This window comes from Mesorhizobium sp. M0052, from assembly GCF_040323255.1.
Classification (GTDB): Bacteria; Pseudomonadota; Alphaproteobacteria; order Rhizobiales; family Rhizobiaceae; genus Mesorhizobium.
The window spans coordinates 54,958-109,527 of the sequence record NZ_JAMYUS010000009.1; the positions used below are offsets into that span (position 1 = coordinate 54,958).

The 54,570-nt window shown below is 62.8% G+C and carries 61 protein-coding genes (2 of these 61 cut by a window edge); 23 read left to right on the plus strand and 38 right to left on the minus strand.

All coding sequences use genetic code 11. The annotated features are described in order from the left end of the window. The 6 genes from NKJ77_RS14085 to NKJ77_RS14110 all read right to left on the minus strand — a co-directional run. Positions 1-199, minus strand: the start of a protein-coding gene (locus NKJ77_RS14085) for a proteasome-type protease (protein ID WP_023684646.1). The gene continues 533 nt to the left of window position 1, outside the view; only the first 199 of its 732 coding nucleotides appear in the window; it begins with the start codon at positions 197-199; its stop codon lies beyond the left edge, outside the window. 32 nt (positions 200-231) lie between these two features. After that, complete coding sequence (locus NKJ77_RS14090) at positions 232-1,026, minus strand: transglutaminase family protein (protein ID WP_023670966.1); 795 nt, start codon at positions 1,024-1,026, stop codon at positions 232-234. 85 nt (positions 1,027-1,111) lie between these two features. Next, complete coding sequence (locus tag NKJ77_RS14095) at positions 1,112-2,053, minus strand: alpha-E domain-containing protein (RefSeq protein ID WP_023693403.1); 942 nt, start codon at positions 2,051-2,053, stop codon at positions 1,112-1,114. 157 nt (positions 2,054-2,210) lie between these two features. Next, on the minus strand, positions 2,211-3,623 hold the full coding sequence (locus NKJ77_RS14100) for a circularly permuted type 2 ATP-grasp protein (protein WP_023670964.1): 1,413 nt from the start codon (positions 3,621-3,623) through the stop codon (positions 2,211-2,213). Positions 3,624-3,896: 273 nt separating this feature from the next. Then, positions 3,897-4,133: an Lrp/AsnC family transcriptional regulator gene (locus NKJ77_RS14105; RefSeq protein WP_023670963.1), complete on the minus strand. Its 237-nt coding sequence runs from the start codon at positions 4,131-4,133 to the stop codon at positions 3,897-3,899. Positions 4,134-4,201: 68 nt separating this feature from the next. Further along, entirely contained in the window at positions 4,202-4,813 is a 612-nt protein-coding gene (locus NKJ77_RS14110) for a DsbA family protein (RefSeq protein ID WP_352535356.1), read from the minus strand. Positions 4,814-5,006: 193 nt separating this feature from the next. Here NKJ77_RS14110 and NKJ77_RS14115 point away from each other — a divergent pair, with 193 nt between their 5' ends. Then, positions 5,007-5,429, plus strand: a complete 423-nt coding sequence (locus NKJ77_RS14115; protein ID WP_023684643.1) for a DUF4864 domain-containing protein — start codon at positions 5,007-5,009, stop codon at positions 5,427-5,429. Between the two features lie 6 nt (positions 5,430-5,435). Here NKJ77_RS14115 and tgt read toward each other — a convergent pair whose 3' ends face one another. The 7 genes from tgt to coaD all read right to left on the minus strand — a co-directional run bounded on the left by tgt (position 5,436) and on the right by coaD (position 10,087). Next, positions 5,436-6,566 (minus strand): tRNA guanosine(34) transglycosylase Tgt, encoded by a 1,131-nt coding sequence (tgt, locus tag NKJ77_RS14120; protein ID WP_352535357.1) that lies wholly within the window; start codon positions 6,564-6,566, stop codon positions 5,436-5,438. Then, the gene (locus tag NKJ77_RS14125) at positions 6,559-6,828 is read right to left on the minus strand and encodes a hypothetical protein (protein ID WP_023684641.1); all 270 of its coding nucleotides are present in this window, start codon (positions 6,826-6,828) and stop codon (positions 6,559-6,561) included. Before NKJ77_RS14125 ends, tgt begins: the two co-directional genes overlap by 8 nt. Continuing rightward, positions 6,821-7,906: a tRNA preQ1(34) S-adenosylmethionine ribosyltransferase-isomerase QueA gene (queA, locus tag NKJ77_RS14130; RefSeq protein WP_352535358.1), complete on the minus strand. Its 1,086-nt coding sequence runs from the start codon at positions 7,904-7,906 to the stop codon at positions 6,821-6,823. Before queA ends, NKJ77_RS14125 begins: the two co-directional genes overlap by 8 nt. Next, on the minus strand, positions 7,906-8,355 hold the full coding sequence (locus NKJ77_RS14135) for a DMT family transporter (protein WP_352535359.1): 450 nt from the start codon (positions 8,353-8,355) through the stop codon (positions 7,906-7,908). Before NKJ77_RS14135 ends, queA begins: the two co-directional genes overlap by 1 nt. 12 nt (positions 8,356-8,367) lie before the next feature. Beyond that, on the minus strand, positions 8,368-8,880 hold the full coding sequence (locus NKJ77_RS14140; protein ID WP_352535360.1) for a peptidylprolyl isomerase: 513 nt from the start codon (positions 8,878-8,880) through the stop codon (positions 8,368-8,370). A gap of 43 nt (positions 8,881-8,923) precedes the next feature. After that, a complete protein-coding gene (locus tag NKJ77_RS14145; RefSeq protein WP_245259922.1) occupies positions 8,924-9,418 on the minus strand; it encodes a peptidylprolyl isomerase in 495 nt (164 codons plus the stop codon). A 168-nt stretch (positions 9,419-9,586) separates the two neighbouring features. Further along, positions 9,587-10,087, minus strand: a complete 501-nt coding sequence (gene coaD, locus NKJ77_RS14150) for a pantetheine-phosphate adenylyltransferase (RefSeq protein ID WP_023670954.1) — start codon at positions 10,085-10,087, stop codon at positions 9,587-9,589. A 194-nt stretch (positions 10,088-10,281) separates the two neighbouring features. On the opposite strand from coaD, the gene NKJ77_RS14155 reads away from it, so the two are divergent. Beyond that, positions 10,282-10,428, plus strand: coding sequence for a hypothetical protein (locus NKJ77_RS14155; RefSeq protein WP_023742492.1), 147 nt, complete (start codon positions 10,282-10,284; stop codon positions 10,426-10,428). Positions 10,429-10,484: 56 nt separating this feature from the next. On the opposite strand, the gene gyrA is transcribed toward NKJ77_RS14155, so the two are convergent. Beyond that, entirely contained in the window at positions 10,485-13,274 is a 2,790-nt protein-coding gene (gene gyrA, locus NKJ77_RS14160) for a DNA gyrase subunit A (RefSeq protein ID WP_352535361.1), read from the minus strand. A 222-nt stretch (positions 13,275-13,496) separates the two neighbouring features. Beyond that, the gene (locus tag NKJ77_RS14165; protein WP_352535362.1) at positions 13,497-14,348 is read right to left on the minus strand and encodes a helix-turn-helix transcriptional regulator; all 852 of its coding nucleotides are present in this window, start codon (positions 14,346-14,348) and stop codon (positions 13,497-13,499) included. Positions 14,349-14,435: 87 nt separating this feature from the next. On the opposite strand from NKJ77_RS14165, the gene NKJ77_RS14170 reads away from it, so the two are divergent. The 3 genes from NKJ77_RS14170 (at position 14,436) to NKJ77_RS14180 (ending at position 16,119) form a co-directional block, all read left to right on the plus strand. Continuing rightward, a complete protein-coding gene (locus tag NKJ77_RS14170) occupies positions 14,436-14,972 on the plus strand; it encodes a hypothetical protein (RefSeq protein ID WP_352535363.1) in 537 nt (178 codons plus the stop codon). A 33-nt stretch (positions 14,973-15,005) separates the two neighbouring features. After that, positions 15,006-15,383: a VOC family protein gene (locus NKJ77_RS14175; protein WP_023688630.1), complete on the plus strand. Its 378-nt coding sequence runs from the start codon at positions 15,006-15,008 to the stop codon at positions 15,381-15,383. Positions 15,384-15,489: 106 nt separating this feature from the next. After that, on the plus strand, positions 15,490-16,119 hold the full coding sequence (locus tag NKJ77_RS14180) for a MarC family protein (RefSeq protein WP_023670949.1): 630 nt from the start codon (positions 15,490-15,492) through the stop codon (positions 16,117-16,119). A 9-nt stretch (positions 16,120-16,128) separates the two neighbouring features. Here the strand turns inward: NKJ77_RS14180 and NKJ77_RS14185 are convergent, their stop codons facing one another. The 4 genes from NKJ77_RS14185 to NKJ77_RS14200 all read right to left on the minus strand — a co-directional run bounded on the left by NKJ77_RS14185 (position 16,129) and on the right by NKJ77_RS14200 (position 18,159). Further along, the gene (locus NKJ77_RS14185) at positions 16,129-16,554 is read right to left on the minus strand and encodes an OsmC family protein (protein WP_023832065.1); all 426 of its coding nucleotides are present in this window, start codon (positions 16,552-16,554) and stop codon (positions 16,129-16,131) included. Between the two features lie 23 nt (positions 16,555-16,577). Beyond that, positions 16,578-16,976, minus strand: coding sequence for a DUF2306 domain-containing protein (locus NKJ77_RS14190; RefSeq protein WP_023726685.1), 399 nt, complete (start codon positions 16,974-16,976; stop codon positions 16,578-16,580). Between the two features lie 37 nt (positions 16,977-17,013). After that, positions 17,014-17,547 carry a single-stranded DNA-binding protein gene (ssb, locus tag NKJ77_RS14195; RefSeq protein ID WP_352535364.1) on the minus strand — a complete coding sequence of 178 codons (534 nt, stop codon included), beginning with the start codon at positions 17,545-17,547 and terminating at the stop codon, positions 17,014-17,016. Positions 17,548-17,757: 210 nt separating this feature from the next. After that, a complete protein-coding gene (locus tag NKJ77_RS14200) occupies positions 17,758-18,159 on the minus strand; it encodes a hypothetical protein (protein WP_023730163.1) in 402 nt (133 codons plus the stop codon). 132 nt (positions 18,160-18,291) lie between these two features. Between NKJ77_RS14200 and NKJ77_RS14205 the strand changes: the two genes are divergently transcribed. The 8 genes from NKJ77_RS14205 (at position 18,292) to NKJ77_RS14240 (ending at position 26,573) form a co-directional block, all read left to right on the plus strand. Then, a complete protein-coding gene (locus NKJ77_RS14205) occupies positions 18,292-18,606 on the plus strand; it encodes an ArsR/SmtB family transcription factor (protein WP_023706188.1) in 315 nt (104 codons plus the stop codon). After that, complete coding sequence (locus NKJ77_RS14210; protein ID WP_023819863.1) at positions 18,603-19,070, plus strand: SRPBCC family protein; 468 nt, start codon at positions 18,603-18,605, stop codon at positions 19,068-19,070. Before NKJ77_RS14205 ends, NKJ77_RS14210 begins: the two co-directional genes overlap by 4 nt. Positions 19,071-19,099: 29 nt before the next feature. Beyond that, the gene (locus NKJ77_RS14215) at positions 19,100-19,708 is read left to right on the plus strand and encodes an ATP-dependent Clp protease proteolytic subunit (RefSeq protein ID WP_023684630.1); all 609 of its coding nucleotides are present in this window, start codon (positions 19,100-19,102) and stop codon (positions 19,706-19,708) included. Between the two features lie 146 nt (positions 19,709-19,854). Beyond that, complete coding sequence (locus tag NKJ77_RS14220; protein ID WP_155923853.1) at positions 19,855-20,076, plus strand: hypothetical protein; 222 nt, start codon at positions 19,855-19,857, stop codon at positions 20,074-20,076. A 783-nt stretch (positions 20,077-20,859) separates the two neighbouring features. Further along, positions 20,860-23,781, plus strand: a complete 2,922-nt coding sequence (uvrA, locus tag NKJ77_RS14225; RefSeq protein ID WP_352535365.1) for an excinuclease ABC subunit UvrA — start codon at positions 20,860-20,862, stop codon at positions 23,779-23,781. Between the two features lie 34 nt (positions 23,782-23,815). Further along, on the plus strand, positions 23,816-24,280 hold the full coding sequence (locus tag NKJ77_RS14230; RefSeq protein ID WP_023832061.1) for a GNAT family N-acetyltransferase: 465 nt from the start codon (positions 23,816-23,818) through the stop codon (positions 24,278-24,280). 28 nt (positions 24,281-24,308) lie between these two features. Then, the gene (locus NKJ77_RS14235; RefSeq protein WP_023832060.1) at positions 24,309-25,112 is read left to right on the plus strand and encodes a DUF72 domain-containing protein; all 804 of its coding nucleotides are present in this window, start codon (positions 24,309-24,311) and stop codon (positions 25,110-25,112) included. A 315-nt stretch (positions 25,113-25,427) separates the two neighbouring features. Next, positions 25,428-26,573 (plus strand): GGDEF domain-containing protein, encoded by a 1,146-nt coding sequence (locus NKJ77_RS14240; protein WP_023742497.1) that lies wholly within the window; start codon positions 25,428-25,430, stop codon positions 26,571-26,573. A 92-nt stretch (positions 26,574-26,665) separates the two neighbouring features. Here NKJ77_RS14240 and NKJ77_RS14245 read toward each other — a convergent pair whose 3' ends face one another. The 6 genes from NKJ77_RS14245 to urtA all read right to left on the minus strand — a co-directional run bounded on the left by NKJ77_RS14245 (position 26,666) and on the right by urtA (position 33,157). Then, complete coding sequence (locus NKJ77_RS14245) at positions 26,666-26,842, minus strand: hypothetical protein (RefSeq protein WP_023670936.1); 177 nt, start codon at positions 26,840-26,842, stop codon at positions 26,666-26,668. 530 nt (positions 26,843-27,372) lie between these two features. Further along, positions 27,373-28,068: an urea ABC transporter ATP-binding subunit UrtE gene (gene urtE / locus NKJ77_RS14250; protein ID WP_023832059.1), complete on the minus strand. Its 696-nt coding sequence runs from the start codon at positions 28,066-28,068 to the stop codon at positions 27,373-27,375. A 69-nt stretch (positions 28,069-28,137) separates the two neighbouring features. Further along, positions 28,138-28,884 (minus strand): urea ABC transporter ATP-binding protein UrtD, encoded by a 747-nt coding sequence (gene urtD, locus NKJ77_RS14255; RefSeq protein ID WP_023696501.1) that lies wholly within the window; start codon positions 28,882-28,884, stop codon positions 28,138-28,140. Between the two features lie 4 nt (positions 28,885-28,888). Beyond that, positions 28,889-30,121 (minus strand): urea ABC transporter permease subunit UrtC, encoded by a 1,233-nt coding sequence (gene urtC / locus NKJ77_RS14260; RefSeq protein ID WP_023832058.1) that lies wholly within the window; start codon positions 30,119-30,121, stop codon positions 28,889-28,891. After that, positions 30,118-31,734, minus strand: a complete 1,617-nt coding sequence (urtB, locus tag NKJ77_RS14265; protein ID WP_352535366.1) for an urea ABC transporter permease subunit UrtB — start codon at positions 31,732-31,734, stop codon at positions 30,118-30,120. The genes urtC and urtB overlap by 4 nt, the downstream gene beginning before the upstream one ends. A 112-nt stretch (positions 31,735-31,846) precedes the next feature. Next, positions 31,847-33,157, minus strand: coding sequence for an urea ABC transporter substrate-binding protein (urtA, locus tag NKJ77_RS14270; RefSeq protein WP_023684621.1), 1,311 nt, complete (start codon positions 33,155-33,157; stop codon positions 31,847-31,849). Between the two features lie 313 nt (positions 33,158-33,470). Here urtA and NKJ77_RS14275 point away from each other — a divergent pair, with 313 nt between their 5' ends. Together NKJ77_RS14275 and NKJ77_RS14280 are read left to right on the plus strand one after the other, a co-directional pair. Next, positions 33,471-33,866: a hypothetical protein gene (locus NKJ77_RS14275; protein ID WP_023684620.1), complete on the plus strand. Its 396-nt coding sequence runs from the start codon at positions 33,471-33,473 to the stop codon at positions 33,864-33,866. A gap of 117 nt (positions 33,867-33,983) precedes the next feature. Next, a complete protein-coding gene (locus NKJ77_RS14280; protein ID WP_352535367.1) occupies positions 33,984-35,897 on the plus strand; it encodes a PhoX family protein in 1,914 nt (637 codons plus the stop codon). A gap of 64 nt (positions 35,898-35,961) precedes the next feature. Here NKJ77_RS14280 and NKJ77_RS14285 read toward each other — a convergent pair whose 3' ends face one another. The 3 genes from NKJ77_RS14285 to NKJ77_RS14295 form a co-directional block, all read right to left on the minus strand. Further along, the gene (locus NKJ77_RS14285) at positions 35,962-37,533 is read right to left on the minus strand and encodes a GMC family oxidoreductase (RefSeq protein ID WP_023684618.1); all 1,572 of its coding nucleotides are present in this window, start codon (positions 37,531-37,533) and stop codon (positions 35,962-35,964) included. 51 nt (positions 37,534-37,584) lie between these two features. Beyond that, positions 37,585-38,109, minus strand: coding sequence for a gluconate 2-dehydrogenase subunit 3 family protein (locus tag NKJ77_RS14290; RefSeq protein WP_352535368.1), 525 nt, complete (start codon positions 38,107-38,109; stop codon positions 37,585-37,587). An 80-nt stretch (positions 38,110-38,189) separates the two neighbouring features. Next, the gene (locus NKJ77_RS14295) at positions 38,190-38,585 is read right to left on the minus strand and encodes a VOC family protein (RefSeq protein ID WP_023684616.1); all 396 of its coding nucleotides are present in this window, start codon (positions 38,583-38,585) and stop codon (positions 38,190-38,192) included. Positions 38,586-38,805: 220 nt separating this feature from the next. Here NKJ77_RS14295 and NKJ77_RS14300 point away from each other — a divergent pair, with 220 nt between their 5' ends. Then, positions 38,806-39,108, plus strand: a complete 303-nt coding sequence (locus tag NKJ77_RS14300) for a ribbon-helix-helix domain-containing protein (RefSeq protein WP_023670924.1) — start codon at positions 38,806-38,808, stop codon at positions 39,106-39,108. Positions 39,109-39,113: 5 nt separating this feature from the next. Here NKJ77_RS14300 and NKJ77_RS14305 read toward each other — a convergent pair whose 3' ends face one another. After that, complete coding sequence (locus tag NKJ77_RS14305) at positions 39,114-39,824, minus strand: purine-nucleoside phosphorylase (RefSeq protein WP_023736554.1); 711 nt, start codon at positions 39,822-39,824, stop codon at positions 39,114-39,116. Positions 39,825-39,908: 84 nt separating this feature from the next. After that, positions 39,909-42,479, minus strand: a complete 2,571-nt coding sequence (cckA, locus tag NKJ77_RS14310) for a cell cycle histidine kinase CckA (protein WP_352535369.1) — start codon at positions 42,477-42,479, stop codon at positions 39,909-39,911. Positions 42,480-42,684: 205 nt separating this feature from the next. Between cckA and NKJ77_RS14315 the strand changes: the two genes are divergently transcribed. After that, positions 42,685-43,401, plus strand: coding sequence for a hypothetical protein (locus tag NKJ77_RS14315; protein WP_352498218.1), 717 nt, complete (start codon positions 42,685-42,687; stop codon positions 43,399-43,401). Between the two features lie 175 nt (positions 43,402-43,576). Here the strand turns inward: NKJ77_RS14315 and dksA are convergent, their stop codons facing one another. Next, positions 43,577-43,993 (minus strand): RNA polymerase-binding protein DksA, encoded by a 417-nt coding sequence (gene dksA / locus NKJ77_RS14320; protein ID WP_023673491.1) that lies wholly within the window; start codon positions 43,991-43,993, stop codon positions 43,577-43,579. 5 nt (positions 43,994-43,998) lie between these two features. Next, positions 43,999-44,178, minus strand: coding sequence for a hypothetical protein (locus tag NKJ77_RS14325; RefSeq protein WP_023706174.1), 180 nt, complete (start codon positions 44,176-44,178; stop codon positions 43,999-44,001). 69 nt (positions 44,179-44,247) lie between these two features. On the opposite strand from NKJ77_RS14325, the gene NKJ77_RS14330 reads away from it, so the two are divergent. The 4 genes from NKJ77_RS14330 (at position 44,248) to NKJ77_RS14345 (ending at position 48,008) form a co-directional block, all read left to right on the plus strand. Further along, a complete protein-coding gene (locus tag NKJ77_RS14330; protein ID WP_023688651.1) occupies positions 44,248-44,751 on the plus strand; it encodes a SixA phosphatase family protein in 504 nt (167 codons plus the stop codon). Between the two features lie 86 nt (positions 44,752-44,837). Beyond that, the gene (locus NKJ77_RS14335; protein WP_352535370.1) at positions 44,838-46,316 is read left to right on the plus strand and encodes a YcjX family GTP-binding protein; all 1,479 of its coding nucleotides are present in this window, start codon (positions 44,838-44,840) and stop codon (positions 46,314-46,316) included. Further along, positions 46,313-47,377: a YcjF family protein gene (locus NKJ77_RS14340; protein WP_023693368.1), complete on the plus strand. Its 1,065-nt coding sequence runs from the start codon at positions 46,313-46,315 to the stop codon at positions 47,375-47,377. The genes NKJ77_RS14335 and NKJ77_RS14340 overlap by 4 nt, the downstream gene beginning before the upstream one ends. 82 nt (positions 47,378-47,459) lie before the next feature. Continuing rightward, positions 47,460-48,008 carry a hypothetical protein gene (locus NKJ77_RS14345; protein WP_023673495.1) on the plus strand — a complete coding sequence of 183 codons (549 nt, stop codon included), beginning with the start codon at positions 47,460-47,462 and terminating at the stop codon, positions 48,006-48,008. Between the two features lie 342 nt (positions 48,009-48,350). On the opposite strand, the gene NKJ77_RS14350 is transcribed toward NKJ77_RS14345, so the two are convergent. The 3 genes from NKJ77_RS14350 to NKJ77_RS14360 all read right to left on the minus strand — a co-directional run bounded on the left by NKJ77_RS14350 (position 48,351) and on the right by NKJ77_RS14360 (position 51,058). After that, on the minus strand, positions 48,351-48,617 hold the full coding sequence (locus NKJ77_RS14350; protein WP_023685989.1) for a hypothetical protein: 267 nt from the start codon (positions 48,615-48,617) through the stop codon (positions 48,351-48,353). Between the two features lie 183 nt (positions 48,618-48,800). Next, positions 48,801-50,009, minus strand: coding sequence for an MFS transporter (locus NKJ77_RS14355; protein WP_023688655.1), 1,209 nt, complete (start codon positions 50,007-50,009; stop codon positions 48,801-48,803). A 59-nt stretch (positions 50,010-50,068) separates the two neighbouring features. Further along, positions 50,069-51,058 (minus strand): AraC family transcriptional regulator, encoded by a 990-nt coding sequence (locus tag NKJ77_RS14360; protein WP_023673498.1) that lies wholly within the window; start codon positions 51,056-51,058, stop codon positions 50,069-50,071. A 160-nt stretch (positions 51,059-51,218) separates the two neighbouring features. Between NKJ77_RS14360 and NKJ77_RS14365 the strand changes: the two genes are divergently transcribed. Then, complete coding sequence (locus tag NKJ77_RS14365) at positions 51,219-53,066, plus strand: monovalent cation:proton antiporter-2 (CPA2) family protein (RefSeq protein WP_023833163.1); 1,848 nt, start codon at positions 51,219-51,221, stop codon at positions 53,064-53,066. Next, positions 53,066-53,614 (plus strand): DUF924 family protein, encoded by a 549-nt coding sequence (locus NKJ77_RS14370; protein WP_023673500.1) that lies wholly within the window; start codon positions 53,066-53,068, stop codon positions 53,612-53,614. The genes NKJ77_RS14365 and NKJ77_RS14370 overlap by 1 nt, the downstream gene beginning before the upstream one ends. Here NKJ77_RS14370 and folK read toward each other — a convergent pair. The 3 genes in view from folK to folP are tightly spaced (at most 17 nt apart) and all read right to left on the minus strand, a layout consistent with a single transcriptional unit that may run on beyond the window. Then, positions 53,611-54,129: a 2-amino-4-hydroxy-6-hydroxymethyldihydropteridine diphosphokinase gene (gene folK, locus NKJ77_RS14375; RefSeq protein WP_031196151.1), complete on the minus strand. Its 519-nt coding sequence runs from the start codon at positions 54,127-54,129 to the stop codon at positions 53,611-53,613. The two genes, NKJ77_RS14370 and folK, sit on opposite strands and share 4 nt — an antisense overlap. Continuing rightward, positions 54,113-54,472, minus strand: coding sequence for a dihydroneopterin aldolase (folB, locus tag NKJ77_RS14380; protein ID WP_023673502.1), 360 nt, complete (start codon positions 54,470-54,472; stop codon positions 54,113-54,115). Before folB ends, folK begins: the two co-directional genes overlap by 17 nt. Positions 54,473-54,489: 17 nt before the next feature. Continuing rightward, positions 54,490-54,570: the 3' portion of a dihydropteroate synthase gene (gene folP / locus NKJ77_RS14385; protein WP_023742509.1), read on the minus strand. Its footprint extends 765 nt past the window's final position; the window shows 81 of its 846 coding nt (coding positions 766-846); its start codon lies beyond the right edge, outside the window — the gene reads right to left on this strand; its stop codon occupies positions 54,490-54,492.

A 54,570-nucleotide genomic window follows, 5' to 3' on the forward strand; every position in this document is an offset into this window, starting at 1 on the left:
TGCGCTCGTCGAGCAGGCTGACCACGGCCTGCGTCGTGGCCAGATTGCCGGCCGACATCAGCACGATGACGCGCTCGCCTGGCTCTTCCCAGACATGCATCTTCTTGAAAGTGGAGATCGAATCCATCCCGGCATTGGTGCGCGTGTCCGACATGAACACGAGCCCACGATCGATCTTGAGGCCGACGCAATAAGTCATGGAATCTCTTCAGGCAGCGATCTTGCCGGAGACTACTGCTCTACCGTGACGGTGACTGCAAGCTGTTCCTCCGCCTGTCCCAGTCGAATTCCCGACACCGGCGAGGCGTCGCGATAATCACGGCCGGTGGCTACCCTGACATAGCGTTCATCGGGGGAAATGCCGTTGGCGGCGTCGAAGGCGACCCAGCCGAGACCCTGAACATGAGCTTCGGCCCAGGCATGGCTTGCCGCCTGCTCGATGGCCGCATCCATCATCAGATAGCCACTGACATAGCGGGCCGGAAAACCCATAACGCGGGCTGCGGTGACAAAGATGTGGCTGTGATCCTGGCAAACGCCGGTCTTCAGCGCCAATGCCTCTTCCGCCGGGGTCGTCACGCTGGTGGTGCCCGGCGTGTAGGCGACGCGCTCGACGATCAGCGCCATCAGCCGATGCAGCCTTTCGATGTCGGTACCTTTGCCGACCGCCGCGGCAAGCTCGCTTATGCCCTCGCCGGGGATGGTCAAAGCTGTCTCCTGGCTGAACAGCCACAGCGGCGCAAAGCCGTGATGCGGACCCGAGACGCCCGCTGTGTCGCGCGTGACAACCTCGCCGGAGGCCTCGACGGTGATGAAGTCGCGCTCGCCCTCGACGCTCAACAGCCTGTTATCGTTGCCGAAATGGTCGTTAAAGCGGACTTCCTCGCGCGCGCCCTCGATCTTCAGCGCCCAGGACAGCACGGTCTGCGTCGGGCCACTGACCGGTAACAGGCGTAGCCGCTGCAACAGATAGTGCACCGGCGCGTCGTAGCGGTATTCGGTACGGTGGGTGATCTTGAGCCGCATGCCTATTTTCCGTTTGTAAGCATGATCTTATCCGAAAACCGGGTCCCACTTGTCGCTAGCGCGGTCCTCCGGTTCGCGATCATGCTCAATTGAACCGGTAATCTTGTGCGATCTCTTCGCCAAGCTTGGTGTTGTCTTGAATGAACCTGGCCAGGAATTCGTGCAGGCCGGCGTCGAATATGTCCTTGATCGACCCTGCCTGCAGCATCGCCTGTGTCCTGTCGACGGTGGCGTGGCAGGCATGACGGTCGCCATAGTCGTCGCCGAGGAACTTCAGATGCTCGGCAAGAAAACGATAACAGAAGGTCAGCGAACGCGGCATGCGCACATTGAGGATCAGATAGTCGGCAATGTTGGTGGGTTTGTAGTCGGCCTCATAGACCCAGCGATAGGAACGGTGCGCCGACACCGAGCGCAGGATCGATTCCCATTGGTAGTTGTCGAGGCTCGAGCCGACCCAGGAGATCGACGGCAGCAGCACGTAGTATTTCACGTCGAGGATGCGTGCCGTGTTGTCGGCCCGCTCGACATAGGTGCCGAGTTGTGAGAAGTCGAAGATCTCGTTGCGCAGCATCGTGCCGTAGAACGAGCCGCGGATCAGCGCCGTCTCGCGTTTGATGGCGTCGAGCACACTCGGCAGGTCGCGCTCGTCGATCGGCTTTGCCAGCATGCGCTTCAGGGCCATCCAGGCTTCGTTGATGCTCTCCCAGGTCTCGCGCGTCAGCGCGGTGCGCACCATGCGGGCATTGTTGCGAGCGGTCTCGATCGCCGACATCGTGCTCGACGGGTTCGAGGTGTCGCGCAGCAGGAAGTCGGCGACATTGGCGGCGGTATAGTCCTTGTATTTCTGCGTGAAGGTGACGTCGGAGCCGGCGCTGAGCAGCACCGAATTCCACTCTTCCGACGCGCTCTGGGTGCGGGTCAGCGCCATGCGAAGGCCGGCATCGACCAGACGCGCCATGTTTTCCGCCCGCTCGATATAACGGTTCATCCAGTAGAGCCCGTTGGCGGTGCGGCCGAGAAGCATGGCAAGACCCTTCGGACTAGTGAGTAGGGAATAGTGAGTAGGGATTAGTAAGCATTTGATTCTCTGTGGAATATGGCATTTCTTGTCCCTCTACTGCCTACTGCCTACTGCCTACTGCCTACTGCCTACTGCCTACTGCCTACTGTCTACTGTCTACCTAATCGTCCAACACCCACGTATCCTTCGTCCCGCCGCCTTGCGAGGAATTCACGACCAACGACCCCTCCTTCAGCGCCACCCGCGTCAAGCCGCCGGGAACGATCTGGATTCGGTCGGAGACCAGAACATAGGGCCTGAGATCGACATGGCGCGGCGACAGGCCTTTTTCGGTCAGGATCGGGCAAGTCGACAGCGCCAGCGTCGGCTGGGCGATGTAGTTGGAAGGCTTCGCCTGCAGCTTCTTGGCGAAATCCTGGCATTCCTTCTTGGTCGCAGCCGGCCCCACCAGCATGCCGTAGCCGCCGGAGCCGTGCACTTCCTTGATGACCAGCTCATGGATGTGTTCGAGCACGTATTTCAGGCTGTCGGGCTCCGAGCAGCGCCAGGTCGGGATGTTGCCGAGGATGGCTTTGCGGCCGGTGTAGAACTCGACGATGTCGGGCATGTAGGAATAAATCGCCTTGTCGTCGGCGATGCCGGTTCCCGGCGCGTTGGCGATGGTGATGTTGCCGGCGCGGTAGACGTCCATGATGCCAGGCACGCCAAGGGCCGAGTCCGGCCGGAAGGTCAGCGGATCGAGGAAGGAATCGTCGACGCGCCGGTAAAGCACGTCGATCTGCTTGTAGCCTTCGGTCGTGCGCATAGCGACGTGGCCGTCTACAACGCGCAGATCCTGGCCTTCGACCAGTTGCACGCCCATCTGGTCGGCGAGGAAGGCATGTTCGAAATAGGCGGAGTTGAAGCTGCCCGGCGTCAGCACGGCAATGGTCGGTGCGCCCTTGGTGCTTTGCGGCCGCACTGCCGCCAGCGACTGGCGCAGCAATTGCGGATAATTCTCCACCGGCCGCACCTTGATCTGCTGGAACAGTTCGGGAAAGAGCTGCATCATCGTCTCGCGGTTCTCCAGCATGTAGGAGACCCCCGACGGCGTGCGCGCATTGTCCTCCAGCACGTAGAACTCGTTCTCCGAGATGCGGACGATATCGACGCCGATAATGTGGGTGTAGACGCCGGCCGGTGGCCGCACTCCGATCATTTCCGGCAGGAACGCCTCGTTCCTGGCGATCAGCTCCCTCGGCACGCGGCCGGCGCGCAGGATTTCCTGGCGGTGGTAAATGTCGTCGAGGAAAGCGTTCAGCGCCTGCACGCGCTGCTCGATGCCTTGCGTCAGCCTTCGCCATTCATTGCCGGAGATGATGCGCGGCACGATGTCGAAGGGGATCAGCCGCTCGGAGGCTTCCTGCTCGCCATAGACGGCGAAGGTAATGCCGGTCTTGCGGAAGACGCGCTCGGCGTCCTGCATCTTTTCGGTAAGCCTGGCCGGGTCCTGCTCCTTCAGCCAGCGGTCGTAAGCCGTATACGGTTGTCTAAGCCCGGAAACTTCCGGAAGCATTTCATCGAACGCTGCCAATCGCATACTCCCCTGTGACGCCATTTCACTGGCGTCGCGGGAGAAAATCAAGCGCAATCGGTGATTTGGAGGATATCGGCGATCAGTATGTTTCGACTGCCCAAAATTCGGGCAGTCGGAACGGGACCTTAATCAGGCTCTGCCTTGTCGCCGGGCAAGTGCCTGATGCGGCCATAGCAGTTCACCGTTTCATGGAAACGGCGACCTGCCATGGCTTTTTGCTTTGCCGCAATTCCGGACGGAAAACCGCTTCACACTTTTCCTGGAATTGCTTTAGAATGCGCGGAAAGTGACGACCGTGAAGGTGTCCTTGATTCCGGGAATAATCTGCACTTTCTCGTTGACGAAGTGGCCGACATCTTCCTCGTCGTCGACGTAGAATTTGGCAAGCAAGTCGTAATTGCCGGCGGTCGAGTAGATCTCCGAGGCGATTTCGGCATCGGCGAGCGCGCTGGCGACCTCATAGGACTTGCCCAGATCGCACTTTATCTGCATGAAAAACGTCTTCATTGCCGGTCCCGATCAAGCTTCAGCACTCAAGCGGCCCTTGTGGCAGACTGCCGCCCGGCTTTCAAGCATCAGGCGGAGCGGGCCTTGGCGACGGCTTGTCTCAGTTCGGACACGGGCATGCCGCGCCGGTACAGGTTGCCGCCGATGACCAGGGCTGGCGTGCCGCGCAGCTTGAAAGCCGTCGCCTGGGCTTCGGTGCGGACAAGGGCAGCGTCGATGTCGGGTTCACGGATGGCGAGGTCGGCACGCACCATCGCCACATCGACACCGACGGAAGAAAGGATGTCGTTGGTGCGGCGTTCCGAAAGGCCGCGCTGGTTGGTCATCAGCGCATCGACCGCCGCGGCATAGTGTTCGCCGCTCAGCAGCGTCACCCGCGCCGCGTCGCGCGACACGTCGCCGAAGATCGGCCAGTCCTTCATCACAAGCCGGACGCCGTTGTCCGCTTCCATCAACTTCTTCAGTTCGACGAAGACGAGCTTGCAGATCGGGCATTGATAGTCGACGAATTCGGCGATGGTGACGTCGCCATCGGGGTTGCCGAGCGCTGGAATGGCGGGATCGAAGGCGACTTCCGTGACGGTCGGCCCAGTGCTTGCCCAGGCGGGCAAGGGAGCCAAAACTGCAAGACTTGCCGCGCCTTTCAGCAAAAGGCGCCGGTCGATCGGCTGCTTGAACATGGTCGTCCCCTGGTTGCGCGAACGGGTCCCCACCCGTCCCTACGATGCGCGCCTCGCGTTAAAGGAGGCTTAAGCATGATCTTGTGGCACTTGCGTGGCAAATATTGCGGTTGCTGAAACCGTGAGGCTCCGCCAAGCGTATGGTATGATGCGTCCCGGGACAGGTTTTGTTGGGGGACAATGGAGACAGGCCATGCGCCGCACCGCGTTCGCAGTCGTTTCATTGCTGTTCGCGTTGTTCGTGTCGGCAGCCCTTGCCGGCGACGCCGAAGTCAAGGCCGGCCAGGCCGTCATCGATGGTCAGTTGAAGGCGCTCATCGCCAATGATGGCGCCAAGGCGTACAGTTTCGCCGCTCCAAATGTGAAGCGCATCTTTCCGACCGTCGACACCTTCATGAACATGGTGACCAACGGCTATCCGCCGGTGCGCCAGCCGCAGAGCTATTCCTTCGGCAAGGTCGAGCAGATGGGGCCAACTTCGCTAATCCAGCAAGTGCTGATCGTCGGACCCGACGGCAAGGACTATGAGGCGGTCTACACGCTGGAACAGCAGCCCGACGGCAGCTTTCAAATCACCGGCTGCAGCTTGCGCGCAGCGAATTCGCTCAGCACCTAGATGTGCTTATAGCACCGGAATATCGCCCCTCGCCCATCCCTCTGAAATGTCTGATGTGCGCGCCTCGAAGGCCTTTGCCTCGATCGCGGCGCGAATCTCCTGCATCAGCTTCTGATAGTAGGACAGGTTGTTCCAGGTCAGAAGCATCGCCCCCAGCGCCTCTTGCGAGCGCACGAGATGGTGCAGATAGGCGCGAGAGTAGTCGCGCGCGGCCGGGCAGTCGCTCTCCTCATCCAGCGGCCGCGGATCGTCCGCGTGGCGGGCATTCCTGAGATTGACCTTGCCGCGCCTGGTATAGGCCAGGCCATGGCGGCCGGCGCGGGTCGGCATGACGCAGTCGAACATGTCGATGCCGCGCGCCACCGATTTCACGATGTCGTCCGGCGTGCCGACGCCCATGAGATATCGAGGCTTGTCGTCAGGCAATTCCGGACAGGTGATCTCCAGCATATCCAGCATCACCGCTTGCGGTTCGCCGACGGCCAGGCCGCCGACCGCATAGCCCTTCAGCTCCATCGCGCTCAGCGCCTGCGCCGAACGCACCCTGAGAGCTGCGTTGTCGCCACCCTGGACGATGCCGAACATCGCCTTGCCGGGCTGATCGCCGAACGCTGTCTTGCAGCGCTCGGCCCAGCGCAGCGACAGCTCCATCGCGCGCTCGATCTGCTTGAGGTCGGCCGGCAGCGCTGTGCATTCGTCGAGCTGCATCTGGATGTCGGAATCGAGCAGGCCCTGGATCTCGATCGAGCGCTCCGGCGACATCTCGTAGGCAGCGCCGTCAATGTGCGAGCGAAAGGTGACGCCCTTCTCGGTCAATTTTCTGAGCTTCGACAGCGACATGACCTGAAAACCGCCACTGTCGGTCAGGATCGGCTGCGGCCAGCGGGCGAATTCATGCAACCCACCAAGCCGCGCCACGCGCTCGGCGCCGGGGCGCAGCATCAGATGATAGGTATTGCCCAGGATGATGTCGGCGCCGACGCCGCGCACCTGGTCCATATACATGGCCTTGACCGTGCCGCCGGTGCCGACCGGCATGAAGGCCGGCGTGCGGATTTCGCCGCGCGGCATGGTGATGGAACCGCGCCGCGCCTTGCCGTCGGTGGCGAGGATCTTGAAGGTGAATGTCTCAGCCATTGAATTCCTTGTCATGGACAGGCGCGCCTGGCGCCTGCCTGTCGAGCGACTGGCGGTATTGGATGCAGCCGCGCATGAATTTCGGCCATGGCGGCACGGCAATCGATGGATCGGTCTTTTCCGGCAGCAGGTCCCACAGGTTGGGATGATGCCAGCATAAATCATGGCCGGTAGAATCTCGATGCTGGCGAATGCCGGCACGCAATTTCTTCACTTCGGCGATCAGGCTTTCGCGATCAAAGGCCTGCAGGTCATCATCCATCGCTCATCTCCGCTCGATAAAGCAGGCTTGCATCTCCGTAGGAATAGAACCTGTAATCGTTCCCGATGGCATGAGCATAGGCCGCACGCATCGTATCTAGGCCGCTGAAGGCCGAAACCAGCATGAACAGCGTCGAACGCGGCAGATGGAAATTGGTCATCAGCAGGTCGGCGGTCTTGAACCGATAGCCCGGCGTGATGAAGATGTCGGTCGGGCCGGACCAGGCGGTCAGCGAGCCATCAGGCCGTGCCGCGCTCTCCAGCAGGCGCAGCGAGGTCGTGCCGACAGCGATGATGCGCCCGCCCCGCGCCTTGGCGCCATTCAGAGCGTCGGCTGTTGCTTCGCTGACCGAGCCGGTCTCGGCATGCATCTTGTGGTCAGCGGTGTCGTCCGCCTTGACCGGCAGGAAGGTGCCGGCGCCGACATGCAAGGTGACGAAGCGGCGTTCGATGCCTTTTGCATCCAGCGCGGCAAACAGCTCCGGCGTAAAATGCAGGCCTGCGGTGGGGGCAGCGACTGCGCCCTCCTCCTTGGCATAGATTGTCTGGTAATCCGTCAGGTCGCGTGCGTCGTCGTCGCGCTTGGAGGCGATATAGGGGGGCAGCGGGATGTGGCCGACGGCGCGCAGCGCTTCGTCGAGAAATGGGCCGGAGAGGTCGAAGCCGAGCAACGCCTCGCCGGCGTCTCCCTTCTCGATCACCGTGGCGTCGAGCTGGCCGAGAAAACAGGAATTGCCGTCATGGCCGAAATGGAGACGGTCGCCGGCGGCGATGCGCTTGCCCGGCCGCATGAAGGCCAGCCAGCGGTCCGGCGCCATGCGCATATGCAGCGTGGCGTCGACCTGCGCCTGCGCTTCGCCGCGCCGCCTGATGCCTCTTAACTGGGCAGGAATGACCTTGGTGTCGTTGAAGACCAGAACATCGCCAGCCCTGAGCAAGGACGGCAGGTCGCCAACCGCGCGGTCCGAAAGACCCTCGCCCGGCCTGACCACCAGCATTTTTGCGCTGTCGCGCGGCTCGGCCGGGCGAAGCGCGATGCGCTCCTCCGGCAGGTCGAAGTCGAAGAGGTCGACGCGCATCAGTAGAGCCGGACGAGCAGCGCTCCGGCCAACAGCAGCACCGCGCCGGCGATGCGGCCGAGCGAAATCTCGCGCACCGCCACGCCGAGAAAGCCGACGCGATCGATCAGCATGCCGGCCAGCAACTGGCCGGCAACCAGGAACGCCATCAACGCGGCTGCACCAATGCGCGGCGTAAGAATGGTTGACAGGGTAACATAGAAACCGCCGAGCATGCCGCCGGCGATGAACAGCCAAGGCGCCGGCGCCGTCCAGTCGAGCGAGATGTCCTGCAGCCGCACAACGGCAATGGAGATGATACCAAGCACGATCGCGCCCGACAGGAACGAAAACGCAGCAGCCGCGACCGGGAGCCCTAGGCCGCGCGCCAGCTGCGAGTTGATCGGCGCCTGGACGGCGATGAAGGCGCCTGACAGGATGCCGAGCAGCGACCAGACCACGCCCATCATCTTCGTTTGTCCTTACTTGACGTCGGCCGCGACCTTCAGCGACACGATCTTGTCGGGATCGACCACCGGCTCACCGCGCTTGATCTTGTCGACATTGTCCATGCCTTCGATGACCTGGCCCCAGACCGTGTACTGGCGGTTGAGGAAAGCGGCATCGTCGAAGCAGATGAAGAACTGCGAATTGGCCGAGTTCGGGTTCTGCGAACGGGCCATCGAGCAGGTGCCGCGACCATGGTTGGCGTTGGAGAACTCAGCCTTCAGGTCCGGCTTTTCCGAGCCGCCCATGCCCGCGCGGGAGGGGGCAAAAGTGGGCTTGGTCGAATTGCCGAACTTGACGTCACCGGTCTGCGCCATGAAGCCTTCGATGACGCGGTGGAAAACCACGCCGTCATAGGCGCCTTCGCGGGCCAGTTCCTTGATCCGGGCGACGTGGTCCGGGGCCAGGTCGGGGAACAGTTCAATGACGACCTTGCCCTTGGTCGTTTCCAGGATGAGCGCGTTTTCGCGGTCCTTGATCTCAGCCATGTCGGATATCCTTTATCTCAGAAAACAGAATGATTTGATAGGTTTACTTGTCGGCGGCGATGCGTACCTTGATCATGCGGTCGGGCTCACTGACCGTGCCATTGTCCGCCTCGTTGCCCTTCTTGATCTTGTCCACCAGCTCTATGCCGCTGACGACATTGCCGACGATGGTGTACTGGCCATCGAGGTTCGGCGCCGGCGCGAACATGATGAAGAACTGCGAATTGGCGGAGTTCGGGTCCTGCGAACGGGCCATACCGAGCGTGCCGCGCTTAAAATGTTCGCTCTGCGAGAATTCCGCCGGCAGGTCGGGCAGGTCTGAACCGCCGGTGCCGACGGCCTCGGGGCTGAACCCCTTCTTCATGTTGCCGAACTTGACGTCGCCCGTCTGCGCCATAAAGCCGTTGATGACGCGGTGGAATGCGACATCGTTATAAGCGCCTTCGCGCACCAGCTTCTTGATCTGGGCGACATGCTTGGGTGCCAGGTCGGGGCGTAGCGCGACGGTGACGTCGCCGTTCTTCAAGGTGATGACCATGGTGTTTTCCGGTTCGGCGGCGAAGGCCGAAACGGATGCGGTCACGAGACCGGCAAGCACGACGAGGAACGAGGCGAGCTTTTTCAGCTGCATAAGGGATCTCCGAAGGTCTTTGTTAGGGTGCATGTCGTTGCCCCAAAACCGGCATCCACTTTTGGGCGACATGCACTATTTCGCGAATTTGGCGGTGAGCGCGCCGGCAACGGCGGCCGGTACGAAGGGACGGATGTCTCCGCCCATCGAGGCTATCTGGCGCACAAGTGTGGCGGTAATGGTGCGTACCGATGGACTGGCGGGCAGAAAAACCGTCTGCAGTTCCGGCGCCATGGTCTCGTTCATGCCGGCCATCTGCATCTCGTAATCGAGATCGGTGCCGTCGCGCAGGCCGCGGATCATGATCGAGGCGCCATGCTTGCGGGCCGCGTCGATGACCAGCCCGTCAAAGGCGACGACCTTGATCCGGTCGCCGTCGCGGCCAAATTCGGCCTTGGTCGCGGCCTCGATCAGCTTCACCCGTTCGTCGAAAGAAAACAGCGGCGTCTTGCCGGGGTGGGTGCCGATCGCCGCATAAACCGTGTCGGCGACAGCCAGCGATGCCTTCAGGACATCGAGATGGCCGTTGGTCAGCGGGTCGAAGGAGCCGGCATAAAGGGCGATGCGATCGGTCATGGGAGGTGCTTCTAGCGGGGCATTGGGCGGAAGGCAAATGCGATTGGGAACATCTGCGTGAACCTTTTCGCAGACATGAACGACAGATGAATGCCTTGATCACGAAGACTTCACGCCGCGTTCGCTAGTTTGCACTTCGGAAGATGAAACCAAAACCCGATCTAACCGTTGGATAGGCGCAGGAGAACACGCACATGCTGATCTACATGCTCGCCACCGCAATGACCGTCGCCATGCTGATCGCCACCGCATTCGGATTGCATAGCGAGGCAGAGCGCGTCCGTGTCCGCACAAAGCGGTTCGAAGGTTTCGGCGCTCGCTGGCCCCACCGTCGCGCCTGATTTATTGCTAGTTTCTTGTTTGCGCCGGCCCATCGGGCCGGCGTTGTTGCTCAAACCTATTCGGTGCTGTCCGGTACGGCATCTCCGGCGCCGGCCTCAATGACACCCTCTTCGACATCCTCGTCGGCCTGCGGCTCCGAAATCCGTTCGACCGAAACCACCTTCTCGCCTTCGGCGGTGTTGAAGATGGTCACGCCCTTGGTGGCGCGGCTGGCGAAACGGATACCGTTGACCGGCACCCGGATGACCGTGCCGCCATCCGAAACCAGCATGATCTGGTCGTCATTGCCGACCGGGAAAGTCGCCACCAGCTGGCCGATCTCGGCCACCTTCGACACGTCGGTGGCGCGGATGCCTTTGCCGCCGCGTCCGGTCAGGCGGAAATCGTAGGATGACGAGCGCTTGCCGTAGCCATATTCGGTCACCGTCAGCACAAATTGCTCATGCGCCTTGAGCTCTTCGTAACGGCTGTCGGAAAGCTCGGTCTCCTCGCCAATCTCCTCATTGGTGAGTGCAATCTCTTCTTCCTCGCCGGTCACCTCGGCGGCAAGCCGCCGCTCCAGTGCTGCCCGCTTGAGGTAGGCGGAGCGTTCCGCCGGCGAAGCATCGACATGCTCGATCACCGACATGGAGATGACGCGGTCGGTCTCGGCCATGCTTATGCCGCGCACGCCGACCGAATTGCGGCTCTGGAAGACGCGCACATCGCCAACGCGGAAGCGGATGCACTGGCCGGAGCTGGCGGTCAAAAGCACATCGTCATTGTCTGTGCAGGTCTCGACGCCGAGGATCTCGTCGCCCTCCTCCTCCAGCTTCATGGCGATCTTGCCGTTGCGGTTGACCTGGACGAATTCGGACAGCTTGTTGCGGCGCACGGTGCCGCGCGTGGTGGCGAACATGACGTCGAGTTCGCCCCAGCTGGTCTCGTCCTCGGGCAGCGGCATGATGGTGGTGATGCGCTCGCCCTGCTCCAGCGGCAGCATGTTGATCAGCGCCTTGCCGCGCGACTGCGGATTGCCGATTGGCAGCCGCCAGACCTTTTCCTTGTAGACGATGCCGCGCGAGGAGAAGAACAGCACCGGCGTATGCGTGTTGGCGACGAACAGCCGGGTGACGAAATCCTCTTCCTTGGTCGACATGCCGGAGCGGCCCTTGCCGCCGCGGCGTTGCGCCCGGTAGAGCGACAGCGGCACGCGCTTGATGTAGCCGGAATGGCTGACGGTGACGACCATGTCCTCGCGCTGGATCAGATCCTCGTCTTCCATGTCGGCGCCGCCGTCGGTGAGCTCGGTGCGGCGCGGCGTGCCGAACTCGTCGCGCACGGCGGCAAGCTCGTCCTTGACGATCTGCTGGATGCGGGCGCGGGACGACAGAATGTCGAGGTAATCCTTGATCTCGTCGCCGATGGTGTTCAGCTCGTCGGCGATTTCGTCACGGCCGAGCGCAGTCAGGCGCTGCAGGCGCAGTTCGAGGATGGCGCGCGCCTGTTCCTCGGACAGGTTGTAGGTGCCATCCTCATTGATGCGATGGCGCGGATCGTCGATCAGCAGAATCAATGACTCGACGTCGCCGGAGGGCCAGCGCCGCTCCATCAACTGCTCGCGCGCCGTCTGCGGATCGGGCGCGGTGCGGATCAGCTTGATCACTTCGTCGATGTTGGCGACGGCTATGGCGAGACCGACCAATACATGGGCACGGTCACGCGCCTTGCGCAGCAGGAACTTCGTGCGCCGGCTAATCACCTCTTCGCGGAAGCCGACAAATGCCTTTAGCATGTCGGTCAGGTTCATCACTTCCGGCTTGCCGCCGTTCAGCGCCACCATATTGGCGCCGAAGGAGGTTTGCAGCGGCGTGAAGCGATAAAGCTGGTTGAGAATGACGTCGGCGACGGCGTCGCGCTTCAGCTCGATGACGACGCGGTAGCCCTGGCGGTCGCTTTCGTCGCGAATGTCGGAAATGCCTTCGATGCGCTTGTCGCGCACCAGTTCGGCCATCTTCTCGATCATCGAGGCCTTGTTCACCTGGTACGGGACTTCCGTGATGATGATCGATTCACGGTCGTTTCCGCGCTGTTCGACATTGACCTTGCCGCGCATGACGATGGAGCCACGGCCCGTCGCATAGGCGCTGTAGATGCCGGAACGGCCGAGCACGATGCCGCCGGTCGGGAAATCGGGACCCGGAATGATCTCCATCAGCGCCGGCAAGTCGATTGCCGGATTGTCGATGATGGCGATCGCGCCGTTGCAGATCTCGGCCAGATTATGCGGCGGAATGTTGGTGGCCATGCCGACGGCAATGCCCCCGGAACCGTTGACCAGAAGGTTGGGGAAGCGCGCCGGCAGCACCTTCGGCTCGGTGTCGGAGGCGTCATAAGTCTCCTGGAAATCGACGGTTTCCTTGTCGATGTCCTCCAGCAGCTCATGTGCGACCTTGGTCAGCCGCGATTCGGTGTAGCGCATCGCCGCCGGCGGATCGCCGTCGATGGAGCCGAAATTACCCTGCCCGTCGATCAGCGGCACGCGCAGAGACCAGTCCTGCGCCATGCGCACCAAGGCGTCGTAGATCGAGGCGTCGCCATGCGGATGGTATTTACCCATCACGTCCGCGACCGGGCGGGCCGATTTCACATATTTGCGGTTCCAGTGATAGCCGCTCTCATGCGCCGCATAAAGAATGCGGCGGTGCACCGGCTTCAGGCCGTCGCGCACATCGGGCAGCGCACGGCTGACGATGACGCTCATGGCGTAAGAAAGATAGGAGCTCTGCATCTCCTCGATGATGGAGATGGGCTCGATGCCGGTGGGGCCGCCGTCGGCGCCGCGCGGGGGTTTTTGGTCGGTCAAATCGGATCACATCTAATCAGGAATCACTGACCGCTTATATAGGAAGCACGGCCGAAACTCCAATATTCGTGGTGCTTTTCCAACGACAATTTCAGTGGTAATTTCAAATGGATAAAGCTGATTGCGACGATTTGGCCATAACGCATTTCGCCGCCGCCAGGGCAAAAGCCTGCGATGGACCGTTTTCCAAGCCAAGAGCGTATCATGAGGCAGGCGGACGCATCAGCGGGTAGCCACCCGCCGGGCGCGATAGTCGCCAGGCGTTTCGCCCATGACGCGCCGGAAACGGCGGTTGAACGTTGACAAATCGTTGAAACCGGCCTCGAAGGCGATTGCCGAGATGGCATCGCCTGACATGCGCAGCCGCACCGCCGCGCGGTGCAGCCGCGTTCTCAGCAGAAACTGATAGGGCGTCATGCCGGCGACCTGCCGGAAGGTGCGCAGGAAATGATACGGGCTGGTCGCCGTCGCGCAGGCAAGCTCGGAAAGCGAGACCGGCCTGTCGGCATTGAGCTCGATCTGCCGCACCGCCTCGGCAACCCGTTTCCGGTCGCGGCGGCTCGGCGGTCGAACGCCAGGCACCGCATCGCTGGCCACAGGCAGTGCTGCGCCGGCAACAGCCAGTGCTGCGCCGGCAATTCGCAGGCCAAGCTCCTCAAAGGCGTCGATGTCGACCATCTCGCGCGCCGCTTCCGCCTCGGCCAGCAGCGATGCGAGCGCCGGCAAGGGCGGCATATGCGGCACGCCGAAGGCGAGCTTGCTCGCGCCGGACACGTCGCTGGCGATGCGGTCGAGATAGGCCGGAGCGAAGTGGAAGGACAGGCAACGGTCGCCGGCGCCATGCTCATGCCCGCATTCATAGCAGGCGCCGACATTGCCGAGCAGGATCGCGCCCGGCGCCAGCATGGCGGCGCCTTGCCTGGTGCGGTAGCGGAAGGTGCCGCTGGTGACAGCGGCAACGCAGAAGGTGTCGTGCGCCTCCTCGAACGGGCGGTCGCCGGCGCCGGCCGTGCACAGCACGTCACAGACATACCAACCCTGCCCCGATGCCAGGTTTTGTTCGCTCGTCGTCATGGCTTGAAAGATAGCAATTTTTCCCAAGCCCGACACCCGGTCGGGGCCTATCGCTTGCAGCCTCCTGACATAACGAAGGCAGCAAGTATGATCGGTACATCCTCCTTTGCCGAAGCGCTCCACAGCGACGGCCCCAATCCCGGCCTGGCTGAAAAGCTGGATCTCTACGGCCGCTTCGTCGGCGCCTGGACATTCGATGCCACGCGCCATCTCGAGGACGGCACGGTTCTCACCGGACGCGGCGAGGTGCATTTCGGCTGGGTCCTGGAAGGCAGGGCGATCCAGGATGTATGGATCCTGCCCGCGCGGGATGCCGGCCCCTCGCCTTCTCTCGGCAAATGGACTTTCTATGGCACAACGCTGCGGGCCTATGATCCCGGCTCGGATGCCTGGCACATCTTCTGGAGCGACCCGCGCAACCAATACTACAGCCGCCAGCTTGGTCGCGCCGAAGGCGACACGATTGTCCAGGTCGGCGCTGACGGCACTGGTTCCTCGGTTCGCTGGAGCTTTTCGCGCATCACCAAGGACGGCTTCCGCTGGCTCGGCGAGCGTTCGCACGACGATCGCAAAACATGGCGTCTCGAAGTCGAGTTCCTGGCGCGCCGCGTCGCCCAGGACTGATGACGCAACATATTGCAAAAAAGGTGAAAAAACATGCTTGACCATGTCTCGATCGGCGTCCGCGACACCAACGTTTCGAAGCCCTTCTACGATGCCGCGCTAAAGCCGCTCGGTTATTCCTGCCTCGGCCAGTCGCCAGGCTCACTGGGTTATGGTGCGCAAGCCGTCGCGCTGTGGGTGAACGACGCGGAGCGGCCAGTGCCATCGGACGAGAAGTCCGGTCTGCATTTCTGCTTTGCCGCGCCGACGAGGCAGAGTGTCGTCGCCTTCCATGCCGCCGCCTTGCGTGCAGGCGGCAGCGACAATGGCGCGCCGGGCCTGCGCGCCGACTATGGCGAGGACTATTACGCTGCCTTCATCGTCGATCCCGACGGCTATCGCCTGGAGGCCTATTGCAACGCTGCCGCCTAACATAGCCGGCGTCTCCGGTATCGGCATCTCAGACGGTTCCCACCGGCCAGGCTTTGCTCTACCACTATCGTGGCGCAGGGGTCCGGCCCGGCGGGAGGGGTCAGCGATGCCGAGTTTCGACAGCCTGTTCAACGCCTTCGTCACCATTCTGGTGACCATCGACCCGCCAGGTCTCGCGCCGCTCTTCCTCGCGGTGACACGCGGCATGAACCGCGAGGAACGTCAGCAGGTCTCGGTGCGCGCCTCGATCATCGGCTTTCTGGTGATGGCGCTGTTTGCGGTGGCCGGGGCCTCCATCCTGTCGGTGTTCGGCATCACGCTGCCGGCTTTCCGCGTCGCCGGCGGGTTTTTGCTGTTCTTCATCGCGTTCGAAATGGTGTTCGAGCGCCGCCAGGACCGCAAGGAGAAGATCGGCGACGTCGCCATCACCAAGGACATGATCCACAATATCGCGGCCTTCCCGCTGGCGATCCCGCTGATCGCCGGCCCCGGTGCGATTTCGGCGACCGTGCTACTGTCGGGCTCGTTTCAGGGTTTTGCAGCACAAGCGGCGCTGGTCGGCATCATCTTCGTCTGCCTTGCCATCACCTATCTGGTGTTCGTGCTGTCGGAGCGCATCGACCGCATCCTCGGCCAGACCGGCCGCTCGATCCTCACCCGCCTGCTCGGCGTCATCCTGGCCGCGCTTGCGGTTCAGTTCGTCGCGGATGGCATCAAGGCGCTGATGGCGGGGTAACGGCAGCCCCTACTCCACCGCCGTATCGACGACCTTGAAATCGTGGGTGATGACAGCCGTCTTGGCCAGCATGGCCGAGGCCGAGCAGTATTTCTCGATCGACAGGTTGATGGCGCGCTGGACCTTGTCGCGCGACAGCGCGTGGCCCGTGACGATGAAATGCATGTGGATGCGGGTGAAGACTTTCGGGTCGGTTTCGGCCCGGTCGGCGTCGAGTTCGACAACACAGTCCTCGATCGCCTCGCGGCCTTTTTCGAGGATGTGGACGACATCATAGGCCGAGCAGCCGCCGGTGCCGATCAGCACCAGTTCCATCGGGCTCGGACCTGGCGTCTTGCCTTCCGGCCCGGGGGCGGTCCCCAGCACCAGTTTGTGGCCGCTGCCGGACTCGCCGACGAAGGTGCGCTCCTCGACCCATTTAATCCGTGCTTTCACGGCAATCTTCCTTTCAGAAAGCGTCACTGGCCGAAGACGACCGTGTGCATGATCCGCCCCGGCAGCAGCGTGAACACGCCGGCGCCGATCAGGGCGAAAACATACAGCGATATCATGACCCTGCGATGTTTGGCGACCCGATGCATATGCGCGTGCCAGACCGCAAGCGGCACGGCGATCAACACTAAAATCGACAAGAGATGGATCGGGCTGAACGGACCGACGAGGCGTATCTGCTGGATCCAGAAACTGGAGATGGCGACGACCATCATCAGCGCCGCCCAGGCATAGCCGACGACACGATGACGCGTCGTGCCTTTCGGCAGCGCCAGTTGCGTAGCGCCAACGGCCAGCGCGGCAAGGGCCGCGAAGGCGTGCCATGGAATGGGAGGGCGCGCCGATAGAAGCGGTCCGAGCGACATCGCACCCTCTCCTCAGATATCGCTGACTATCGTCAGCTCAGAACGGGATTTCGTCGTCCAGTTCGCGCGACGAGCCGCCGCCACCGCCGCCCTTGGAACCGCCGCCACCGCTATTGCCGCCGCGGTTGAAGCTCTCATTGGGGCCAGACTGGCCGAAATCCGAGCCACGGCTCGCGCCGGCGCCGCCGGCATAGTTGCCGACCTGACCGCCGCCCTCGCCGCGAGAATCGAGCATCTGCAGCTCGCCGCGGAATTTCTGCAGCACGACTTCGGTCGTGTACTTGTCGGCGCCGGTCTGGTCTTGCCATTTGCGTGTCTGCAGCTGGCCTTCGACGTAAACCTTCATGCCCTTCTTCAGGTACTGCTCGGCGACCTTGGCGATCTGGTCATTGAAAATGACCACGTTGTGCCATTCGGTCTTTTCCTTGCGCTCGCCGGAGTTCTTGTCGCGCCAGCTTTCCGACGTGGCGATGCGGATGTTGACGACCGGATCACCGGAATTCAGGCGGCGGATTTCAGGGTCCGCGCCGAGGTTACCGACCAGAATGACCTTGTTGACGCTACCCGCCATGACACTTCTCCGTACTCATCCGAAACAAATTTCAAGTCGTTCACCTTACAGGCCGCGCACAATCCTGGCTTGCCGCGGCTGGCTTTTCCCACAAGGTTTTTGTTCCCTTTTCGTTCCTATACTGTTAACCACGGATTGTCAAGGAATGGCAGCAATCGCCGACGCGGGCGCGTGGATTTAGCTGACACGCAGGGGCGAGAAGCGGTGTCGTCAGCGCCGTTTTTTAGCTGGCCGCAACGGACCGAAAAAGCCGCTCCACTCCATGCCCATGCCATGGGCGCGCTGTGCGATCACGGTTGGCGCCGACATCAGCCCGACTGCAGGTTCAGATTTCAGAGCCGGGTCATTCAGCAATTTCCCGATCGCGCGCCCGTGCCACCACACCTGAGCGACGAGCGCCGCTACCACCGCGATCAGGCCCCAGGTCCCCAATCCTTCGCCGAAGATGTAAATCCCGTATGGCGGCGATAGCGCCGTACCCAGCTTGGCCAACAAGATCACGGCCACGAAACCGATGACGGCGATCGCTCCTATACCGAGTACGAGGCGGCGATAGAGCCTCAGAGCCTCGTTGAGGTTCTCGGCGGACGAAAGATCGACGTTGGAATTCATAAATACTACTCCTGCCTCGCGATGATCGGCCCATCTTGTTCCCCACGGCTTAGAGGCCCGGCAGGATCCAATCAATACGCAGCATTCAAAACACCCCTTGCCAAATCGATAAGTATCGACTTATGCTTTGCCATGATCGAAGCAGAGATTTTTCGCGCCCTGGCCGACCCGACGCGACGCGCCGTCTACGAGCGGCTGACTTCCGGCGAGATGAGCGTGTCGGAGTTGCGCACCGGCATGAGCGTGTCGCAGCCGGCGGTGTCGCAGCACCTTGCCGTGCTGCGCGGCGCGGGCCTGGTCAGCGAAAGACGCGCCGGCCGCAACGCCTACTATCGCGCCGATCCGCAAGGGCTCGAGCCGCTGCTCGGCTGGATCGAACGCTACCGCGCATTCTGGCCGGAGCGCATCGAAAGACTGAAGGTCGTTTTGAAGGACATGGACCAATGACCGACGAAAAGCAGACGCAGACCGCCAAAGATGCCCTCGCCTTCGAATGCGATCTGCCGGACGCACCGGAAAAAGTGTGGCGGGCACTGACCGTGCCGGACCTCTTGGCGGAATGGATGATGCCGAACGACATCAATCCGGAAACCGGCAGCCGCTTTGCCTTTGCCGGGCCTGAGAAGCCGATCGAGTGCGAAGTGCTCGATGCCGAACCGGGGCGCCTGCTGCGCTATTCCTGGCGCGAGCGTTCCGGCGACGCCGACCGCGAGGAGCTGGGGAGCATCGTCACCTTCACACTCGCCCGCACCGTTTCCGGCGGCACGCATCTGCGCATCGTCCATGACGGGTTTGTCCTGACGCCTGCGGTCGCGATGGCCGGCGCCGGCTGCCGGCTCTGGCTGCGCGCATACAAGCCCAAGCGGCCTGTCGCCGCCAACGCGCCACGCCTGTTGCTGCGCGCCGCCTGAACCGGAAAAATCAAAACGGAGACAATGAGATGAGCGGCTTTGCCAATCTGGTGCCGATGGTGATCGAGCAATCGAGCCGCGGCGAACGCGCCTTCGACATTTTCTCGCGGCTGCTGCGCGAGCGCATCATCTTCGTCAATGGCGAGATCAATGACGGCATGTCGGCGCTGGTCTGCGCCCAGCTCCTGTCGCTGGAATCGGACAATCCCGACAAGGAGATCTCGCTCTACATCAACTCGCCGGGCGGCGTGGTGACCAGCGGTTTCGCCATCTACGACACGATGCAATATGTCAGCTGCCCGGTGTCGACCGTGTGCATGGGCTTTGCCGCGTCGATGGCCTCCTTCCTGCTGATGGCGGGAACGCCGGGGCGGCGCATCGCGCTGCCCAATGCCAGCATCGTGCTGCATCAGCCTTTGGGCGGCTTCCAGGGCCAGGCCTCCGACATCCAGCGTCACGCCGAAGGCATTTTGCGCACCAAGCGGCACATGGCCGACCTCTACGCTCACCATTGCGGCCGCACCCACGAAGAGGTCGAACGCACGCTCGACCGCGATTTCTTCATGACCGCGAAGGAGGCCAAGGACTGGGGCCTCGTCGACCACGTCTTCGACACCCGCAAGCAGGCAGCGGCCTGATCGGCGGATTGAATGCAGGCCGGTGTTCCCTCAATTTCAACGCCGCTGGTCTGGCCTCGCCTTGAGCGCGGCACTATAGTCTTGCCATGCGCTACCACCTGAACAGACTGACCATAGCCATTGCCATCACGGCGGCGACATCGAGCATGGCCTTTGCCGGGGGCAGCACCAGCACGTCGCGGAAAGGCGCCCTGCCCGGCGTGACCGGCGACTACCGCATCGCCAAGCCCGCGCCGCAGCCGGAGCCGGACGACGCGCTGTCTGCCGGCGAGAACGGCACGTTCAAGATCGGCGACACCGATGTCAGGATTTCCGGCAGCATCACTGTCGATGTTGGCACGGGTGGGATCAAGCCGCCGCGCCGGTAGCCCCTTCTCCCAGCTACTATACGGGAGAGAAAGCCTGCGCCGACGACTTCCTCGCAAAAGAACAGCCCCGCCGTCGCTTCCGCTAACGGTCGGGGCTTTTTTTGGATTCCAAATCCAAACTGCCGGTAGTGTTATACCGACTTTGATTTCGGATGCTTCGCGGCATTCAGCCGACGATCCGACTAGCCGTCTCTGATTTTTGTGGGATTCGGCAGGTCACGGTTTGTCTGGTGGTTTGTTGGACTGACGCGATGCGTTCGTTTGGACGCATACACTCCAATGCCTTGAAACTACCTGGCACTTATGCCCGCCGCGGCTCCACTAGCAGGTGGAGCCTCAAGGGACTATCCGGTGGCGTCATGCTCCGCTCCTATGTCCGTTGCGACTGGTGTCAATCCGAAGCACAAATCGCAAAAACCTGCGGCGTCTCGCAGGCCGCTATGGGCGGCGAGGCCATCAAAGACGGCCGGCTCCGTTGACTCCGGCAGAGTGCGCCCCTGATTCGACGGCGTCAACCTTGAATAGCCGGTTACGGAAAATGTGATCGCCGGGAGCTTACGTCAGGGTCAGTTTCTGAAACACCCTTGTCAGTTTCTGCACAGCTTTGTCAGGAGCGTGTTCGGTCTTTGTTCTTTCCGCTTGCCCGTTCGCGCGAAAGACGGTTAAACGGCTTTGGTCGAGAAGTGTGGCGTCTCTCGACGTGGCGGCAAAAATACCTACATAGGGAATGGCCGGGAAAACCCGCCGATCCCACTGACACCAGACCTGAGGCGGCGACCGGCGATGGCCGACCATAAATACCTTTCCATTCGCGGGGCACGCGAACACAACCTAAAGAATGTCGATCTCGACCTGCCGCGTGACAGCCTGATCGTCATGACCGGCCTGTCGGGCTCCGGCAAATCGTCGCTTGCTTTCGACACCATCTATGCCGAGGGCCAGCGCCGTTACGTCGAGAGCCTGTCGGCTTATGCGCGCCAGTTCCTCGAAATGATGCAGAAGCCGGATGTCGACCAGATCGACGGCCTGTCGCCGGCCATCTCGATCGAGCAGAAGACCACGTCGAAGAACCCGCGTTCGACGGTCGGCACCGTCACCGAGATCTTCGACTACATGCGCTTGCTGTTCGCGCGCGTCGGCATCCCCTATTCGCCGGCGACCGGCCTGCCGATCGAAAGCCAGACGGTCAGCCAGATGGTCGACCGGGTGCTGGCGGTCGAGGAAGGCACGCGCCTTTTCCTGCTGGCGCCGATCGTGCGCGGCCGCAAGGGCGAATATCGCAAGGAACTGCTGGAGCTGCAGAAGAAGGGCTTTCAGCGCGTCAAGGTCGACGGCGTCTTCTACGAGATCGCCGACGTGCCGGCGTTGGACAAGAAGTACAAGCACGACATCGACGTCGTCGTCGACCGCATCGTCGTGCGCGGCGACCTGGCGACACGGCTTGCCGATTCCATCGAAACGGCGCTCAAGCTCGCCGAAGGGCTGGCGGTGGCCGAGTTCGCCGACCGGCCGCTCGACGCCAGCCAGACCGGCGAGGACTCGGTCAACAAATCGAAGAACGAGACGCATGAGCGCATCCTGTTCTCGGAAAAATTCGCCTGCCCGGTTTCCGGCTTCACCATTCCGGAGATCGAGCCCAGGCTGTTCTCGTTCAACAACCCGTTCGGCGCCTGCCCGACCTGCGACGGCCTCGGCAATCAGCGCGCCATCGACGCCAGCCTGATCGTGCCGGACGAAAACGTGTCGCTGCGCGACGGCGCCGTCAGCCCGTGGGCGAAATCGACCTCGCCCTATTATGCGCAGACGCTGGAAGCGCTGGGCAAGGCATACGGCTTCAAGCTCGGCGACAAGTTCAAAGACCTGACCGAAGAGGCCAAGGAAGCCGTCCTGCGCGGCACCGGCGAGCGCGAGGTCACCTTCCAATATGATGACGGCCTGCGCTCCTACAAGACCACCAAGACGTTCGAGGGCGTCATTCCCAATCTCGAACGGCGGTGGAAGGAAACCGAATCCGCCTGGATGCGCGAGGAGATCGAGCGCTTCATGTCGGCGACGCCCTGCCCGGTCTGCAAGGGATACCGGCTGAAGCCGGAAGCGCTGGCGGTGAAGATCGCCGGCAAGCATATCGGCGAAGTCACAGAGCTGTCGATCCGCAACGCCGACAAATGGTTCACCGATCTGCCGCCACATCTCAACGACCAGCAGAACGAGATCGCGGTGCGCGTTCTCAAGGAAATTCGTGACCGCCTGCGCTTCCTCAACGATGTCGGCCTCGACTATCTGACGCTGTCGCGCAATTCCGGCACGCTGTCGGGCGGCGAGAGCCAGCGCATAAGGCTGGCGTCGCAGATCGGCTCCGGCCTCACCGGCGTGCTCTATGTGCTGGACGAGCCGTCGATCGGCCTGCACCAGCGCGACAATGCCCGCCTGCTCGACACGCTGAAGCATCTGCGCGACATCGGCAACACGGTGATCGTCGTCGAGCATGACGAAGACGCCATCCTGCATGCCGATTATGTCGTCGACATGGGTCCGGCCGCCGGCATTCATGGCGGCGAGATCATCGCCCAGGGCACGCCGCAGCAGGTGATGGCCAATCCCAACTCGATCACCGGTAAATATCTGTCGGGCGCGCTCGAAGTCGCCACGCCCGGTGTCAGGCGCGAGGCCAAGAAAAACCGCCGGCTGAAGATCGTCGGCGCGCGCGGCAACAATCTCAAGAACGTCACTGCCGAAATCCCGCTCGGCACTTTTACCGCCGTCACCGGCGTGTCTGGCGGCGGCAAATCGACCTTCCTGATCGAGACGCTGTTCAAGGCGGCGTCGCGCCGCATCATGGGCTCGCGCGAGCATCCGGCCGATCACGACCGCATCGAGGGCCTCGAATTCCTCGACAAGGTCATCGACATCGACCAGTCGCCGATCGGCCGCACACCGCGTTCGAACCCGGCCACCTACACCGGCGCCTTCACACCGATCCGCGACTGGTTTGCCGGGTTGCCCGAGGCCAAGGCCCGCGGCTATCAGCCGGGCCGCTTCTCCTTCAACGTGAAGGGCGGCCGCTGCGAGGCCTGCCAGGGCGACGGCGTCATCAAGATCGAGATGCACTTCCTGCCCGACGTCTACGTCACGTGCGACGTCTGCCACGGCAAGCGCTACAACCGCGAGACGCTCGACGTCCTGTTCAAAGGCAAGTCGATCGCCGACGTCCTGGACATGACGGTCGAGGAAGGCGTCGATTTCTTTGCCGCCGTGCCCGGGGTGCGCGACAAGCTGGAGACGCTGAAGCAGGTCGGCCTCGGCTACATCCATATCGGCCAGCAGGCGACGACGCTGTCGGGCGGCGAGGCGCAGCGCATCAAGCTCGCCAAGGAATTGTCGCGCAAGGCGACCGGCAAGACGCTCTACATCCTCGACGAGCCGACCACCGGCCTGCACTTCCACGACGTCGCCAAGTTGCTGGAAGTGCTGCACGAGCTGGTCGACCAAGGCAACACGGTGGTGGTCATCGAGCACAATCTCGAAGTCATCAAGACCGCCGACTGGGTGCTCGACCTCGGCCCCGAAGGCGGCGATGGCGGTGGCGAACTGGTGGCACAAGGCACACCGGAAGCGATCGTGCGCGAAAAGCGCAGCTACACCGGCCAGTTCCTGAAGGAGCTTTTGGAGCGGCGGCCCGGAGGCAAGCGCGAAGCGGCGGAGTAACTGACAGACCGGTCGGGCGCCTGGAGAGCTTTGAATGACAGTCCGACAGGCGCTTGCCGGTGATCTCGACGGAGTCGTCTCGCTGACGCAGACCGCCTATGAGCACTACACGCCCCTGTTAGGCGCGCCGCCGCTCCCAGTCACCGAGGACTATGCGCCACGCATCGAGCGTGGCGAGGTCTGGCTCTTGGAGAGCGGCGCGGAACTCGCCGGGCTGATCGTTATTGAGCGCCACCCCGATCATGCGATGATCTTCAGCGTCGCGGTCTCCCCCGCTTTTCAGGGGAGGAAACTCGGTACCGCGCTGCTCGACTTCGCCCAGGAACAGGCGCGGCTATGGGGTGTGCCGGAGGTGCGGCTCTACACCAATTCGCGCATGGAGGGGAACATCGAGATCTATACGGCCTATGGCTTCCACGAAACGGGCCGCCGAGCCAATCCCCACCGTCCCGGATGGACCGTGGTCGACATGATCAAACCGGTTGGAAAAATAGCCTGACCGCATTTTTAGAACTGGGAGGAAGACGATGATCAGCCAAGGAACAATCCGCGCCGGGATGGGCGGCTGGACTTTCGAACCCTGGGATACGTCTTTCTACCCGGACAAGCTTTCCAAGGCCAAGCAGCTGAGTTACGCCAGCCGCCAGGTGCCGAGCATCGAGGTCAACGGCACCTACTATTCCAGCTTCAAGGAGCCGACCTTCGTCAAATGGGCTGGCGAGGCGCCGGACGGTTTCGTCTATTCGCTGAAGGGCAATCGCTTCGTCACCAACCGGCGCGTGCTTGGCGAAGCCGGCGAGTCCATGACGCGCTTCCTCGGCTCCGGCATTGCCGCGCTGGGCGACAAGCTGGGCCCGATCCTGTGGCAGTTCGCGCCGACGAAAAAGTTCGACGCCGACGATTTCGAGGCCTTCCTGAAGCTGCTGCCGGAAAAGCAGGATGGCGTCGCGCTGCGCCATGCGCTGGAAGTGCGCAACGACAGTTTCAGCGTGCCGGAATTTGTGAGCCTGGCGCGCAAATACAAGGCGGCGATCGTCTATGCCGATCATGCCAAATATCCTGGTATCGCCGACATCACCGGCGATTTTATCTATGCGCGGCTGCAGACCGGCAGCGACGACAATCCGGATTGCTATACGCCGAAGGGCCTGGACGAATGGGCAGCGCGGGTGAAGACCTGGGCGCAAGGCAAGCAGCCGGCAGATCTGCGGCGCGCCGATCCGACTTTCGACGCGCCGGTGAAACCGCGCGACGTGTTCGTCTACTTCATCACCGAGGGCAAGGTGCGCGCGCCGTTCGGCGCCATGGCGCTGATGAAGCGGGTGAGCTGATCGGTTAAAGCGCGTCGCGCTGAACCGGATTCATACGTCGCGATTTAAGTCTTTGTCCTGATGCATGCCGTTGTCCCAGAACCGCGGCACACTTCTGGGCGACATGCATTAGGAGCAATTCCAGGAAAAGTGTGGAACGGTTTTCCCGGGAAAGCGGGCAGCGCTTTCCCTTGAAAAGGGTTTCAACCCAGAATTGCTACGATGAACCGAAGCGTGATAGCTTATGCGCATCGTAACCTTATCGATACCTCCTTCCTGCATAAATCCGGTGCGGGTCCTTTCTATAGGCCGGCCGCCGCGCGCAAGGACGAGGGCATGTCGCTCGACTACAGTTCCCTTCTGTTGGCTGTCGGGTTTTCCGCCGCTTGCCTCGGCCTGACGCTGTTCGGCATCTGGCTTACCGCGCGCTCGGAAAAATTCCTGCTGACATGGGCCGTCAGCGTGCTTCTGATCGTTGCCGACGTCTTCGCCTACCAGGCCTATATCGACGCGCCCGGGCGCCTGCTCGGCCTCGCCAGCTTCACGTTCCTGCTGCTCGGCTTCGCGACCATGCTGGGCGCGGCCCATCAGTTCACGACAGGGAGGTCACCGCTGCCCCGCATTGCTGTCGGCGCCGGCGTCTCGCTGGCAGTCGCCTTGCCGCCGATGGCGCTTGGCTATGACGGGCTGGGCTTCATGCTGGAGAATGCCTTTGCCGCGCTGCTCCTGTTTGCGACGGCCTATGAATACTGGAAGGGTCGTACGGAATTCCCTGCCCCTATCCTCGGCATTGCCGGGCTCTACACCGCTACCGGAATTTCCTTCGTGCTGTGCTCCGGTGCACTTGTCTGGGATGGCAGGCTGGTGCTTGGCCATGCTCCGAGCAACTGGGCCGAGGATTTCAGCCTCATCGTCGTCATCGCCTGCATGACCGGCATCGGCGCGCTCTCGCTGGCGCTCAACCAGGGACGCCTGGCGCAGCATCATCGCCGCGAAGCGCTGACCGATCCGCTGACCGGACTGCTCAACCGGCGCGCTTTGTTCGACCTTCACGGCAAAACACCGGTCCGGTCCTTCACCGCCGTGATCGTGTTCGATCTCGACGGCTTCAAGGCCATCAATGACGAGTTCGGCCATGCCACCGGCGATGAGGTGCTGAAACTGTTCGCCAAGGATTTGACCGCCAATCTCCAGCCAGGCGATGTCGCCGCGCGCATGGGCGGAGAGGAATTTGCATTGGTGCTCGATCGCACCTTGCCTGAAAAGGTGGAATTCATAGCCGAGCGCATCCGGGCCAGTTTTGCCATGCGCCGGATCGATACCGAGACCCGCCTGCTCTCCTGCACGGTCAGCGCCGGCTACGCCTTCGGCAGCGAGGGCGGCACCAAATTCGACAAGGTGCTCAGCGCCGCCGACAAGGCGCTTTACGGCGCCAAGCGCGGCGGCCGCAACCGTGTGCTCGCCTTCCGGCGCGCCGGGTAGGTTGGGCTGATATTCAGCCGGCCTGAACCTCACCACACGTAAAACAACACCCCAAAGCGCGTCGCATGAGGCCGTTCAGGCGCGACGCGCTTTTAGGCCGCTATGACGATCTCGTTGTAAGTGTCGAGGTCGACGTAGAAAACCTTGGTGATTTCGCCGATCAGCTCATCCTGCTGGTAGCCTTGCGAGCGCAGAATGTTGATGGCGGTAATGATGTCGACACGCTCTGTCAGCCGTCGTTTCTGGTGGTCCTCGACGAACCGTTCCATAGCCCTATTCTCCTGGCAAGATTATCTGAACGCATTGACCGACAATCAGAACTGCGAGGGAAGGTAGGGTGGCTTGCTTGCGTGGAACTTGCAGGCTGAGCCAGCATATTCCCTCGATCTGCTACAGAACCAGACTGATACGGAAGCGGCCGACTCACCGAGGCCTAGGAAAGACTAGCATGCAGTATTCGGCGTGCCAGAGTGTGGCGGCCTGGACGAAAGTCCGACGCAACGGGTGCGGACCTTCGCGACTTCATCATCCTTGGGCGTAGCGACGCGAAGCGGAGCGAAGACCCAGGGATCCATGCCGGGACGAAGAAGCGTCATTAACGGTGCAGAATGTGGAATGCCAATGTGCCGCAGAAGCGATCTTGTTCTGCATCGCGGCACTCTTTGGCTGATGTCGCGGCATGGATTCTAGGGTCTGCGCGCGTCGCTCCGCTCCTTGGCTCCGCCCTAGAATGACGAAGTGATTGTGGGCATTTCAGCCAATCTTCGACGTGTACGATCCGTGCAGCCGTCGACCTGCGTTAAACCGTCAGAAACTTCCTGACGTCCGCCCGGTCGAGATCTTCGGCCGGGCCGGTGTGGACGATCTGGCCGCGGTCCATGATGTTGACCTCGTCAGCGAGCTCGCGGCAGAAATCCAGATATTGCTCGACCAGCAGAACGGCGATACCGGCCTGGTCGCGCAGATAGCGGATGGCGCGGCCGATGTCCTTGATGATCGAGGGCTGGATGCCTTCGGTCGGCTCGTCGAGCACCAGCAGTTTCGGCCGCATGACGAGCGCCCGGCCGATGGCGAGCTGCTGCTGCTGGCCGCCTGAGAGATCGCCGCCGCGGCGCCCCAGCATCTGCTTCAGCACCGGAAACAGTTCGAAGACATGCGCCGGCACGTTGCGGTCGGCGCGCTTCAAGGGCGCAAAGCCGGACGCCAGATTTTCGCGCACCGTCAGCAGCGGAAAGATCTCCCTGCCCTGCGGTACGAATGCGATGCCCGACCGGGCGCGATCATACGCCGCGCTCCGGTCGAGCGCCTTCCCCTCGAAGGCAACGCTTCCGCTCGTCAGCCGGTGGTGGCCGACGATCGATCTCATCAAACTGGTCTTGCCGACGCCGTTGCGGCCGAGCACGCAGGTGATCTTGCCGGCACCCGCCGTCAGCGACACACCGCGCAGCGCCTGAGCAGCGCCGTAATGGAGCGTGGCGTTGGAAACTTCGAGCATGTCAGCGCCTTCTCCAGAAGCGGAGGAACGGAAAGTCGAAGCGATGGAATTGCACCCGCCAGACCATGCTCATCTCCCGAGATAAACTTCGACAACCCGCTCGTCGGCCGAGACGAAATCGAGCGAGCCTTCCGACAGCACCGAGCCCTCATGCAGGCAGGTGACCTTGACGCCGAGTTCGCGCACGAAATGCATGTCGTGCTCGACGACGATGACCGAATGGTCGCGCGCTATGTCCTTGAGCAGCCGCGCGGTTTCCTCGGTCTCGGCATCGGTCATCCCTGCGACCGGCTCGTCAACCAAAAGCAGCTTCGGGTCCTGCGCCAGCAGCATGCCGATCTCCAGCCACTGTTTCTGGCCATGGCTGAGATTGGCTGCCAGATCGTGGCGCTTGTCGCCCAGCCGGATGATGCCGAGGATGTCGTCGATCTGTCTGGCTTCGGCGGCCGAGCGGCGATGGAACAGCGCCGGAAAGATCGAGCGCGGGCCCTTCAGCGCCAGCATCAGATTGTCTTCGACGCTGTGGCTTTCGAAGACGGTCGGCTTCTGGAATTTGCGGCCGATGCCCATCATGGCGATCTCCGCCTCGTCGTGCCGGGTCAGATCGACCTGGCCGTCGAAGAACACTTCGCCCTCGTCGGGCCGGGTCTTGCCGGTGACGATGTCCATCATCGTCGTCTTGCCGGCGCCGTTGGGACCGATGATGGCGCGCATCTCGCCCTTGTCGAGCACCAGCGACAGATTGTTGATGGCGCGGAAACCGTCGAAGGAGACCGAGACGCCGTCGAGATAGAGGATGGTGTTGGACTTCGACATCGCTCTATTCCGCCGGCTGCGGTTCAGGCCCGGACGCGGACCAGGCACCGGGCGTTGTTGCTGCGTTGCGCACGATCTTCAATGGCGGCGCGGCATCAGGGTCTGTGCCCGCTTCCTCTGCAATCGCTGCAGCCCGCATCGCCCGAGCGTTACCGCGCCAGGAATCCCACATGCCGACGATGCCCTTGGGCAGGAACAGGGTTACGGCGACGAACAGGCCGCCGAGCGCAAACAGCCAGAACTCCGGCAGCAGGCCGGTGAACCAGGATTTGCCGGCGTTGACCAGCAGCGCGCCGACGATCGGGCCGACAATGGTGCCGCGCCCACCGACGGCTGCCCAGATCACGACTTCGATGGAATTGGATGGCTCGAATTCGCCGGGATTGATGATACCGACCTGCGGCACATAGAGCGCGCCGGCGATGCCGGCCATGACAGCCGAGACGGTGAAGGCAAACAGCTTCACGTTCTCCGCCCGCCAGCCGAGGAAGCGGGTGCGGCTCTCGGCGTCGCGCACCGCCATCAGCAGCTTGCCGTATTTGGAGCCGACGATCGCCCAGGTGATGAAGACGGCGAGCGCGAGTATGATGGCGCTGGCGGCAAACAGGGCCGAGCGGGTGGCGTCGGCCTGCACGTTGAAGCCCAGAATATCCTTGAAATCGGTCAAGCCGTTGTTGCCGCCGAAACCCATGTCGTTGCGGAAGAAGGCGAGCAGCAGCGCGTAGGTCATCGCCTGGGTGATGATGGAGAGATAGACGCCGGTGACGCGGCTGCGGAAGGCGAACCAGCCGAAGACGAAGGCGAGCAGGCCGGGCACCGCCAGCACCATGATGGCGGCGAACCAGAAGTGGTCGAAACCGGTCCAGAACCAGGGCAATTCCTTGTAGTTCAGGAACACCATGAAATCGGGCAGGATCGGATTGCCGTAAACGCCGCGCGAGCCGATCTGGCGCATGAGGTACATGCCCATCGCATAGCCGCCGAGGGCGAAGAAGGCGCCATGGCCGAGCGAGAGGATGCCGCAATAGCCCCAGACGAGATCGAGCGCCAAGGCAAGCAATGCATAGCAGAGGTACTTGCCCGTCAACGCGACGATGTAGGACGGAATATAGAACGCGCTTTGCGGCGACACTGCGAGGTTGAGCAGCGGCACGATAATGGCGGCCGTCAGCAGGATGAAAATAGTGATGGCGATGCGACGGTCGGCACCCGCGGCGAAGAAGCGTCCCGTGATCATGTTTCCACCGCCCTGCCCTTGAGCGCGAACAGGCCGCGCGGGCGCTTCTGGATGAACAGGATGATCAGCACCAGCACGACGATCTTGCCGAGCACCGCGCCAGCATAGGGTTCGAGAACCTTGTTGACGATGCCGAGCGAGAAGGCGCCGACCAGCGTGCCCCAGAGATTGCCGACGCCGCCGAAGACCACGACCATGAAGCTGTCGATGATGTAGCCGCGGCCGAGATTGGGCGAGACATTGTCGATCTGGCTGAGCGCGACGCCGGCAATGCCGGCAATGCCGGAGCCGAGCGCAAAGGTCAGCGCATCGACCCAAGGCGTCCTGATGCCCATCGAGGCGGCCATGCGGCGGTTGGCGGTGACGGCGCGCATCTGCAGGCCCCAGGGCGTGCGCTTCATAACAAAGAGCAGCACGCCGAAGACGGTGAGCGCGAAGACCAGGATCCAGAGGCGGTTCCAGGTGACGGCGAGTTGGCCGACATCGAACGATCCCGACATCCAGGAGGGGTTGCCGACCTCCTGGTTGGTCGGTCCGAAGATCGAGCGCACCGCCTGCTGCAGGACAAGCGAGACGCCCCAGGTTGCGAGCAGCGTTTCCAGCGGCCGGCCGTAGAGGAAACGGATGACGCCGCGCTCGATGATCAGGCCGACGGAAGCGGCAACCAGGAAGGCGAGCGGCAGCGCGATCACCAGCGACCAGTCGAACAGGCCGGGGAATGAGGTTCGGATCACCTGCTGGACGACGAAGGTGGTGTAGGCGCCGAGCATCACCATCTCGCCATGCGCCATGTTGATGACGCCCATGACGCCGAAGGTGATGGCAAGGCCGATGGCGGCCAGCAGCAGCACCGAGCCAAGCGAGATGCCGTACCATATGTTCTGGCCGGCATCCCACAGGGCCAGGCTCGAATTGATGCTGGCGATTGCCGCCGCCGCGGCATCCTTGACCGCGCCTTGCGCATTGGCCTCGACCGCGGTGAGCAGCGAGACCGCGTCGCGGTCGCCGCGCGCGCCGATCAGGGCAATGGCGGCAAGCTTGTCGGCCTCCGGCTTATCGGAGACCAGCACCGATGCCGCGCGCGCCTGTTCGAACAATGCCTTGACCTTGGCGTCGGTCTCGGCGGCGATGGCTGCATCGAGCGGCTCGATATTGGCGGCATCGGGGGTCTTGAACATGGTGTCGGCGGCGGCGATGCGGACAGAAGGATCTTTCGCGCGCAACGTCAGCGTTCCCAGCGCATCTCGGATGACACGACGCAGCGTGTTGTTGACCTTGATCTTCGTGATGTCGGCCTTGGGGGCGTCGCCGGCTTTCTCGCCACTCAGCGGGTCGAGCAGCGTGACGCTGTCGGCGGCCTCACTGCCGACGAAGACGGCTGAATCGGCTTTACGGATGTAAAGGTTGCCTTCGGCGAGCGCTGCAAGCGGCCGTTCAACCAGCGGATCGCCGGTGGCGGCAAGTTCGCGCACGACGGCCTCAGTGGCGGCAAAGCCCGTGCCCGTGGCGAATTTGGCGACGATGGCGCGCAGATCGGCTTCGGCTGCGTTCGACGGCAATAGGCTTGCCACCAGGAACACCAGCATGAGGCCGAGAGTGCGCAACAGGATCATCCGTTCAGATACTCTTCTGTGGGGAAATTCCGCGTCCGGGCGGGCTGAAGCGCCCGGACGCTTGGCGGTACCGATCGTGGACGCGTCCACGATCGGTCAGTCCCGGGAGGGATCAGTTCGTGCCCTTGCCGCCGCATTTGCCGGTGGCAACGTTGAAGTTGCCGCAGGACAGAGGCGCGCGCCAATCCGAAATCAGGTCCTTGGAATCGGGCAGATAGTCGGACCATTCGTCGCCCATCACGAGGCCGGGCGTCTGCGACACGGTCTCGAACTGGCCGTCGGCCTGGATCTCGCCGATCAGCACCGGCTTGGTGATGTGATGGTTCGGCATCATGGTCGAATAGCCGCCGGTGAGGTTCGGCACGGACACGCCGACCATGGCGTCGATGACCTTGTCGGGATCGGTGGTGCCAGCCTTTTCGACCGCCTTCACCCACATGTTGAAGCCGATATAGTGAGCTTCCATCGGGTCGTTGGTGGTGCGCTTGTCATTCTTGATGAACTTGTGCCAGTCGGCGATGAACTTCTTGTTTTCGGGTGTGTCGACGCTCTCGAAATAGTTCCAGGCAGCGAGATGGCCGACCAGCGGCGCGGTATCGAGACCGGCCAGTTCTTCCTCACCGACCGAAAAGGCCATGACCGGGATGTCCTCGGCCTTGATGCCCTGGTTGCCGAGTTCCTTGTAGAACGGAACGTTGGCATCGCCATTGACGGTCGAGACGACGGCGGTCTTCTTGCCGGCCGAGCCGAATTTCTTGATTGCGGAGACTTCGGTCTGCCAGTCGGAGAAGCCGAACGGCGTGTAGTTGACCATGATGTCTTCGGCGGCGACGCCCTTGGCCTTCAGATAGGCCTCGAGGATTTTGTTGGTGGTTCGGGGATAGACGTAGTCGGTGCCTTCCAGCACCCAGCGCTTCACCGAGCCACCGTCCTCGCTCATGAGATAATCGACGGCAGGAATCGCCTGCTGGTTCGGGGCGGCGCCGGTGTAGAACACGTTGCGCTCGCTTTCCTCGCCCTCATACTGGACGGGGTAGAACAGGATGTTGTCGAGTTCCGAGAACACCGGCAACACCGATTTGCGCGACACCGAGGTCCAGCAGCCGAACACGGCGGCGACCTTGTCCTTCGAGATCAGCTCGCGCGCCTTTTCGGCAAAGAGCGGCCAGTTGGAGGCCGGATCGACAACGACCGCCTCGAGCTTCTTGCCGAGCAGACCGCCCTTGGCATTCTGCTCTTCGATGAGCATCAGCATGGCGTCTTTCAGCGTCGTCTCCGAAATCGCCATGGTCCCCGATAGCGAATGCAGAATGCCGACCTTGATCGTGTCTTCGGCGGCCTTGGCCGGAGACGACATCGACAGGCCGGCGGCGATCACGCCCGCCGAAAACATTTTTGTTATTGTGGAGAAATTACCCCTCATACCGAAGACTCCCAAGCTGTTTGATTGCACCGCGACAATGCAAAGCAACTGCCGTGCCAAACGCGAAGGCGCCGCTCACAAAGATGGAATAGCCGAGCGTTATCAGCCGGTTGGTATATTAGCCTGGAGAAACAAAAAGGCAGCCGGTAAAAATTGATTGAGGCAAATTTGCGCAGCGCACACCACTTTTGCCTAATTTTCGCCCAATTGAGACAAATGCCTAGTTTTTGATCTCCGGCCGTGGGTTCCGGGCGAACAATGTTGCGGCACCGCGCAAAAATAGGGCAAGCTCGCCCTTCAAAAGAGAGACGTCATGACATCTCGCATCTCACGCATTTCCTGCATCCTGCTGCTGATGGCAACGAGCGGCGCCGCGCGCGCCGATTTCAGCGAGGGCAAACTTCCTGACGGCACCTATCATTGCGAGGTCTATTTGCTCGGCGCCTTCCTCAACCTCGGCGACATCACTATCAAGGGCAATGTCTATACCGGCCCGGTGACGTTCGGAACGGCGCTGCAAGGCTACAACTATCAGATGAACGCCAATGGCGAGATCACCTGGCTCGGGCCGCTGGGCGGCTATACCACCGGTGGCAACTCCGTCTCCATGACACAGGCAACACTGGACGGCGAGACCGCCCCGTCATTCGACATCATTCTGAAGCAGCCCGACGGCGCCTTCACCGCCTCGACCTGCACCAAGGGCTGAGCGATGCGTAGTGCCGCGCCCAGTTGCGGCAAAACCTTCCTCTTATGTCATGTGAATGTTGCCTAAGCAGACTAGGGCAACGGTGCGCCGTAACATCCACCCTGAGAGGCAGACACCATGGCCAATACACCGTCTTCATCCTCCCCCGTCATCCGCGAAATCATTGCCGAGCGCGTCTCGCGCCGGTCTCTTTTGAAAGGCAGCCTCGCCTCCGGCGCGCTGATTGCCGGCGGCAGCTTTGTCGGCTCCTTGTTTGCCGGCGAAACGCATGCCGCCGCAGCGCAGTCGACGCTCGGCTTTCCCGAGCTGAAGCGGGTCTACGACAAGACCCATGCCGCCGCCGAAGGCTATGAGACGACCATCGTCGCGCGCTGGGGCGACCCGCTTGCAGCCGGCCTCGCCGAATTCGACGGCAACAAGGTCGCGGCGGAGGAACAGGAAAAGCGCTTCGGCTACAATTGCGACTACATCGCCTTCATGCCGCTGCCCAAGGGCACGGTGAATTCCGATCATGGCCTGCTCTGCGTCAACAACGAATACATCTCGCCCAATGTGATGTTTCCGGGGATGACCGAGGGCGATGCCGGCAAGACGATGACCAGGGAACAGGTCAATCTCGGCATGGCCGCGATGGGCCATTCGATCCTCGAGGTGCAGGTGAAGGACGGCAAGTGGGAAACCGTGGCGGACAGCCCGCTCAACCGCCGCATCACCGCCAACACCGAAATGACCGTTTCCGGACCGGTTGCCGGCCATGCGCTGATGAAAACTTCGGCCGACCCGACTGGCACGAAAGTGCTCGGCACCAGCTATAATTGCAGCGGCGGTTTCACCCCCTGGGGTACGGTGCTGACCTGCGAGGAAGGCGTGTCCGACATTTTCGGCGGCGACCCTAAAAAGGCGCCGACTGCCGACCTGCTCGACCGTTACGGCTTCGACGGCTCCGACATCTATGGCCGCGGCCGCTTCCATGACCGCTTCAACCTCGACAAGGAACCGAACGAGGCCAACCGCTTCGACTGGGTGGTCGAGATCGACCCTTACGATCCTCAGTCCAGGCCGGTGAAGCGCACGGCACTTGGCCGCATGTCGCATGAGGCCTCGACCGTGGTCCTCAACAAGGACGGCCGCGTTGTCGTCTATATGGGTGACGACGACTATTTCGAATATATGTACCGCTTCGTCTCGGCCAAGGCCTATGACAAGGCCAACCCGGCCTCCGGCGCCGATCTGCTCGACGATGGCGTGCTGTCGGTCGCCCGCTTCGATGCCGATGGCTCGATGACGTGGCTGCCGTTGGTGCACGGCCAGGGCAAGCTTACCGTCGAGAACGGTTTTGCCGACCAGGCCGAGGTGCTGTTGAAGACGCGGTTTGCGGCAGATGCGCTCGGCGCCACGCCGATGGACCGGCCCGAGGACATCGAGACCAATCCGGTGACCGGCCGCGTCTATGCGGTGATGACCAAGAACAAGAAGCGCGACCAGTCAAAGGTCAATCCGGCCAACACGCGGCCGGAAAATCTCTGGGGCCATATTGTCGAACTGATCCCGCCCGGCGGCCGCGGCGCGGATGCCGACCACACGGCGGAAAAGTATGCCTGGGACCTGTTCGTGCTCTGCGGCAACCCGAAAGATGCCAAGGTCGGCGCCACTTTTCATCCGGACACGTCGGACAATGGCTGGTTCGTCTGCCCCGACAACATCACCTTCGACCCGGCGGGGCGGCTGTGGGTGGCGACGGACGGCGCCAATGATTTCGACCTGCCGGACGGCGTCTATGGCGTCGACACCGAAGGTGCGGCGCGCGGCCTGCCGAAGCTGCTGTTCACCTGCCCGCACGGCGCCGAAGCGACCGGCCCGTGCTTCACGCCGGACGGCACGACTTTGTTCCTGTCGGTGCAGCACCCTGCGGAAGATGCCGAGACGCTCGACAAGGCGCAGACGCTATGGCCCGATTTCAAAGACGGCCAGTTGCCGCGACCTTCCGTCGTCGCCATCCGCCGCAGGGACGGACAGCCGGTCGGCGTATAGTGAGTCCTAGTGAAAAAGGCGGAACGCGCCATGCGCGTTCCGCGTAGCGATCCGGGAGGACGGCTCAGATCGTCTTGGCCGACATTTGCGAAGCGATGTATTCGGCCTGGCGGATAGCCAGCGACACGATCGTCAGCGTCGGATTTTCAGCCGCACCGGTCGTGAACTGGCTGCCGTCCGACACGAACAGGTTCTTGATGTCGTGCGCCTGGCCGTGCTTGTTGACGACGCCGTCTTCCGCCTTTTCGCTCATCCGGTTGGTGCCGAGATTGTGGGTTGAGGGATAGGGCGGCGTCGGGAAGGAGCGCGTCGCGCCGACCGCATCGTAAAGCGCTGTGGCCTGCTTGTAGGCATGGTTGCGCATCGCCGTGTCGTTGGGATGATCATCGAAATGCACGTCGGCGATCGGCATGCCGTGCGCGTCCTTCTCGTCCTTGTGCAGCGTGACGCGGTTTTCCGCGCGCGGCATGTCCTCGCCGACGATCCACAGGCCAGCCATGTGATCATAGTGGTCGAGCGCGGTGGTGAAGGAACGGCCCCAGCCGCCGGGATTGAGGAAGGCGGCCATGAAGGGCAAGCCGAGCGACAGCGTCTCGAATTCATAGCCGCCGACAAAGCCGCGTGAGGGATCGTGCCGCGCCTCGTCGCGGATAATGCCGGCCATGGTGGTGCCGCGATACATTCGCACCGGTTGGTCGAAAATGGCGTAGACCGAACCGGTGGTGTGGCGCATGTAGTTCTTGCCGACCTGCCCCGACGAATTGGCAAGCCCTTGCGGAAACTTCGCTGACTCGGAGTTCAGCAGCAGGCGCGGGCTTTCGATCGAGTTGCCGGCGACGGCAACGATGCGGGCCTTCTGCTCCTGCAGCTTGCCGTCCTTGTCGGCATAGACGACGCCGGTCACTTTTCCGCTAGCGTCATGGTTGATCTTGATCGCCATGGCGTTTGGCCGGACCTCGAGATGGCCGGTCGCCTCACCCTTGGGAATCTCGGTGTAGAGCGTCGACCATTTGGCGCCCCATTTGCAGCCCTGGAAGCAGAAGCCGGTCTGTTGGCAGGAGTTGCGGTCGTCCCGCTCGACCGAATTGATTGCCATGTTGCCGGTATGACATTCCTTATAGCCGAGCTTGTCGGCGCCGGCCTTGAGCACCTTGAAGTTGTTGTTGCCGGGCAGCCGCGGCCAGCCATTGGTGCCGGTGACGCCCATCTTGGCTTCCGCCTTGGCGTAGTAAGGCTCCATCTCGGCCAATGTGACCGGCCAGTCCAGCAGGTTGGCGCCTTCCAGCTTGCCGTAGGTCGAGAGCGTCTTGAACTCATGCTCCTGGAAGCGCAGCGAGGCGCCGGCCCAGTGCGTGGTCGAGCCGCCGACCGATTTGACGATCCAGGCCGGCAAATTGGGGAAATCCTTCGACACCCGCCAGTCGCCTGAGGTTGTGCGCTTGTCCGTCCAGGCGAGTTGGCTGAAGGAACCCCACTCGTCATTGATGAAATCCTCGTATTCGTGGCGCGCGCCGGCCTCGAGGATGACGACATCGACGCCTTTCTGGGCGAGTTCGTTGCCGAGCGTGCCGCCGCCGGCGCCGGAGCCGATGATCACGACCACGCCGTCGTTGTTGAGATCAAATGAAGCTGCCATGGTTTCCTCCCATGAATTCCTGTTTGCCGGGTTTCAGAACGACGGAAGGGCTCAGAGCCACTCTATGTCGTCGAAACCGCGCGCGATGTAGCCGCCCTTGGAGTAGGATTCGCCCTCGTAGCCGAAGATCGGCCACACCTCCTGCTGGTTGTAGAGGCTGACGACGAGGCCGCCGCGGATGGACTGGAAGAACGGCGTCGCCTCGATCTGCAGTAGCACGGCAACGCGCTGCTCCTCCCAGCCGAGGCCGCGATAGCCGCCCTCGCCCGACTTCTTGTCGAGGTCGGCGATGCCGTCTTCGATCATCGCCTTGTAGGCAGCGTCCTTGCCAGCCTGCTCGTCATGCCCTTTTACGGCGATGGCGTAGTATTTGTCGGGCACCTGATCGTGCGGATAGATGTCGCGCGCCATCTGGATCAGCGTCGCCATGGTTTCGGGCTTGAGCGCCGATGTCTCGAGCCCCCAGGCATTTTCAGGGCTGATGACGGCGCTGCCGGAAATGACGAGCAACGCGCCGATGCCGCCGCGTTTGAGAAGTTCACGACGTGAGAGCCTCGCGTCATAGATCGTGACCATTTGTTCCTCCCTGCTTGCTGTTTGCGCCCTTGAACAGCGCCGTTGCTGGCGCCGCGCGGCTGAATGCGGCTGATAATCCCCTACTGGAAGCGCCCTCCACGCTGCAGAACCTCGATCTTGTAGCCGTCGGGGTCCTCGATGAAGAAAAAGCGGGCGATCAGCGATCCGTCGCGGTTGAATTCGACGATCTTCTTGGGGTTGAGGCCGAGCGCGCCGATCCGGTCGTGTTCGCTGTCGAGATCGGACACCGAGACCGCCAGATGGCCGTAACCGTCGCCAAGCCCATAAGGCTCGGTGCGGCCCTTGTTCACGGTGAGTTCGAGCTCGAACCCCGTTTCGGCGTTGGCAAGGTAAATCAGCGTGAATGTCTCGAAATCCAGCCTGTCGGCGACGTCGAGCCCGAAAGCGTTTCTGTAGAAATCGACGGATCTGGCCTCTTGGAGAACCCGGATCATGGAATGGATTGCCTTCGCCAAATCAGTCTCCGCCGCTGCATGTTGGAGGCGATTATGGGCGGCACGCGCGAAAGGTGGTGGCAGCCGGTTACCACGGCTAAATTTGCAATCGCTGCTATGCCTGCGCCTAAAGACGAAAGTCCGATTGCCGATTCGGCCCACAAGGCCGAACATGCAGGGACAACCACAACTTGAAGGCGCGACACGCTGCGCCCAAAACCAACAATATCGGGAGGTAAGGATGTGCAGGGTTTTTGCCGGGCAGGATCCGGAAGGCTATCGACAGATCAACCGGTCGATCCGCATCGACGGTCACTCTACGAGTATCCAGCTTGAAGGAACGTTCTGGGCGCTGCTTGACGAAATTGCCGACAGCCAGGGCCTGACGACGCCGAAGTTCATCTCAAAACTCTATGACGAGGCGATCGAGATCAACGGCGCCATTCCCAACTTCGCGTCGATGCTGCGTACCACCTGCGCGCTCTATCTGCGCGGTCACCGGCCAGACATGGATGAGCTGACGCCGAAGCGCGAAGCGGCCTGAGGAAGCTAGCCTTCCGCCGCAACGTCGAGCCCGAGCCGCGCCATATCGGTGAACAGCGCCTGACGTTCGGAATAGGCAGTCTGTTCGCCGGTCACGATGTTGTCGACGACGGTCAGCAGCGACAGCGCGCGGGCGCCGAAATGCGCCGCGATTCGGTAGAGTGCGCTGGTTTCCATATCGACAGCGAGAGCGCCAAGCGCCTGCGCTTCGGCAAAGCGGTCGCGCCCTTCAGGGTGGTAGAAGACATCGCTGCAGATGGTCAGCCCGGCCTGGTGGTCGATGCCGAGCTGGGCGGCGCAGGCCAAAGCGTGGGCGAACAGGCCGGGATCGGGCCCGGCGGCAGCATCGTAGAGGCCGAAGACCTGGCCGCTTTGGTCGCTTTCGGCGCGCACCGACTGCGAGATCACCAAGGAGCGCAGCGGCACGCGGGGTGTCAGGCCGCCGCAGGTACCTGTGCGGATCAGCGTTTTGACGCCGTGAACATCCAGGAGTTCATGCACATAGACCAGGAAAGACGGGACACCGATGCCGGTGGCCTGGATGCTGATGGGACGGCCGCGATAGAGACCAGTGAAGCCGAGTGCGCCCCGGCGGCGGTTGACGCAGCGCGGTGCCTCAAGAAATGTCTTTGCCATCCACTCGGCGCGTTGCGGATCGCCCGGTAACAGCACCGTTGCGGCATAGTCGCCCCTGGCAGCCTCGTTGTGCGGCGTCACGACATGCTCCCCAATACCCGCCGCCCGTTTCGCCTGCAATCATGGCAGCGTCACGTCATTGCGCAAGCTTTGAATTAGGGCGCCCTAAGACTCCAACACATCCTTGACCACGGTGGCCAGCTGCTTGAGGGAGAACGGCTTCGGCAGGAAGCCGAATTGCGCGTCCGGCGGCAGGTTTCTGGCGAAAGCGTCTTCCGCATAGCCGGACACGAAGACGAACTTGATGTCGGGCTGGCGCTTGCGCAGTTCGCCGAGCAGCGTCGGTCCGTCCATTTCCGGCATCACCACGTCGGACACGACGATATCGACTTTGCCGCCGAGCGCCTCGAAGACTTCCAGCGCCTCGACGCCCGAGGAGGCCTCATGGACGGTATAGCCGCGCGAGGTCAGCGCCCGCGAGCCGCCCATGCGCACGGCGTCTTCGTCCTCGACGAGGAGCACAGTGGCCGAGCCCGACAGGTCCTTGGCGCTGTCGGCGGCTTTCACCGGCGCAGCCGGCGCCTCGCTGACGTCGCCGGGCTTCTTCGCCTCCACGATATGGCGCGGCAGGAAGATGCGGAAGGTCGAACCCTTGCCGACTTCGGAATCGCAGAAGATGAAACCGCCGGTCTGCTTGATGATGCCATAGACCATCGACAGGCCAAGGCCGGTGCCTTTGCCGACTTCCTTGGTGGTGAAGAACGGCTCAAAAATCTTCTTCAGCACGTCCGGCGCAATGCCCGAGCCGCTATCCTCGACCTCGACCACGACATAGTCGGCAGGCGTGAGCTCGCGGTAGGAGAAGCTCTTGCATTGTTCGGCGGTGACGTTGCGGGTGCGCACGGTGAGGTCGCCGCCGGCCGGCATGGCGTCGCGCGCGTTGACGGCCAGGTTGACCACCACCTGCTCGAACTGGCCGATATCGACCTTGACCGGCCACAAATCGCGGCCGTGGTCGACCTTCAGCTTGATCTCGTTGCCAACCAGGCGGGCAAGCAGCATCCGGAGATCGGCAAGCACGTCGGTCAGGTTCAGCACTTCCGGCCGCAATGTCTGCTTGCGCGAGAAGGCGAGCAACTGCCGCACCAGCGAGGCCGCCCGGTTGGCATTCTGCTTGATGTTCATGATGTCGGGGAAGGACGGGTCCGACGGCCGGTGATTGGTCAGCAAAAGATCCGACGCCATGATGATGGCGGTCAGCACATTGTTGAAGTCGTGGGCGATGCCGCCGGCGAGCTGTCCGACCGCCTGCATCTTCTGGCTCTGCGCCATCTGGCCCTCGAGCGCCTTCTGCTCGGTGGTCTCGACGGCATAGACGATGGCCGATTCCTCGGCGCCCTCGCCGGTGCCGTCGGCGACGGCGTTGACGTAGAAGCGGATGTGACGCTCCTCATTGCCTGGCAGCAGCGTGTCGATCGGCTCGATGTCGGCCTGCCTCAGCCGCGCCTTTTCGAACGCGGCGGCAAAGGCCGGCCGGTCGCGCTCATGGATCACGGTGTCCAGCCGCACGCGGCGGTCAACCGCGTCGCCGTCGACGACGGAGGAAAACAGCGACAGGAACGGCGCGTTGGTGCGCAGGATGCGGCCGCCATTGTCGACGGCAGCAATGGCCATCGGCGTCGAATTGAAGAAACGGGTGAAGCGCACTTCCGAAGCCCGAAGGTCGGCCGATGCGTCCTCGCCCTGGGTGCGGTTGAGCACAATGGTGCGGGTCGGACCGTTGGTCCCCTCGCGGCTGGCCGAGACCCGATGCATGAAGCGCACCGGCACCGCCTCGCCGGTTGTCGTCGTCAGATCGAGATCGATGACGGCGTTGCGGGTGGTGCCGGGATCGGCCTTGACCGAGCGCACCAGCGCCATGCCGTCGCCGGCGACGATTTCCGGGAGTGTCACGGCGCCAGGGGTGAAGCTCGCCAGATCGATGCCCAGCCATTCGGCGAGCGTGGCGTTGATGTAGGTGACACGGCCTTCCTGGTCGGCCGAGAAGAAACCGGCCGGCGCATGGTCGAGATGGTCGATAGCCTTTTGCAGGTCGAGGAAGAAACGCTCCTGCTCGGCCCGTTCCTGCGAGATGTCGGCGAGTTGCCAGGCAAGCATCGGCAGGCGCTGACCGGGAACGCTGAAGGTACGGGCTCGCGCCCGGTACCAGCGCGCGCCGGGTTCGGCGCCCGGCCGGATCGACTGTGCCAGCCGGAACTCACCGTCGCCGGCCTGGCCATCGCGCAAGCCCGAGGCCAGCCGGTATATGGTCACCGAAGCTTCGGGGACATCGGAAAGCAGGCCTTCGACCGTCTTCAGATCGGCGGCCGACGCAGCCCCGGTCATCTCGGCATAGGCCCGGTTGGCGTAGACCACGCGGCCCTTCGTGTCGGTGACGATCAGGCCCTGCGACATGGAATCGACGAAGGCCTTCGACAGTTCATCCCCGGTCGAACGCGGCGCGATCTGCACGAAGCCGATGGCCGTGGCGAACAGGAAGCCGACGCCGATCATGGCAAGCACGCCCAGCATGCCGAGCAGGAACGGATCGCCAAGACGCTCGCGGAAAATGCCGAAAACGAGCGCGGCCCCGGTCAGGACGATGATGAACACGATGAGCCGGGTAACCGCGCCTGGCCGCGTGTTCTGATCGACGATCGGTACCGGATAGAAATCGCCGCGCGTTTCCCTGGCCATATGCCCCCTGCTCGTGAGTTGTCCGACACCGCCCCCGGCCGGTTGAATCACATTCTCCTAATCCGGAAAAGGCCCTGGCGGCAAATGTCGGATAAAAATGACGCGTCGGTGTTTTCAAGCTGTTCACGAAGCGTGAAGGCAACTTGCGGTGGCTGGCCGCAACGGTCTAGTGTCCCTCCACTTCAAAAGCCGATTGGGGGCACCGATGCAGTGGCTGGATAATGTGGCGGGTCCCGGATATGCCGCAGCGCTGCTGTGGACGTTTGCTGCCCTTGTCCTGCTGGTCATCGTGCTCATCATCATCAGGCTGGTCCGCAACCTGACCTTCGGCACCTTCGTTGCCGGCGGCAGGAACCGCAAGACACGGCTGGCGGTCATGGACGCCACGGCGGTCGACAGCCACCGCCGGCTGGTGCTCATCCGTCGCGACGACATCGAACACCTGCTTTTGATCGGCGGCCCGACCGACGTTGTCGTCGAGCGCGATATCAGACTTGCAGCGCCACGCCGTCCGGCATTGACCGGCGATGGCGGTGTTGGCCAGCAGCAACAGGCGCCGCGGCCGCGCGCAGCACAACCCGCTCCGGCCACGCCCGCAAGGCAGGCGCCGCCGCCGCAACCGGTAAGGGCTGCTCCGGCCGCCGTTCCGCCGCGCCAGGCCGCGCCGGCGCCGAAACCGGCTCAAATCTACCAGGCGAGCAATGTGACACCGCTGCCGGCCTATGGCTCCGCCGCCAATACTGCCCGGCAGGCCCCGCCACCGAAGCATGAGTCCATCGACGATACCCTGATGCGGGAGCTCGAGGTCTCGCTCGACGATTCGCACCCCAAACCGGCAAGCAAGCCGGCTGCGAAGGCACCGCAGTCTCTCGACGACGAGATGACCAAGCTGCTCGGCGAACTCGCCAGCCAGAAACGATAAAGCCCGGCGAACCGTCACATCTTGCCGATTCCCGATCGAACGCCGCTTAAGCGTGTCGTCCGTTTCAGCGCGACGCGCTTTAACTTGGGGGCGGACTAAACCCTTCGGCCAAAAACAGAAATGGCCGGGAAACCCGGCCATTTCTGATGAAACAGTCCTGCCTGACGGCAGCGGCTCAATCGTCGCGATAGACCTTCTCGCGGCGTTCGTGGCGCTCCTGCGCTTCGATCGACAAGGTCGCGATCGGACGCGCATCCAGCCGCTTCAGCGCGATCGGCTCGCCGGTTTCCTCGCAATAGCCGTATGTGCCTTCATCGATGCGCTGCAGCGCCGAATCGATCTTTGAAATGAGCTTGCGCTGGCGGTCGCGGGCCCGAAGCTCGATGGCGCGGTCGGTTTCCGAGGAAGCGCGATCGGCGAGATCGGGATGGTTGGCGTTTTCCTGCTGCAGGATTTCGAGGGTTTCGCGCGCTTCGCGCAGTATGTCGGTCTTCCAGGTGACGAGCTTCAGGCGAAAGTAGGATTTCTGCCGTTCGTTCATGAACGGCTCGTCTTCGGAGGGTACGTAATTGGCTGTAACGATATCGTTCATTCGACTCACCCAACAACCCCAAATTTGGCGCCTATATATTCGCGCAGAGAAGGCTGCACAAGCGTAATCCGCGCGCGTTTCACGCAATTGTTAATGCCGCGCGGGCGATCCTCAGCAAAGCCTTCCATAGGAAGGGCGCGGGCGAATTCGCACATGATTCGCTGCGCTTGGGCGTCGCCGCCCATTGTGCCTCAGGCCTTTCTCGTGGCTAATCCAGTTGTGTCATTGGTGGGCAGCACACCATTGGGGGTCCGGTGAGCAGACTGTATCTGTTGAGGCATGCAAAGGCTGGCTGGGCCCTGCCCGGCGTGCGCGACTTCGATCGCCCGCTCGACGCATCCGGCATTGCCGATGCCGAAATGATGGGGACGGCGATGCGTGCCCGCAACTACATCCCCGATATCACGCTCTGCTCCAACGCCAAGCGGGCGCGCCAGACGCTGGAAGGCATCGCCGGCCACACCGATACCGGCCGGGTGCTGTTCTTCGACACGCTCTACAGCGAGGATGCCGCCGGCTACCTCGCCATCATCCGCAGCAATGGCGGGCCGGGCTCGCTGCTCGTCATAGGCCACAATCCGATGACGGAAGACCTTGCCATGGCGGTCTCGGGCGACGGCGACGAGGCTGCTCGGGCCATCATGAACCATGGTTTCCCGACCTCCGGCCTTGCGGTCGTGCGCTTCAGCGGCAACCTTGCGGAAGCCTCGCAAGGCGCCGGCTACCTCGAAGCCTTCCTGACCCCCGTCGATCTCTGAGCCGAGCCGGCCGAGGCCGGGCGCCATTTCAAACTTGAACCGCAAAGCCTATATCGGGCGCAAGAGCACGCCTGAGAGAACAGATTTTGGCATCATCGCTGACCACTTTCACCGACGAAGCGAGAATTGCCCTGGATACGCTGTCGGGGCGTGCGAGCGGGCTTTTTTCGCCGTCGCTTCGGCTGGGCGTCACCGGCCTGTCCCGGGCCGGCAAGACGGTGTTCATCTCGGCTCTCGTCCACAATCTCATCCATGGCGGGCGCCTGCCGCTGTTCGAGGCGCAGAAGTCGGGACGGATCGCGCGCGCCTTCCTTGAGGAACAGCCGGATGATGCGGTGCCGCGTTTTCAGTACGAGGACCATATCTCGGCGCTGGTCAACGACCGCGTCTGGCCGGACTCGACGCGCGCCATTTCGGAACTCAGGCTCACCATCGAATATGAGTCTGCCTCCGGCTGGAACCGGATGTTTTCCAGCGGCCGATTGTCGGTCGACATCGTCGACTACCCCGGCGAATGGCTGCTCGACCTGCCGCTGCTCGGCAAATCCTTCGCCGATTTTTCGCGCGAGGCGTTCGAGATGGCGATGCTGCCGGTGCGGGCCGACCTGTCGCAGGACTGGCGGACGCTGTCGGCGACCATCGACCCCAATGCCGATGCCGATGAGATGACGGCGCGACGCCTCGCCGAGAGCTTTGCCGCCTACCTCAAGGCCTGCAAGCTCGACGAGCGGGCGCTTTCGACCTTGCCGCCCGGCCGTTTCCTGATGCCTGGCGACCTCGAGGGATCGCCGGCGCTGACCTTCGCGCCCTTGCTGCTCAAGGGTGAGAAACGGCCGCGCTCCGGCTCGCTGCAAGCGATGATGGAGCGCCGCTACGAGGCCTACAAGACGCATGTGGTGAAACCGTTCTTCCGCGAACACATCACCCGCCTCGACCGCCAGATCGTGGTGATCGACGCCATGCAGGCGTTGAACGCCGGCCCCGGCGCGATGGCCGACCTGGAACGCGCGGTGACCGAAATCCTCTCCTGTTTCCGTCCTGGCCGAGGCAATTTCCTCACCGACCTGTTTTCACGCCGCATCGACCGCATCCTGGTTGCCGCGACCAAGGCCGACCATTTGCATCACGAAAGCCATGACCGGCTGCAGGCAATCGTGCGGCGGCTTGCCGACCGCGCCGTGGCGCGGGCAAATTTCACCGGCGCCGATGTCGATGTGGTCGCCATGGCGGCGGTGCGCGCGACGCGCGAAGGCACGGTCAAGCAAGGCCGCGACACCCTGCCGGTGATCATCGGCACGCCGCTGAAGGGCGAGAAGATCAACGGCGAAACCTTTGATGGTAAAGCCGAAACCGCCATATTTCCCGGGGACTTGCCGGAGAAAATTGATGCGGTTTTCGACGTTTCGGAAGCCGACCACCGGCAGAGCAGCGACGATCCGGCGATCCGTTTCGTGCGCTTTCGCCCGCCAAAGCTCGAACGCACCGCTGAAGGCGTCACGCTGTCGCTGCCGCATATCAGGCTCGACCGCGCCTTGCAGTTCCTGATCGGAGACCATCTGGCATGACCGCGCCCCGCAGACCGGCAGCTTTCCGCATCGAGCCGGAGGCCGAACCGAAGCAGGAAACGCGCAGCCCCCATGCCGAGCCGCCGCGCAAGCCGCGCACCGTCGTCGTGCCGGCCGAGATCGATGTCTTCGATGAGCCGGACATTGTCGCCGCCGAACCGCCGCCGGCGACCGCGCCGCGCAGGCGCTCGCTGTTTGCCAGCCTGTTTTTCGGCGCGGTCGGCGTGCTGGTTTCGCTCGCCGTCGGCCTGTGGACCGACCAGCTCATCCGCGACCTGTTCGAGCGCGCAGAGTGGCTGGGGTGGCTGGCAGCGGGAATGGCCGCAATTGCCGTGTTGGCCCTCGCAGTCGTGCTGGTGCGCGAATTCCTGGCTATCGCCCGGCTGGCCGAGGTCGAAAAACTGCAAAAGCGGGCGCTCGATGCCGTGGCCCGCGACGATCCGAAGGCTGCAAGGGCCGTCGTCGAAGAGCTTTCGGCCTTTGTCGCTGCGAAACCCGAAACCGCGGCCGGCAGGCGCTCCCTGGCCGAATTGCGCGGCGAGATCATCGATGGCGGCAATCTGGTGCGACTGGCCGAGACCGAAATTCTCGGGCCGCTCGATGCGAGAGCCAAGGTGATGATCCTCGAAGCAGCCAAACGCGTGTCGCTGGTCACCGCCGTCAGCCCCCGCGCACTCGTAGACGTTGCCTATGTCGTGTTCGAGGCCGGGCGCCTGATCCGCCGCTTGTCCGAACTCTACGGCGGCAGGCCGGGCACGCTGGGCTTTTTCCGGCTGGCGCGCAGCGTTCTTGCCCATCTGGCGGTGACCGGCTCGATCGCCGTCGGCGACAGCTTTGTCCAGCAGATCGTCGGCCATGGCCTTGCCGCACGGCTTTCGGCGAAACTCGGCGAAGGCGTGGTCAACGGCATGATGACGGCGCGTATCGGCATTGCTGCCATGGAGACGGCGCGGCCCCTGCCCTTCATTGCCGGCAGGCGGCCGGGTATGGGCGATTTCCTGTCGGCGCTGACCTCGTTTGCGGCCAGAAAAGAGAATGAAGCACCCGCCTCGACCAAGTGAACGCCCTCTCGCGGTCACCAAGCATTAACCAATCTTGTTCATGGTCGTCCAACAACAGCCTCCTTGTTGCCGGGTGTCGTCTATGAAAAGCGTAATCTTGTCCTGCGTCCTGCCCCTGGTCGCGCTTGCAGCACCTCTGGGCCCGACCGGGAAAGCCTTTGCAGCGGAGCCCGACAAGCAGTTCTTCCGCACCGTTGAAGGCAAATGGGTCGGCCCGGGCGAAATCATCGCCGGCAAATACAAGGGCACGAAGTTCACCTGCAGCTTCGACGGCTCGACGCCGGACAACAAGACCGGCATGACGCTCGATGGCGACTGCCGCGTCGGTGTCTTCACCCAGAAAATGTCGGCGACCGTCGAGCGCAAGGGCCGCGACTACAAGGGCAATTTCATGGGCGGCGCCGCGGGGTCGGGCCTGGACATCATCGGCGGCAACGTGGTCGATGCCCGCAAAGTCGTCTTCACCATCAACCGCAACCAGCTGCGCGGCGTCATGCAGGCCCGCATTCCCGACGACAATTCGATGACGGTGACCATCGCCGTGCGCGTCGACCAGCAGCTGGTGCCGGTCATCGGCATGAGCCTCAAGCGCGTCGACGCCGTCGAAGTCGGCTCCATCGCCAAAAACTGACTCTCAAGCGGTTCCCCGAAAAAAGCGCGGAACGGGGTTGCACTGCGCGTTAGCTGAGCTGTTCCGCTCAGCTCGATGTCGGGAAGGACACGCCACCTTGCGGCCAGGTTGGCGCTCCTCAAGCACGGGCCGCTCGGGCGGCACCTTTCTGCCGCGACCGGACATGTGGCGCGCAACCGACGATGTCAGCGTCTCCGATGGCCCAAGCCACAGCAAGGCCAACGTGTCATGGTCCTGTGCGTGCCGGCGGTCCTCCGTGTCAGCGCGATGCGCTTTAAGAACACCAGCAAAAAAGGCGGCGGCTACTCGAGCCACCGCCTTCCTCAATTTCCGAACGAAGAATCAGCCCTTGATGGCGGCCGTCAGATCGTCATAGGCCTTGCAGGCGTCGGCCGGCGTGGTGGCGCCCTGATATTTGGTCGTCACAGCCTGCACCTTGGCGGTCAGGTCGGCGGCCTTGGTCGGATCCTTGGTGATCGCTTCCTGCAGCGCGGCGGTCATTTCCTGCGCCTTCTTGGCCGCGATTTCCTGCGTGCATTCAGGCGCCTTCGAACAGGCCGATGCGGCAAGCATGGCGACACCCACGCCGACGAGCAAAAACTTCTTCATGTCAGTCATTCTCCTCACGAAGGCAGAACTTGATCGTCGCTGCCTTCCAACGGCCGAAGCCTGGCGTCCCATAGCCGCCGATTGCGGCAAAACGCAACGTGTGCGGCGCATAAACCTGTGCAGCGCTGCTGCAACGGCGCGGACGGCCTGATTGAGGCCGCCCGTGTCAGACGAAGCGAGGTTTCAGCCACGAGGCTGCAGCAGCGCCAGTGCGGCCGTCGCCGCGGCAAGGACGGCGGTTAGGGTCAAAGGTCCCGTAGCGCCATAGGTGTCCACGACATAGCCGCCGACAACCGCACCGACGGTGATGGCAACCTGGAAGGAAGTGACCATCAGGCTGCCTGCTGCTTCCAGCGCATCAGGTGCCGCGCGAGACATATTGGTCGGCAGCACCACCGGCGCCATGCCGAAGGCGAAGCCCCACAGCGTAACAAAGCCGAAGGCAACGCCGGTTTGCGCGCCCCAAAGCACCAAAGCGAGTGCCGCAAACGCCATCAACGCGGCGGTAACTGCGAGGGCCATGTGGATGTTGGTGTCGGCCAGGCGGCCACCGGCAATATTGCCGATCACAGCGGCGATGCCGAACCCGAGCAGCGCCAGGGCAATCGGCCCGGTTGTGAGGAGCGTCACCTGTTCGAGGAACGGGCGCACATAGACCGAGCCGGCAAAATGCCCGGTCATCAGCAGAACAATGGCAAGCATGCCGAGTTGGATGCCACGCCGCCGTGTCAGCCGAAAGACGTCTGCAAGGCTGTTGCTTGCCGCCGCAGGCAAGGTCGGCAGGCTGAGAAGCTGCAGCAGCATGGCAAGCGCGGCCAGCCCCGCCGTCATGGCCATCGCGCTGCGCCATCCCAGCCAGTCACTGATCAACGCACCCATCGACGGCGCGGCAATGGTCGCGAGCGAGACGCCGAGGGTCACGATCGCCATGCCGCGACCTGTCGCATTGGCGCCGACCAGCCGCGCCACGACGGCAACGGAAAGTGCCCAGAAAGCGCTAAGAGCGATCCCCAACCCGGCCCGGCCCAGCAACAGCAGCCAGAAATTGGGCGCCAGCGCCGCAAGAATATTGGAACCGACCGCCAGGGCCATGAGGCCAACCAGCACCGCCTTGCGGTTCAATCGGCCGATGAGAACATTGCTCAACATGGCCGTCACGGCGCCAACGGAAGCGGTGGCGGTGACGACCTGTCCGGCAGTTCCCTCGCTGATGCCGAGATCGCGCGCCATCGGCGTCAACAGACCTGCCGGCAAGAACTCGGCTGACACCAGGGCAAAGCTGGTGGCCGCCAATGATAGGACCGCAAACCATGTGGCCGCGCTCCACGCGGCTGGTGCATCGGCATCAAGGCCGATTGCGGCGTCTTCAAGCTGTAATGTTGTGTCCGTCACGGAAAGATCTCCACAGTTGGAGATCTTAGATAGGCGAGTCCGCCCGGATGTTATGTACCTTAAAATCCGAAATTCATATCCATTCGTCCGGGAATTGTGCGACGCACAACGCCTGGCGAGACATTGGTGATGCGCTTGAACGCGCGGGCGAAGGACGCCTCGGAATCATAGCCCAAACGGGTAGCGACTTCGGCAACCGACAAGCCGTTTTGGCCCAGCAATTCGCGGGCAAGCTGCATTCGCAGGCGGGCGAGATAATGTGCGGCACCCTCCCCCAATACCGCGCTGAAGCGCTCGGCGAAAATCGAACGCGATTGGCCTGCCACGCCGGCGAGGCTTCCCAGCGTCCAGTTGTGGCCGGGGTCGCGGTGCATGGCCGCCAGAGCGCGGCCTATATGGGGGTCGCGGATGGCTGCGAGCCAACCGGTGGTCGATGCGCCGTTGCAATTGACCCAGCACCGGATGAGCCTGGCTGTCAGCAAATCCGCCATACGCGACAGGATGGTGGCGCTGCCCATCTGCGGTTGCGCGGCCTCCACCGTCATGGCCGCCAGCAAAGGGCCGACCATCGGGTCATTGCCGGCCACGTCGCAACCCTTGATGAGAGGCGGCATCAACGTGATCAACGGATTGAGCGCATAGGAGCCGAGAGACATGGAGCCGCAGAAAAGGGTGCTTGTCGCGCCCGTTCCCTGCCGTATCACTTCGCAAACGTTGCCGCCCAACTTGATCACCTGGCAGCCCTCGAGCGAATCGCCCACCACGTCCGGCGCACTCGCCAGCCGATGGGCGATGCCTTGCGGCAGCAGCACCAGATCGCCATCGCGCAACTCCTGCCAGCCTTGCGCTTCGGTGTGAATCCAGCATGGACCCTGGCCGACAAAGTGAAAACGAAGCAGTTGTTGTTGCGGAAAGTCTATGCTCCATGGGTGCCGGAGTTCGCAGCGGCCATAGTTGACGCCACTCAAGCGAAAGTCTTGCAGAACTTCGCTGAGCGCATCCATCGGGATATGTGGCAGCGGCGACGGCCGGGACGAATAATCAGGCATTTGTCAGATATAGATACCGGCCGTCCGACAGGCAAGCGCAGACTGTTGTTCCACCGGGGAATCGCTGCCACGGCACCCTACCCATCCTGGCAGGCTTCCCGCCCTTGCCTCCCGCTCCCGGTGCATGCAAGGAGTGCTGTCGGACACAGGGACAAGAGGCATGGCAGCGGAAGCATCGGGCAGCGATCTCATTCAGGTGGTGGCGCTGCTTGCCGCAGGCGTCGTCGCCGTTCCGATCTTCAAACGCATGGGGCTGGGCTCGATCCTAGGCTATCTCGCCGCGGGCGTGGTCATCGGCCCGTTCGGTATTGGCATTTTTTCCGAATCGGAAGCCATCCTGCATGTCGCCGAACTCGGCGTGGTCATGTTCCTGTTCATCATCGGGCTGGAGATGCAGCCGTCGCGGCTATGGGGCCTGCGCCGCGAGATTTTCGGCCTCGGCGCGCTGCAGGTCGGCGTCTGCGCCTTGCTGCTCACCGGTGTTGGTCTCGCCGGCGGCTTTCCGATCGCGCAATCCTTCGTTGCCGGCGCCGGCTTTGTCCTGACCTCGACGGCGATCGTCATGCAGCTTCTGGAAGAGCGTGGCGAGATGGCCAGCCCCAAGGGCCAGCGCATCGTGTCCATCCTGCTGCTCGAGGATCTGGCAATCGTGCCGCTTCTGGCGCTGGTCGCCTTCCTGGCGCCGGGCGGCAGCGAGATGACCCTGCAGCAAAGGCTGACCGAAATCGGCATCGGTCTTGGCGCCATCGTCGGGCTGGTGGTGGCCGGCCGCTATCTGCTCAACCCGTTCTTCCGCATCCTGGCCGACGCCAAGGCGCGCGAAGTCATGACGGCGGCAGCCCTTCTGGTCGTGCTGGGGTCGGCGCTGGTCATGCAGCTTTCCGGCCTCTCGATGGCGATGGGCGCCTTCCTCGCCGGCGTGCTGTTGTCGGAATCGACCTTCCGCCACCAGCTGGAGGCCGACGTCGAGCCATTCCGCGGCATCCTGCTTGGCCTTTTCTTCCTCGCCGTCGGCATGTCGCTCGACCTACATGTGGTGGCCGACAACTGGCGGCTGATCGCCGTCTATGTCGTCGCCTACATGGCGATGAATGCGCTCGGCATCTACCTCGTCGCCCGCTTGCTGAAGAGCGGTCATCGTGAAGCGCTGGAACGCGCCGTGATCATGGCGCAAGGCGGCGAATTCGCCTTCGTCCTCTATTCGGCCGCGGCGGCGGTTGGCATCATCGACAGCCGGGCCAACGCAACGCTGACCGCGATCATCATCATCTCCATGGTGCTGACGCCGCTGGCCATCATTGCGCTCAAATATTTGACGCCGCGCGACGAGCAGTCGCTTGAAGGCGTCGACATCGCCGACGGCCTTACCGGCAGCGTGCTGGTCATCGGCTTCGGCCGTTTCGGCCAGATCGCGAGCCAGCCGCTTTTGTTGCGCGGCATCGATGTGTCGATCATCGACAATGATGTCGAAATGATACAGGCGGCCGCCGATTTCGGCTTCAAGGTGTACTATGGCGACGGCACGCGGCTCGACATTCTGCGCGCCGCAGGTGCAGGCCGCGCGCGCGCCGTGCTGATCTGCGTCGACAAGCCGGACGCCACGGTGCGCATGGCGGAACTGATCAAGGCGGAGTTCCCGCTGCTGACCGTCCTGGCACGCGCGTACGATCGCGGCACCGCGCTGTCGCTCATCCGCGCCGGGGTCGACTTCCAGCTGCGCGAGACCTTCGAATCGGCCCTCGTCTTCGGCGGTTCCGCGCTCGAGGTTTTGGGCGTTGAGCCGGAAGATGTCGCCGATGTCATCGAGGATGTGCGACGGCGCGACAATGCCCGACTGGAGACGCAGCTGGCCGAAGGCGTCCGCGCCGGGCAACGTTTCCTCAGGGGCAATACCGGCACGCCGATCCCGACGCCGCTGACGCAACCGCGCCGGCCCGGCCAGGCGCTGAACGAAGAGACGGCCGGCGTGCTGCACAAGCCCGAGCCCGCCGATCAGGGGGAAAGCTGATGACCGCATCGGATGAGCGCGCGCTCGCCGTCACCAAATTCTGGCGCGAGGCCGGCGAAGACGCGTGGTTCGAGAAGAACGACGTCTTCGACGCGGATTTCCGCAGCAGGTTTCTCGACCTGCACTTTGCCGCCGCGCGGCGCGAGTGCGACGCATGGTCGGAGCATGCCGAGGGTTCGCTGGCGCTGATGATCCTGCTCGACCAGTTTCCGCGCAACTGCTTTCGCGGCTCAGGCCATATGTACGCCACCGATCCGCTGGCACGGCACTTTGCCGCCAAGGCGATTGCGGCCGGCCATGACCTTTCGCTGGAAGAAAACCTGCGCGTCTTCCTGTACCTGCCCTACGAACATTCGGAACTGCCCGCCGACCAGGACAGATCGGTCGAGCTCACCACCGCCAGGGCGCCGGAGTATGTGAAATACGCCATCGAGCACCGCGACATCATCCAGCGCTTCGGCCGCTTTCCGCACAGGAACAAGATGCTTGGCCGCGAGACGACGGCGGACGAACAGGCATTTCTCGATGGCGGCGGCTTCTCCGGTTAACCCAGCCACCAATCGCGGCCGGAAGCCAGCCGCTCTATGCCTGACGTATCGACGGCGCTGAGCCGCTCGGTCACGCTCCTGCCGCCCACCGCCAGATCCGGCGCGATCTCTGCCAAGGGCGCCAGCACGAAGGCGCGCTCCACCATTCGGGGATGCGGCACTTCCAGCCCGGTTTCGTGGATGATGCGGTCGCCGAACACCAATATGTCGATGTCGATCAGGCGCGGACCCCAGCGCTCCTCGCGCACCCGCTTCAGCTTGCGCTCGGCCTCGAGGCAGAGGTCGAGCAGCGCCCTTGGCGCCAGCGCGGTCGAGATTTCGGCAGCGGCGTTGAGGAAATCCGGCTGGTCGAGCTTGCCCCAGGGCGGCGTGCGATAGAGCGAGGAGACGGCGATGACACGCGTGTTCTCGTCGGCGTCTAGCAGGCGCAGCGCCGTGGCCATCGAGGCCGAGGGATCGCCGAGATTGCCACCAAGGCTGAGATAGACCGTGTTATTGCTACTCTGGCCAGACAACGGTCACCTCGACGTAATCGAGCACGCCGGGCACCGGTGCGTTGGGCTTGCGCACGGTGATCTCGGCCTTCCTGATCTGCGGAAACCGTGAAGTCAGCGCCTTCGCTACTTCGAGCGCCAGCGCCTCGATCAGGAAACGGCGATGTCCAGTGACGATCTTTTCAATCACCGTGAAGGCGATGCCGTAATTGACGGTGTCCTCGATGGAATCATCCTCCAGTGGGCGGCTGGGCTCGACCGTCAACTCGGCATCGACATAAAAACGCTGGCCAAGCGCCTCTTCCTCATCCAGCACGCCGTGCCGGGCAAAGAAGGCGCAGTTCTTCATGCGGATGACGTACATTTCTTAGTGTCCTGGGCTCAGCGTCCTGGCTTTTCGCGCGCCAGCATAGCATCGGCGACCGCCAGTGCGTCCACGTTGATTGCGACATCGTGGACGCG

Excerpts from the sequence above, each read along its gene's own strand:
- NKJ77_RS14090 (WP_023670966.1), bottom strand. The coding sequence starts at position 1,026 with ATGCGGCTCAAGATCACCCACCGTACCGAATACCGCTACGACGCGCCG.
- NKJ77_RS14095 (WP_023693403.1), bottom strand. The coding sequence starts at position 2,053 with ATGCTTCTCGGCCGCACCGCCAACGGGCTCTACTGGATGAACCGTTAT.
- NKJ77_RS14105 (WP_023670963.1), bottom strand. The coding sequence starts at position 4,133 with ATGAAGACGTTTTTCATGCAGATAAAGTGCGATCTGGGCAAGTCCTAT.
- NKJ77_RS14110 (WP_352535356.1), bottom strand. The coding sequence starts at position 4,813 with ATGTTCAAGCAGCCGATCGACCGGCGCCTTTTGCTGAAAGGCGCGGCA.
- NKJ77_RS14115 (WP_023684643.1), top strand. The coding sequence starts at position 5,007 with ATGCGCCGCACCGCGTTCGCAGTCGTTTCATTGCTGTTCGCGTTGTTC.
- tgt (WP_352535357.1), bottom strand. The coding sequence starts at position 6,566 with ATGGCTGAGACATTCACCTTCAAGATCCTCGCCACCGACGGCAAGGCG.
- NKJ77_RS14125 (WP_023684641.1), bottom strand. The coding sequence starts at position 6,828 with ATGGATGATGACCTGCAGGCCTTTGATCGCGAAAGCCTGATCGCCGAA.
- queA (WP_352535358.1), bottom strand. The coding sequence starts at position 7,906 with ATGCGCGTCGACCTCTTCGACTTCGACCTGCCGGAGGAGCGCATCGCG.
- NKJ77_RS14135 (WP_352535359.1), bottom strand. The coding sequence starts at position 8,355 with ATGATGGGCGTGGTCTGGTCGCTGCTCGGCATCCTGTCAGGCGCCTTC.
- NKJ77_RS14140 (WP_352535360.1), bottom strand. The coding sequence starts at position 8,880 with ATGGCTGAGATCAAGGACCGCGAAAACGCGCTCATCCTGGAAACGACC.
- NKJ77_RS14145 (WP_245259922.1), bottom strand. The coding sequence starts at position 9,418 with ATGGTCATCACCTTGAAGAACGGCGACGTCACCGTCGCGCTACGCCCC.
- coaD (WP_023670954.1), bottom strand. The coding sequence starts at position 10,087 with ATGACCGATCGCATCGCCCTTTATGCCGGCTCCTTCGACCCGCTGACC.
- NKJ77_RS14155 (WP_023742492.1), top strand. The coding sequence starts at position 10,282 with ATGCTGATCTACATGCTCGCCACCGCAATGACCGTCGCCATGCTGATC.
- NKJ77_RS14165 (WP_352535362.1), bottom strand. The coding sequence starts at position 14,348 with ATGACGACGAGCGAACAAAACCTGGCATCGGGGCAGGGTTGGTATGTC.
- NKJ77_RS14170 (WP_352535363.1), top strand. The coding sequence starts at position 14,436 with ATGATCGGTACATCCTCCTTTGCCGAAGCGCTCCACAGCGACGGCCCC.
- NKJ77_RS14175 (WP_023688630.1), top strand. The coding sequence starts at position 15,006 with ATGCTTGACCATGTCTCGATCGGCGTCCGCGACACCAACGTTTCGAAG.
- NKJ77_RS14180 (WP_023670949.1), top strand. The coding sequence starts at position 15,490 with ATGCCGAGTTTCGACAGCCTGTTCAACGCCTTCGTCACCATTCTGGTG.
- NKJ77_RS14190 (WP_023726685.1), bottom strand. The coding sequence starts at position 16,976 with ATGTCGCTCGGACCGCTTCTATCGGCGCGCCCTCCCATTCCATGGCAC.
- ssb (WP_352535364.1), bottom strand. The coding sequence starts at position 17,547 with ATGGCGGGTAGCGTCAACAAGGTCATTCTGGTCGGTAACCTCGGCGCG.
- NKJ77_RS14200 (WP_023730163.1), bottom strand. The coding sequence starts at position 18,159 with ATGAATTCCAACGTCGATCTTTCGTCCGCCGAGAACCTCAACGAGGCT.
- NKJ77_RS14205 (WP_023706188.1), top strand. The coding sequence starts at position 18,292 with ATGATCGAAGCAGAGATTTTTCGCGCCCTGGCCGACCCGACGCGACGC.
- NKJ77_RS14210 (WP_023819863.1), top strand. The coding sequence starts at position 18,603 with ATGACCGACGAAAAGCAGACGCAGACCGCCAAAGATGCCCTCGCCTTC.
- NKJ77_RS14215 (WP_023684630.1), top strand. The coding sequence starts at position 19,100 with ATGAGCGGCTTTGCCAATCTGGTGCCGATGGTGATCGAGCAATCGAGC.
- NKJ77_RS14220 (WP_155923853.1), top strand. The coding sequence starts at position 19,855 with ATGGCCTTTGCCGGGGGCAGCACCAGCACGTCGCGGAAAGGCGCCCTG.
- uvrA (WP_352535365.1), top strand. The coding sequence starts at position 20,860 with ATGGCCGACCATAAATACCTTTCCATTCGCGGGGCACGCGAACACAAC.
- NKJ77_RS14230 (WP_023832061.1), top strand. The coding sequence starts at position 23,816 with ATGACAGTCCGACAGGCGCTTGCCGGTGATCTCGACGGAGTCGTCTCG.
- NKJ77_RS14235 (WP_023832060.1), top strand. The coding sequence starts at position 24,309 with ATGATCAGCCAAGGAACAATCCGCGCCGGGATGGGCGGCTGGACTTTC.
- NKJ77_RS14240 (WP_023742497.1), top strand. The coding sequence starts at position 25,428 with ATGTCGCTCGACTACAGTTCCCTTCTGTTGGCTGTCGGGTTTTCCGCC.
- NKJ77_RS14245 (WP_023670936.1), bottom strand. The coding sequence starts at position 26,842 with ATGGAACGGTTCGTCGAGGACCACCAGAAACGACGGCTGACAGAGCGT.
- urtE (WP_023832059.1), bottom strand. The coding sequence starts at position 28,068 with ATGCTCGAAGTTTCCAACGCCACGCTCCATTACGGCGCTGCTCAGGCG.
- urtD (WP_023696501.1), bottom strand. The coding sequence starts at position 28,884 with ATGTCGAAGTCCAACACCATCCTCTATCTCGACGGCGTCTCGGTCTCC.
- urtC (WP_023832058.1), bottom strand. The coding sequence starts at position 30,121 with ATGATCACGGGACGCTTCTTCGCCGCGGGTGCCGACCGTCGCATCGCC.
- urtB (WP_352535366.1), bottom strand. The coding sequence starts at position 31,734 with ATGATCCTGTTGCGCACTCTCGGCCTCATGCTGGTGTTCCTGGTGGCA.
- urtA (WP_023684621.1), bottom strand. The coding sequence starts at position 33,157 with ATGAGGGGTAATTTCTCCACAATAACAAAAATGTTTTCGGCGGGCGTG.
- NKJ77_RS14275 (WP_023684620.1), top strand. The coding sequence starts at position 33,471 with ATGACATCTCGCATCTCACGCATTTCCTGCATCCTGCTGCTGATGGCA.
- NKJ77_RS14280 (WP_352535367.1), top strand. The coding sequence starts at position 33,984 with ATGGCCAATACACCGTCTTCATCCTCCCCCGTCATCCGCGAAATCATT.
- NKJ77_RS14285 (WP_023684618.1), bottom strand. The coding sequence starts at position 37,533 with ATGGCAGCTTCATTTGATCTCAACAACGACGGCGTGGTCGTGATCATC.
- NKJ77_RS14290 (WP_352535368.1), bottom strand. The coding sequence starts at position 38,109 with ATGGTCACGATCTATGACGCGAGGCTCTCACGTCGTGAACTTCTCAAA.
- NKJ77_RS14300 (WP_023670924.1), top strand. The coding sequence starts at position 38,806 with ATGTGCAGGGTTTTTGCCGGGCAGGATCCGGAAGGCTATCGACAGATC.
- cckA (WP_352535369.1), bottom strand. The coding sequence starts at position 42,479 with ATGGCCAGGGAAACGCGCGGCGATTTCTATCCGGTACCGATCGTCGAT.
- NKJ77_RS14315 (WP_352498218.1), top strand. The coding sequence starts at position 42,685 with ATGCAGTGGCTGGATAATGTGGCGGGTCCCGGATATGCCGCAGCGCTG.
- dksA (WP_023673491.1), bottom strand. The coding sequence starts at position 43,993 with ATGAACGATATCGTTACAGCCAATTACGTACCCTCCGAAGACGAGCCG.
- NKJ77_RS14325 (WP_023706174.1), bottom strand. The coding sequence starts at position 44,178 with ATGGGCGGCGACGCCCAAGCGCAGCGAATCATGTGCGAATTCGCCCGC.
- NKJ77_RS14340 (WP_023693368.1), top strand. The coding sequence starts at position 46,313 with ATGACCGCGCCCCGCAGACCGGCAGCTTTCCGCATCGAGCCGGAGGCC.
- NKJ77_RS14345 (WP_023673495.1), top strand. The coding sequence starts at position 47,460 with ATGAAAAGCGTAATCTTGTCCTGCGTCCTGCCCCTGGTCGCGCTTGCA.
- NKJ77_RS14350 (WP_023685989.1), bottom strand. The coding sequence starts at position 48,617 with ATGAAGAAGTTTTTGCTCGTCGGCGTGGGTGTCGCCATGCTTGCCGCA.
- NKJ77_RS14360 (WP_023673498.1), bottom strand. The coding sequence starts at position 51,058 with ATGCCTGATTATTCGTCCCGGCCGTCGCCGCTGCCACATATCCCGATG.
- NKJ77_RS14365 (WP_023833163.1), top strand. The coding sequence starts at position 51,219 with ATGGCAGCGGAAGCATCGGGCAGCGATCTCATTCAGGTGGTGGCGCTG.
- NKJ77_RS14370 (WP_023673500.1), top strand. The coding sequence starts at position 53,066 with ATGACCGCATCGGATGAGCGCGCGCTCGCCGTCACCAAATTCTGGCGC.
- folB (WP_023673502.1), bottom strand. The coding sequence starts at position 54,472 with ATGTACGTCATCCGCATGAAGAACTGCGCCTTCTTTGCCCGGCACGGC.